Source organism: Alloacidobacterium sp., from assembly GCF_035631355.1.
Taxonomy (GTDB): domain Bacteria; phylum Acidobacteriota; class Terriglobia; order Terriglobales; family Acidobacteriaceae; genus Alloacidobacterium.
In genome coordinates this window covers 1-57,671 of sequence record NZ_DASQIX010000037.1, presented here as the reverse complement: position 1 = coordinate 57,671, position 57,671 = coordinate 1, and the positions used below count along the sequence as shown (strand labels likewise).

Annotated in this window: 51 protein-coding genes (1 of these 51 running past the window's edge); 25 read left to right on the top strand and 26 right to left on the bottom strand. The window is 56.2% G+C overall.

Going from position 1 to position 57,671, the window contains the following annotated elements; all coding sequences use genetic code 11:
- Positions 1 to 785, bottom strand: partial view of a class II fructose-bisphosphate aldolase gene (locus tag VEV40_RS06950; RefSeq protein ID WP_324831131.1) — the 5' portion only. It extends 100 nt beyond the left edge of the window; only the first 785 of its 885 coding nucleotides appear in the window; its start codon is at positions 783 to 785; the stop codon falls past the left edge of the window.
- A gap of 844 nt (positions 786 to 1,629) precedes the next feature.
- Between VEV40_RS06950 and VEV40_RS06945 the strand changes: the two genes are divergently transcribed.
- Together VEV40_RS06945 and VEV40_RS06940 are read left to right on the top strand one after the other, a co-directional pair.
- Entirely contained in the window at positions 1,630 to 2,055 is a 426-nt protein-coding gene (locus VEV40_RS06945) for a hypothetical protein (protein WP_324831129.1), read from the top strand.
- Between the two features lie 67 nt (positions 2,056 to 2,122).
- Positions 2,123 to 2,458: a cupin domain-containing protein gene (locus VEV40_RS06940; protein WP_324831127.1), complete on the top strand. Its 336-nt coding sequence runs from the start codon at positions 2,123 to 2,125 to the stop codon at positions 2,456 to 2,458.
- Positions 2,459 to 2,551: 93 nt separating this feature from the next.
- On the opposite strand, the gene VEV40_RS06935 is transcribed toward VEV40_RS06940, so the two are convergent.
- On the bottom strand, positions 2,552 to 3,085 hold the full coding sequence (locus VEV40_RS06935) for a hypothetical protein (protein ID WP_324831125.1): 534 nt from the start codon (positions 3,083 to 3,085) through the stop codon (positions 2,552 to 2,554).
- 65 nt (positions 3,086 to 3,150) lie between these two features.
- Entirely contained in the window at positions 3,151 to 4,509 is a 1,359-nt protein-coding gene (gene zwf, locus VEV40_RS06930; RefSeq protein ID WP_324831123.1) for a glucose-6-phosphate dehydrogenase, read from the bottom strand.
- 248 nt (positions 4,510 to 4,757) lie between these two features.
- On the opposite strand from zwf, the gene VEV40_RS06925 reads away from it, so the two are divergent.
- Positions 4,758 to 5,480 carry a hypothetical protein gene (locus tag VEV40_RS06925; protein WP_324831121.1) on the top strand — a complete coding sequence of 241 codons (723 nt, stop codon included), beginning with the start codon at positions 4,758 to 4,760 and terminating at the stop codon, positions 5,478 to 5,480.
- Here VEV40_RS06925 and VEV40_RS06920 read toward each other — a convergent pair.
- The 4 genes from VEV40_RS06920 to VEV40_RS06905 all read right to left on the bottom strand — a co-directional run bounded on the left by VEV40_RS06920 (position 5,470) and on the right by VEV40_RS06905 (position 8,814).
- Positions 5,470 to 6,093: a pyridoxamine 5'-phosphate oxidase family protein gene (locus VEV40_RS06920; RefSeq protein ID WP_324831119.1), complete on the bottom strand. Its 624-nt coding sequence runs from the start codon at positions 6,091 to 6,093 to the stop codon at positions 5,470 to 5,472. The genes VEV40_RS06925 and VEV40_RS06920 overlap by 11 nt on opposite strands.
- A gap of 115 nt (positions 6,094 to 6,208) precedes the next feature.
- Positions 6,209 to 7,087: an SDR family oxidoreductase gene (locus VEV40_RS06915; RefSeq protein WP_324831118.1), complete on the bottom strand. Its 879-nt coding sequence runs from the start codon at positions 7,085 to 7,087 to the stop codon at positions 6,209 to 6,211.
- 227 nt (positions 7,088 to 7,314) lie between these two features.
- Positions 7,315 to 7,776 carry a hypothetical protein gene (locus VEV40_RS06910; protein WP_324831116.1) on the bottom strand — a complete coding sequence of 154 codons (462 nt, stop codon included), beginning with the start codon at positions 7,774 to 7,776 and terminating at the stop codon, positions 7,315 to 7,317.
- 138 nt (positions 7,777 to 7,914) lie between these two features.
- A complete protein-coding gene (locus VEV40_RS06905; protein WP_324831114.1) occupies positions 7,915 to 8,814 on the bottom strand; it encodes an aldo/keto reductase in 900 nt (299 codons plus the stop codon).
- Between the two features lie 58 nt (positions 8,815 to 8,872).
- Between VEV40_RS06905 and VEV40_RS06900 the strand changes: the two genes are divergently transcribed.
- The 4 genes from VEV40_RS06900 to VEV40_RS06885 all read left to right on the top strand — a co-directional run bounded on the left by VEV40_RS06900 (position 8,873) and on the right by VEV40_RS06885 (position 12,799).
- A complete protein-coding gene (locus VEV40_RS06900; RefSeq protein WP_324831113.1) occupies positions 8,873 to 9,514 on the top strand; it encodes a DJ-1/PfpI family protein in 642 nt (213 codons plus the stop codon).
- A 402-nt stretch (positions 9,515 to 9,916) separates the two neighbouring features.
- Positions 9,917 to 10,927 carry a PhoH family protein gene (locus tag VEV40_RS06895; protein WP_414637821.1) on the top strand — a complete coding sequence of 337 codons (1,011 nt, stop codon included), beginning with the start codon at positions 9,917 to 9,919 and terminating at the stop codon, positions 10,925 to 10,927.
- 64 nt (positions 10,928 to 10,991) lie between these two features.
- Entirely contained in the window at positions 10,992 to 11,510 is a 519-nt protein-coding gene (ybeY, locus tag VEV40_RS06890; RefSeq protein WP_324831111.1) for an rRNA maturation RNase YbeY, read from the top strand.
- A complete protein-coding gene (locus tag VEV40_RS06885; RefSeq protein ID WP_324831110.1) occupies positions 11,507 to 12,799 on the top strand; it encodes a hemolysin family protein in 1,293 nt (430 codons plus the stop codon). Before ybeY ends, VEV40_RS06885 begins: the two co-directional genes overlap by 4 nt.
- Here VEV40_RS06885 and VEV40_RS06880 read toward each other — a convergent pair.
- Entirely contained in the window at positions 12,789 to 13,190 is a 402-nt protein-coding gene (locus VEV40_RS06880) for a vitamin K epoxide reductase family protein (RefSeq protein WP_324831108.1), read from the bottom strand. The two genes, VEV40_RS06885 and VEV40_RS06880, sit on opposite strands and share 11 nt — an antisense overlap.
- Positions 13,191 to 13,249: 59 nt before the next feature.
- On the opposite strand from VEV40_RS06880, the gene VEV40_RS06875 reads away from it, so the two are divergent.
- Entirely contained in the window at positions 13,250 to 13,861 is a 612-nt protein-coding gene (locus VEV40_RS06875) for a DsbA family protein (protein ID WP_324831106.1), read from the top strand.
- Positions 13,861 to 14,823, top strand: a complete 963-nt coding sequence (gene era / locus VEV40_RS06870) for a GTPase Era (protein ID WP_324831105.1) — start codon at positions 13,861 to 13,863, stop codon at positions 14,821 to 14,823. The genes VEV40_RS06875 and era overlap by 1 nt, the downstream gene beginning before the upstream one ends.
- 167 nt (positions 14,824 to 14,990) lie before the next feature.
- Here era and VEV40_RS06865 read toward each other — a convergent pair whose 3' ends face one another.
- From VEV40_RS06865 to ald, 3 genes are all read right to left on the bottom strand, one after another.
- A complete protein-coding gene (locus VEV40_RS06865) occupies positions 14,991 to 16,346 on the bottom strand; it encodes a sigma-54 dependent transcriptional regulator (protein ID WP_324831104.1) in 1,356 nt (451 codons plus the stop codon).
- A complete protein-coding gene (locus VEV40_RS06860; protein ID WP_324831103.1) occupies positions 16,343 to 18,616 on the bottom strand; it encodes a sensor histidine kinase in 2,274 nt (757 codons plus the stop codon). Before VEV40_RS06860 ends, VEV40_RS06865 begins: the two co-directional genes overlap by 4 nt.
- Positions 18,617 to 18,713: 97 nt before the next feature.
- Positions 18,714 to 19,829, bottom strand: coding sequence for an alanine dehydrogenase (ald, locus tag VEV40_RS06855; protein ID WP_324831102.1), 1,116 nt, complete (start codon positions 19,827 to 19,829; stop codon positions 18,714 to 18,716).
- 403 nt (positions 19,830 to 20,232) lie between these two features.
- Here ald and VEV40_RS06850 point away from each other — a divergent pair, with 403 nt between their 5' ends.
- Together VEV40_RS06850 and xrtE are read left to right on the top strand one after the other, a co-directional pair.
- Entirely contained in the window at positions 20,233 to 20,430 is a 198-nt protein-coding gene (locus VEV40_RS06850; protein ID WP_324831101.1) for a hypothetical protein, read from the top strand.
- 215 nt (positions 20,431 to 20,645) lie between these two features.
- Positions 20,646 to 22,139 carry an exosortase E/protease, VPEID-CTERM system gene (gene xrtE, locus VEV40_RS06845; protein WP_324831100.1) on the top strand — a complete coding sequence of 498 codons (1,494 nt, stop codon included), beginning with the start codon at positions 20,646 to 20,648 and terminating at the stop codon, positions 22,137 to 22,139.
- 20 nt (positions 22,140 to 22,159) lie between these two features.
- Here xrtE and VEV40_RS06840 read toward each other — a convergent pair whose 3' ends face one another.
- Positions 22,160 to 23,644, bottom strand: coding sequence for an aldehyde dehydrogenase family protein (locus VEV40_RS06840; RefSeq protein ID WP_324831099.1), 1,485 nt, complete (start codon positions 23,642 to 23,644; stop codon positions 22,160 to 22,162).
- A 210-nt stretch (positions 23,645 to 23,854) separates the two neighbouring features.
- On the opposite strand from VEV40_RS06840, the gene VEV40_RS06835 reads away from it, so the two are divergent.
- The 8 genes from VEV40_RS06835 to VEV40_RS06800 all read left to right on the top strand — a co-directional run bounded on the left by VEV40_RS06835 (position 23,855) and on the right by VEV40_RS06800 (position 35,952).
- Positions 23,855 to 24,919, top strand: coding sequence for a rod shape-determining protein (locus VEV40_RS06835; RefSeq protein WP_324831097.1), 1,065 nt, complete (start codon positions 23,855 to 23,857; stop codon positions 24,917 to 24,919).
- A 61-nt stretch (positions 24,920 to 24,980) separates the two neighbouring features.
- Positions 24,981 to 26,696 (top strand): rod shape-determining protein MreC, encoded by a 1,716-nt coding sequence (gene mreC, locus VEV40_RS06830; protein WP_324831095.1) that lies wholly within the window; start codon positions 24,981 to 24,983, stop codon positions 26,694 to 26,696.
- A complete protein-coding gene (gene mreD / locus VEV40_RS06825) occupies positions 26,697 to 27,221 on the top strand; it encodes a rod shape-determining protein MreD (protein WP_324831094.1) in 525 nt (174 codons plus the stop codon).
- A 54-nt stretch (positions 27,222 to 27,275) separates the two neighbouring features.
- Positions 27,276 to 28,436: a DUF2264 domain-containing protein gene (locus VEV40_RS06820; protein WP_324831093.1), complete on the top strand. Its 1,161-nt coding sequence runs from the start codon at positions 27,276 to 27,278 to the stop codon at positions 28,434 to 28,436.
- A gap of 87 nt (positions 28,437 to 28,523) precedes the next feature.
- Complete coding sequence (mrdA, locus tag VEV40_RS06815) at positions 28,524 to 30,533, top strand: penicillin-binding protein 2 (RefSeq protein ID WP_324831091.1); 2,010 nt, start codon at positions 28,524 to 28,526, stop codon at positions 30,531 to 30,533.
- A 1-nt stretch (position 30,534) separates the two neighbouring features.
- Positions 30,535 to 31,635 (top strand): rod shape-determining protein RodA, encoded by a 1,101-nt coding sequence (gene rodA / locus VEV40_RS06810; RefSeq protein ID WP_324831090.1) that lies wholly within the window; start codon positions 30,535 to 30,537, stop codon positions 31,633 to 31,635.
- 351 nt (positions 31,636 to 31,986) lie between these two features.
- On the top strand, positions 31,987 to 34,956 hold the full coding sequence (locus VEV40_RS06805; protein WP_324831088.1) for an Rne/Rng family ribonuclease: 2,970 nt from the start codon (positions 31,987 to 31,989) through the stop codon (positions 34,954 to 34,956).
- A gap of 228 nt (positions 34,957 to 35,184) precedes the next feature.
- On the top strand, positions 35,185 to 35,952 hold the full coding sequence (locus VEV40_RS06800) for a hypothetical protein (RefSeq protein WP_324831087.1): 768 nt from the start codon (positions 35,185 to 35,187) through the stop codon (positions 35,950 to 35,952).
- Positions 35,953 to 36,005: 53 nt separating this feature from the next.
- Here VEV40_RS06800 and VEV40_RS06795 read toward each other — a convergent pair whose 3' ends face one another.
- The 5 genes from VEV40_RS06795 to mqnC form a co-directional block, all read right to left on the bottom strand.
- Positions 36,006 to 36,398, bottom strand: coding sequence for a hypothetical protein (locus tag VEV40_RS06795; protein WP_324831086.1), 393 nt, complete (start codon positions 36,396 to 36,398; stop codon positions 36,006 to 36,008).
- Positions 36,399 to 36,400: 2 nt separating this feature from the next.
- The gene (locus VEV40_RS06790) at positions 36,401 to 37,756 is read right to left on the bottom strand and encodes an aminopeptidase P N-terminal domain-containing protein (protein ID WP_324831085.1); all 1,356 of its coding nucleotides are present in this window, start codon (positions 37,754 to 37,756) and stop codon (positions 36,401 to 36,403) included.
- Complete coding sequence (locus VEV40_RS06785; protein ID WP_324831084.1) at positions 37,753 to 38,220, bottom strand: DinB family protein; 468 nt, start codon at positions 38,218 to 38,220, stop codon at positions 37,753 to 37,755. The genes VEV40_RS06790 and VEV40_RS06785 overlap by 4 nt, the downstream gene beginning before the upstream one ends.
- A gap of 2 nt (positions 38,221 to 38,222) precedes the next feature.
- Positions 38,223 to 39,851, bottom strand: a complete 1,629-nt coding sequence (locus tag VEV40_RS06780) for a cellulose synthase family protein (RefSeq protein ID WP_324831154.1) — start codon at positions 39,849 to 39,851, stop codon at positions 38,223 to 38,225.
- A 173-nt stretch (positions 39,852 to 40,024) separates the two neighbouring features.
- Positions 40,025 to 41,071 (bottom strand): cyclic dehypoxanthinyl futalosine synthase, encoded by a 1,047-nt coding sequence (mqnC, locus tag VEV40_RS06775; RefSeq protein WP_324831083.1) that lies wholly within the window; start codon positions 41,069 to 41,071, stop codon positions 40,025 to 40,027.
- A gap of 217 nt (positions 41,072 to 41,288) precedes the next feature.
- Here mqnC and VEV40_RS06770 point away from each other — a divergent pair, with 217 nt between their 5' ends.
- Complete coding sequence (locus tag VEV40_RS06770) at positions 41,289 to 42,491, top strand: DUF481 domain-containing protein (RefSeq protein WP_324831082.1); 1,203 nt, start codon at positions 41,289 to 41,291, stop codon at positions 42,489 to 42,491.
- Between the two features lie 40 nt (positions 42,492 to 42,531).
- Here VEV40_RS06770 and VEV40_RS06765 read toward each other — a convergent pair whose 3' ends face one another.
- On the bottom strand, positions 42,532 to 43,101 hold the full coding sequence (locus VEV40_RS06765) for a cytochrome c (protein ID WP_324831080.1): 570 nt from the start codon (positions 43,099 to 43,101) through the stop codon (positions 42,532 to 42,534).
- 273 nt (positions 43,102 to 43,374) lie between these two features.
- Here VEV40_RS06765 and VEV40_RS06760 point away from each other — a divergent pair, with 273 nt between their 5' ends.
- Entirely contained in the window at positions 43,375 to 44,136 is a 762-nt protein-coding gene (locus VEV40_RS06760) for a hypothetical protein (RefSeq protein WP_324831079.1), read from the top strand.
- Positions 44,137 to 44,176: 40 nt separating this feature from the next.
- On the opposite strand, the gene VEV40_RS06755 is transcribed toward VEV40_RS06760, so the two are convergent.
- Positions 44,177 to 45,610: an aspartate ammonia-lyase gene (locus VEV40_RS06755; RefSeq protein WP_324831077.1), complete on the bottom strand. Its 1,434-nt coding sequence runs from the start codon at positions 45,608 to 45,610 to the stop codon at positions 44,177 to 44,179.
- Positions 45,611 to 45,639: 29 nt separating this feature from the next.
- Entirely contained in the window at positions 45,640 to 47,163 is a 1,524-nt protein-coding gene (locus tag VEV40_RS06750; protein WP_324831076.1) for a fumarate hydratase, read from the bottom strand.
- Between the two features lie 109 nt (positions 47,164 to 47,272).
- On the opposite strand from VEV40_RS06750, the gene VEV40_RS06745 reads away from it, so the two are divergent.
- Complete coding sequence (locus VEV40_RS06745; RefSeq protein ID WP_324831074.1) at positions 47,273 to 48,283, top strand: YpdA family putative bacillithiol disulfide reductase; 1,011 nt, start codon at positions 47,273 to 47,275, stop codon at positions 48,281 to 48,283.
- Between the two features lie 56 nt (positions 48,284 to 48,339).
- Complete coding sequence (locus VEV40_RS06740; protein ID WP_324831072.1) at positions 48,340 to 50,244, top strand: sensor histidine kinase; 1,905 nt, start codon at positions 48,340 to 48,342, stop codon at positions 50,242 to 50,244.
- Here the strand turns inward: VEV40_RS06740 and VEV40_RS06735 are convergent.
- The 3 genes from VEV40_RS06735 to VEV40_RS06725 form a co-directional block, all read right to left on the bottom strand.
- Positions 50,222 to 52,384 carry a hypothetical protein gene (locus VEV40_RS06735; RefSeq protein WP_324831071.1) on the bottom strand — a complete coding sequence of 721 codons (2,163 nt, stop codon included), beginning with the start codon at positions 52,382 to 52,384 and terminating at the stop codon, positions 50,222 to 50,224. The two genes, VEV40_RS06740 and VEV40_RS06735, sit on opposite strands and share 23 nt — an antisense overlap.
- Before the next feature lie 95 nt (positions 52,385 to 52,479).
- Complete coding sequence (locus VEV40_RS06730) at positions 52,480 to 52,752, bottom strand: hypothetical protein (protein ID WP_324831069.1); 273 nt, start codon at positions 52,750 to 52,752, stop codon at positions 52,480 to 52,482.
- Between the two features lie 139 nt (positions 52,753 to 52,891).
- Complete coding sequence (locus VEV40_RS06725) at positions 52,892 to 53,902, bottom strand: NAD(P)-dependent alcohol dehydrogenase (protein WP_324831067.1); 1,011 nt, start codon at positions 53,900 to 53,902, stop codon at positions 52,892 to 52,894.
- A gap of 127 nt (positions 53,903 to 54,029) precedes the next feature.
- On the opposite strand from VEV40_RS06725, the gene VEV40_RS06720 reads away from it, so the two are divergent.
- Positions 54,030 to 54,230: a hypothetical protein gene (locus VEV40_RS06720; protein WP_324831066.1), complete on the top strand. Its 201-nt coding sequence runs from the start codon at positions 54,030 to 54,032 to the stop codon at positions 54,228 to 54,230.
- 33 nt (positions 54,231 to 54,263) lie between these two features.
- On the opposite strand, the gene VEV40_RS06715 is transcribed toward VEV40_RS06720, so the two are convergent.
- The 3 genes from VEV40_RS06715 to VEV40_RS06705 form a co-directional block, all read right to left on the bottom strand.
- On the bottom strand, positions 54,264 to 55,148 hold the full coding sequence (locus VEV40_RS06715; RefSeq protein WP_324831065.1) for an NAD(P)-dependent oxidoreductase: 885 nt from the start codon (positions 55,146 to 55,148) through the stop codon (positions 54,264 to 54,266).
- A 90-nt stretch (positions 55,149 to 55,238) separates the two neighbouring features.
- Complete coding sequence (locus VEV40_RS06710) at positions 55,239 to 56,210, bottom strand: hypothetical protein (RefSeq protein ID WP_324831063.1); 972 nt, start codon at positions 56,208 to 56,210, stop codon at positions 55,239 to 55,241.
- 157 nt (positions 56,211 to 56,367) lie between these two features.
- The gene (locus VEV40_RS06705; protein ID WP_324831061.1) at positions 56,368 to 57,045 is read right to left on the bottom strand and encodes a response regulator transcription factor; all 678 of its coding nucleotides are present in this window, start codon (positions 57,043 to 57,045) and stop codon (positions 56,368 to 56,370) included.
- 195 nt (positions 57,046 to 57,240) lie between these two features.
- Here VEV40_RS06705 and VEV40_RS06700 point away from each other — a divergent pair.
- Positions 57,241 to 57,671, top strand: a 431-nt coding sequence (locus tag VEV40_RS06700) for a DUF2339 domain-containing protein (protein WP_324831059.1), incomplete at its 3' end; no start/stop codon positions are given.

Here is a 57,671-nt window from a genome sequence, read left to right as displayed (position 1 = left end):
ACGACTTCTTTTGGATGCTGGGTCAGGCTGGCTTCCAGACCTTGCCTCCACGCAACGCGCAGCTCGGTATTGATGTGGATGATGTTGATGCCGGCGGCGATGGCTTTGCGGAAGTCCTCGTCGTCGGTGCCTGAGCCGCCGTGCAGCGTCAACGGCACCCCGGTGGCCTTCTTGATGGCGGCGATCCTGTTGATGTCGAGGTGCTTCCTCGCTTCTCCCTGCACCATGCTGGCCGACATGCCGTGCATGTTGCCGACGGCCGGGGCCAGAATGTCGATGCCTGTTGCTTCGACGAATTGTTTTGCTTCTTCCGGCGTCGTCAATCCCTTGGAGACGTCCATCATCGTCTCGCGGACTTCGGAGCCGGTGCCGATGTCGCCGATCTCGCCTTCGATGAGGATGGAAGGTGAAATGGATTTGAGCGCGATGACGCCTTCCTTCGTCTGGCGCACATTCTCTTCCAGAGGCAGTGCGGAAAGATCGAAGACGATGGAGTCAAAACCGGCCTTAGCCGCTTCTTCTGCCTTGGCAAGCGAGTGCGTGTGGTCCGCATTCAGGTAGATCGGCACATCGGATTCTTCGCGGAAGCTCCTGACCAGGGCCGCGATCTGGTGCACTCCCATGAAGTCGCGCTCACCCTGGGACGCGCCCACGAGGACGGGAACCTTCAGCTCTTGGGCGGCGTTAACAACGGCTTTCAGCAAAATCAGGTCGGAGATATTGAAATGGCCGATGGCCACTCCGCTGCGTTGAGCCTGGTCGAGAACTTCATGGAGCGTTTGCATGGGGGACCTCGTTTCTGCTTTGGATGATCGCACCCTGATTTTGCGCCGATGTTAACGAACTCAACCGGGCGCGCCTACGACGACGGAGAATGTACCGTCGCGGGTGTCTGTCAGATAGATGCCACTCCAGTGGTCGTAGCTTCAACCGGGCGTCGATGGAAGAAGAGCTGCCGCAATCTATCCTCGCCCAGAACCCTGCGCACTTCGCCGTAGGCGAAGAAGGGGATAAGCACAACGAACATGATCGGTGTGACGCAAGTGATTCCCTTCAGGGTGCCACCGGCGATCTCGGTAATGCTCTGCTCGAAAGGCCTATGGTGAAAGAGGGCGGGTGGCCCAGGTCTTAAGGAGGGTGCCCCACATCTCGCTTCTGAGATGTGGGTTCGATGATCCCATGTCTCAAAAGCGAGACCCTTCGGCTCGGCTCAAGGCAGGCTATGGGGCACCCCGGCTAAGTAGAAAAATGGGTCTTGGCTTGGCCAAGACTTCGCACGAATTTCATTCGTGCGAGTCCTTCGACTTCCCCTTCGTTCCGCTCAGGGTTCGCTCAGGATGACGTCGGTTAGAAGAAAAAGCCCGGGGCTAGAGCCCCTCTTACGCTGCTTCTATTTCACTGGCCTGAAGGCCAGTGCTTTCACCAAGCCTTGCTTACGCAAGGCGGTCCCATGTCTCAGAGCGAGCCCGTTTGACTCCGCTCAGGGCAGGCTATAGGGTAACCCGGCACCGAAACACAGGGCGCTAAGATGGGGCACTCGGCCGGACTGGTGAAGAGGATGTTGAAGAGTTTTAGAGAAGATTCTGTTACCTCTGGGGCTAAAGCCCATGTATTTTGCGTGCTTGCGGCATGGCTAAAGCCATGCCCTTACGAAACACGAGTTTCTCTGCAGTCGATGAAGAAGCCTTCAATTCACCTGTCTTTTACCTGGGCTTTCGCAACGCGGTCCACGTCTCAAAAAAACGCAGCACCTCGCTTCGCGGAGTAGAATCCCTGCAATCTAATTTGGAGCTACCTTATGAATGCTCTCAAATTGCTGCGTTCAGTTGCTGTTGTTACCTTTGCGATCTTTGCCATGCGTCGACTTTGTCGCAGCAACTAGAACCTAAATGCGTAGAGAACTCTCCGGAGCGGCATGGCGGCATTGGATGCAGTTACGTAGAAAATAAAGTGCTGACCGGAACATTGAAAGAGCCGCTGTACTGGCACATTGATCGTTTCGAGGACGGCGAGAAAGCGCGCGCAGCTGTCGGTCCTGACAAGTGTTGCATTTGAAGGACATGGAGCGTGGTGGCTTCTGTCAATAGAGTCAACGGTCGATGACCACCATGGAGGCGCGCATGTGAATCAGGTCTTGCTTCCGCCTCTTCCACCAGCACCAAAATATTCCATGCTGGTCATCTCTTCCTACATCCCGGCTGGGCTGACTTCACGCGTGCATCACCACTCGGGCGTCGAGATGTTCTACGTGCTGGATGGCGAGCAGTGTCTGGAGACGCCGACGCAAGGCTATCCGATGAAAAAGGGAGATGTGCTGATTCTTCCAACCGGCCTTACCATGCAGATGGTCGTGACGGGAACGGCGCCTCGACGAGCACTTGCGGCGGTGATCTATGACGCGGCGCAGCCTTCCACAACGCCGACGGAGAATGCGCCGCCGCTGATTCCCTGTAAGTAGCTGCCATTCGGGCCTGTGCCGCAATGCGATCCCATGTCTCAAAATCGAGACCCTTCGGCAAGCTCAAGGCAGGCTGTGGGGCACCCCGGCTTTTCAGGCTTGTTCAGGCTGGCTTTCCACCGGGCGTCCATGGAAGAAGAGCTGCCGCAATCTATCCTCGCCCAGAACCCTGCGCACTTCGCCGTAGGCGAAGAAGGGTATGAGCACAACGAACATAATCAGTGTGACGCAGGTGATTCCCTTCAAGGTGCCACCGGCGATTTCGGTAATGCTCTGCGCGAAAGGCCGGTGGTGAATGAGGCCGACAATACCGACCTCCAGAATCTTGAAAAAGGCCAGCAGGATAGAAAACAAGGCGGATTTGAGAACGGTCGGGTAGATGAGCGGCACATCCTCGGCCATCTCGCCAAGGTGGAACGCCTGGGCCAGGATGATGATCTTTCCGAGGGCAAGCGCATTGATGAGCGCGAGGCCGCGCGTCTCAATACTGACACTTTCCTCGGCCAGAATTACCGATTTGTACTCGACCAGGAGGGCAAAGATCACCCAAAGATAAAAGGCGACAACGAGGAATTTCCTGGTCTCCTCTATGATGACCTGCTTTACGGTTCGACGCGGTATCGCCATGTCATCACCCTCCATAACATCTTTTCGGCAGGGGTAACCAATACCCGCTGTATGTCGCCAGCGCATTATTGCGGGTTGTGCCAGCCTCCGATATCGGCAGCCAGAGCGTCTGCTTCGACGGGACCCCAGGAGCCGGGTTCATACTCGTAAGCCGGAGTTACGTTTCCCAATATATGCTGCACGACCATCCAAGACAGCTCAACTGCATCTTCCCGCACGAAAAGCGCGGAATCGCCCCGCATGGCGTCGGTAAGCAGACGTTCGTAAGGATCTACTTCGTCTCCCTGGGCATGATCGACGGCTGTCAACTCGATGGGCATAAGTGTAGCCCGCACACCCGGTTTCTTTACCTGAAGGCCAGCCGCGAGAGAGACATCAGGGCCAAGGCGGAAGCGGAAATAGTTGTTCGTTGCGCGGACCTTCACCAATGGCGGCCTCTTGAGCGTGACCATTACTTCTGTCGCAGTCGTCTTCAAACATTTGCCCGTTCGAATGAGAAAGGGCACGCCCTCCCAGCGCCATGAGTCCACTTCGAAGCGCAATGCGGCGTAAGTCTCCACTTCAGAATTGGGGGCTACTCCCGGTTCATTGCGATAGCCCTGAAATTGACCTCGCACGAGCTGGGAGGGCTGGATGGGCGGAATCATGCGGAAGACTTTCACCTGTTCATCGCGAATGGAGTCGGAGTACATCAGGGTCGGCGGTTCCATGGCCAGCAGAGCCACTACCTGGAGCATGTGGTTCTGGACGACATCGCGGATGGCGCCCGATTCCTCGTAGAACTTGCCTCTTCCACCGACGCCGAACTTCTCCGCCATGGTGATCTGCACGCTTTGCACATAATTCCGGTTCCAGATCGGTTCAAGGAAGGTGTTGGCAAAGCGGAAGAAAAGGAGGTTCGCCACAGTCTCTTTGCCCAGGTAGTGGTCGATACGAAAAATTTGAGACTCGGGAAAGGCCGTGTGAAGTGTCGCATTCAGCTTCCTTGCGGACGCGACATCGCGTCCGAATGGCTTTTCCACGATGATGCGAGCGTTTGCAGCGCACCGTGAACGCTGTAGCGCTTCAGTCACAACACCAAACAGGCTGGGTGGAATAGCGAGATAGTGAGCCGGCCGCCGGGCGTCGCCGAGTTCTCTTCGCAGCGCTGCGAAGGTTGCGGGATCGGAGTAGTCGCCATCAATGTAGCGCAGCAATCCAATCAACTGCGCGAAGGCCGCATCTTCTTTGCCATCGCCGTGCTCCCTGATGCTGTTACGGGCGCGCTCACGAAGCTGATCAATCGTCCAGCCGGACTTTGCCACTCCAATCACGGGGCCGGTTAAAGTTCTATGCCGGACCATGTTGTGCAAAGCAGGAAAGATCTTTTTGTAGGCAAGATCGCCCGATGCTCCGAAGAATACGAAGGCATCGGACTCCGGCATTGCGGTCGGCTGATCCTCTATGTGACTGTCTTCCTGGGTCATTGTGCTTCGACTAAGTGGAACAGGTCACACCGGGTATTTGAACTGTAAGAATTATCAGTTGTTTCGTGCGATAGACATTAATGTGTAAAAACGGCCGCGCGGCAGAGTTTTCGATGCAGGTTGAATTCTTTTAACTATTCGCGGGGGACTCCTCTGGGAATGGATACTATGCTGGACTTGAGTATTCGAAAGCTAATCCGGAGAAGATGAAAACAACAGCTACGGTAAGTCAGATTCAACGCGGCCGCGGACTCTATGTGGGGCTGTCGATTTTTTTCATCGCTCTGGTCTTTACCGGCTTTTCGCGGACCTATTTTCTGAACGAATATTTTGAGAAGGTCGCGCTAACGCAGCTCCTGCATGTGCATGGGGTGGTATTCAGCATGTGGTTTGCGTTGTTCGCAGCCCAGGTCGCGCTGGTCGCAGCGGGGCGGACGGATCTGCATCGCCGACTAGGGGTGGCAGGCGCCCTGCTGGTCTGCATCATGGTTCCGCTTGGACTCACGGTTGCGATTCATGCAGAGAAATCCGGGCAATTAGGGACTCCGTCGAGCGCGATTGCCTTTGCGCGTCTAGTGATACCGTTCTTCGACATTACGGTGTTTGGGACGCTGGCAATTGCCGGATTGCTCTTTCGACGGAGGCCGCAAGTTCACAGAAGGCTGATGACGCTGGCGACCTTCAGCATTCTTACACCGGCGATTGTGCGCATTCCGCTCAACCTTATTCAGAGACACGGGGTATATCCCCCGTATCTGATCGCCATGCTTCTCATGCTGCTTTACATTGCCTGCGACACGGTTTCGCACAAGGAACTGCATCCGGCCTGCCGCTGGGGCGGACTCTTCTTTGTGCTGAGTGTGCCTTTTCGCTTTGCGATTAGCGGTACGGCGGCGTGGTTGGCGTTTGCACAATGGCTTACGCGCTGATGCAGCCGCGCAGCCGGGCGTTTTCTCTTTCGAGTTCTTCGATGCGACGTTGCACAGGCTCAATGGCGCTGTTCAGTTCTTCCTGCGTGTAGCGCGGGGTGATGTGCTGAGTGCAGTTCCAATCGAAGGCTTCGACATGAATGAGGATGGCGCGCTCGGTGGGTGATTTCTCGCCGGGCATGCGCAGCATCTCGATCAACTGGCGTGCCTGATCGTCGTCTTCGTGGACCTCCGCGTGGCCGAGAATCTTGAGACGGCTCTGCGAGGGATAATCCATAAGAAAGAGCGCGATACGGTCATTGTGTTCGAGGTTACCGGCGCTGACGTACTGCATGTTGCCGCGCAGGTCGACGAAGCCGAGGGTCTGGTCGTCGAGCACGTGGAGAAAGCCTTTAGGGCCACCGCGATGCTGGATGTAGGGCCACCCGGTTTCGCTGACCGTGGCCATGTAGAAGCTGTCGCGGGTGCAGACCATGGTCTGCTCGTCGGCACCGAGATGGCTGCCGGGGATGAAAGACTGTTCAACTCGCTCGTAAGCGTGGCGGCTGCCATGCTTTTGCTGCTGTGCTTTCACGAGTGGCGTGAAGGCGAGTTCGGCGTATCGTCGGCCCATGGTTCACCGGCTTTCTTCAGGCTTATTTGAGATTCGCGGAGTGGGTGTTCGGATGCAGCGAACGAGGCTGATTCGCTTTGAATATCAAACTTAATACCTGGGAATTTGTCAGAGTTTACCGGGCTCCGAGCACTTCGCGCGCATAGGCATCTACACTCTTGAGCTTGATTCCGAACTCCTGTTGGATCGGCTTCATTTCCATCGCGTCCCCATTCAAATATCCGAGCATCAGCGCGGCAAAGCTCTTCTGCATGGAATCTGTGGCTTCCGCAAACTGCGCGCACAGGAATTCTTCCGGAACATGCTCCACTTTGAATGGCTTGCCGCCGATCTTTTCAAAGCGCGCGATTACTTCGAGGGGGGTCAGTGCTTCCGGGCCGCCGAACGCGAGCGTCCTGCGGTCTGCCGCCGGATTCTCAAGGGCAAGCGCGCACATTTCAGCAACGTCACCGGAGGAAATCCAACTGATCGGGCTCGTGCCCGGCCCATAGACTCGCGCGGCAGCATTTGGGTAATCGAAGCCGAGCGCAGGACTTAGCCAGACTTCCATGAAGAAGCTTGCCTCAATGATGGTAAAGTTCATGCCCGCAATGGCGTTCTCGATACGCATTTTTGCCTCTGCCAGAGGGACGGATATGCCTTGTGGCTTGCGAAAAGAAACAAAGACAAATCGATGGACCTTAGCGGCTTTCGCGGCTGCAACCAGATTCAGTTGCCCCGCGTCATCGACTGATTCGATTGAATCACCTTCCGCGCGTGACAAAGTGGAGCTTGCCGTTGAGACAATCGCGTTTATGCCACGGCAGGCAGTGGCAAGCGATTCAGGTTGTTTCAGGTCTCCGAGGCACAGTTCGATACCTGCCGATCGCAATGCCTCAACTTTGTTTTTGTCGCTGGTTGTGCGCACCAGCGCTCTTACCTGTTGGCCACGCTTCGCTAATCTGCGGCAGACGTCGCTTCCTACAAGCCCAGTAGCACCCACAACGAGAATCATGTGATTTCTCCTGGTGAGCGCAATTTATATCACAGGTGAGTGATTCAGCAGATGTATTCGGGAATCGTCCGTTGCGGAATGCAGGGCGCCGCGACGGGCGCCCCATTTGCGAACTTCACGCGCGACCGGTCTTCTTGGCCATGCTGTAGAGAAAGAGCGTAAAGACGAGGAAGCCACCTATGCCGCCGATAACATCTCCGCCATCACTGGCTGCGGATGTGGCCCTCTTAGGTTTTGCGGGCGTCGCCTTGCGCATCCGTGACCAGGTGAGTCACCGAGGTCTGCGCATTCTTAAGGCGCGCGGCAAAGGCCGGCGAGCTTTTGGATTCTGACTGGATCTTTTTTGCGAGCACGGGGAAGAAGTCCGGCTCGAGCTTTGCGACTTGCGCTGAGACACGCGCATAGGGATTGATGGGTGGTACTGAGTGGCCGGGATCACTGGCGAATCCCATATAGCCGAAGGCCAGGAGCGATTTGAAGGTTAAATTTTTTAGAGCAGCGCCAAACGACTTTGCCCCGCACAGATTCTGGACGCGGTCGAGACACCAGTCTCTCAGGTTGTTCGTGGGGAGTGTTGGCGGTGGCGCTGGAAGGTTCAGGAAGGACTTGTAGCCTTCGACAAGTTGCGTGCCAGGATCGACGATCCCGATGGCATGGTTGACATGTTCGATTGCTGTTTGGAATTGCATGAGCACATCCTCGGAAAATAAAGTGCCGGGGCGATGTGGTGTCCAGGAATTGCCGAGACCACACATCGACCCGGCCATTCAGAATAGTGGGCGTGTCATGCCGGGTGTTTCATGTCCGACTGAGATTTTGCTGCTTTCTTAGCCACGCAGGCTGGCGGGCGGTGGCTCGACGGCTGACAGCTCTTTGTAAACTGCATCGGGCAATTCCAAAGCTGCTGCCGCGATGTTCTCTTCAAGGTGCGATGCGCTAGAGGTTCCCGGAATTGGGATTGTTGCCTCAGAGCGTTTAAGCAGCCAGGCGAGAGCGACCTGAAACGGCGTCGCGCCAAGCTCTTTTGCCGCTTTATCGAGGGCCGCATTCGCGAAGCGGTTCTGACCCAGCGGCGCCCATGGCAAGAAAGCGATGCCATTCTGCTCGCAATAATTGAGCACATAGTCCCATTCGCGGTCGGCGAAGCTGTAGCGGTTCTGCACAGAGACGATGGGAACGATATTGCGGGCGCGCTCGATGTGCTCTTGGGTTACGTTCGACAGCGCGACATGGCGAATTTTGCCCTGACTGCGCAGTTCGGCGAGAGTTTCCATGGACGCGTCGAAAGAGACGGCGGGATCGGGAACGTGAAGCTGGTAAACGTCGATGCGGTCAAGACGCAGGCGCTGTAGGCTGCCTTCAACCGCTTTTCCAAGATGCTGCGGGCTGGCGTTGTGTACCCACTGGCCGGGGCCGACGCGCTCCCATCCGCCCTTGGTGGCGATGACCATGCCTTTTGGATAAGGATGGAGAGCTTCGGCGATAATTTCTTCGGAGACGTTGGGGCCGTAAGAGTCAGCAGTGTCGATGAAGTTGACTCCAAGCTCGACGGCGCGGCGCAGAGTTGCAAGAGCGGCCGGTTTATCAGCGGGCTGTCCCCAGATGCCTTTGCCAGTGAGGCGCATGGCTCCATAGCCCATTCGGTTGACGGTGAGGTCGCCACCGAGGGTAAAGGTTCCGGCGGCTGCGGCGGAGATGGCTTGGGTCTGGGGCTGGCTCTGGCTCATAGGGGATGCTCCAATGGCTCCATTCTAAAATGAAGAATCTCAGATGAGAGGGTGGGCGATGGCCACTGCGAAATTGTTGATGCTGGCGGGCGACTACGTTGAGGATTACGAAATCATGGTGCCTTTCCAGGCGCTGCGGATGGTCGGGCATACGGTCGATGTCGTTTGTCCGGATAAGAAGGCCGGGCAATTTGTGAAGACGTCGATTCATGACTTTGAAGGCGACCAGACGTATACGGAAAAGGCGGGGCACAACTTTCAGTTGAATGCCACTTTTGCCGATGTTCGCGCTGAAGACTATGACGGGCTGATCATTCCGGGCGGACGCGCGCCGGAGTATCTGCGCATGAACAAGAAGGTGCTGGAGATTGTGCGGCATTTTGCTGATGAGAATAAGCCGATTGCGGCGATCTGCCATGCGGCGCAGGTGCTGATGGCGGCGGATGTGATTGCGCGCAGGAACGTGAGCGCTTATCCGGCATGTGCTCCTGAGGTCGAGATGGCGGGCGGGAAGTACATTGAAGTTGCGATGACCGATGCCGTCGTAGACGGGAATCTGGTTACCGGGCCTGCGTGGCCAGCGCTTTCGTCGTGGATGGGGAAGTTTCTTACTGTGATTGATACGTATCTGGCGGCAAAAGCACAACCTGTTGGAGCGTCGATCGGTTCGGCTACCGTTGGAATGACGAATCTTGGTTAGGTGTGCATCATAAAATCCGTTTATCTACGCCTGCTGAAAATGTTACCGGGGCTAAAGCCCTTTTATTTTCCTCCTCGTTTTCGCTGGGCTAAAGTCCAGCGCTTCTACCCAAAAACGCTTTGTTAAACGCGGTGAATGGAGCTGTTCACTTTTTGAGGGAACCACTTCGATACAGGGTTGGCTGTCTTTTCATCAATTCGCCATTGACGGAAAGCGAGAGCGGCGCTACTCTGACCCCATTAACGGCGAAGATTTGGTGCCAACTGCCAATCCGTTGTTCCGGATGCCGCATCCAATGAATGTGGCGCCAATTACGCTGTATTCCGCCCCCCGACTCCATATAAACCACTTACGCATGGCGGCTATGCCTGTAGCCGGCATGGGAGGTCATTTCTCCACTTGATGAGAAAAGAGCTGGAAATTACGCCGAACCTTGAGCCCCTGTTTGGGACCCGCGATGAAAATCTGAGACTCATGGAAGATTCTCTCCATGTGCACATCGACCTGAAATCGGATGCTGTGCAGGTGGAAGGTCCGCAGGAGGTCCTTGTCCGCGTGGAACGCATCTTCAGCGACTACGAGCAACTGCGCCGCAACGGAGTGAACCTGCAGAATGGCGAGCTCCACGGGATGTTGAAGTTGGTGGTGGCCGATCCGGCAGTGACGCTGCGAAGCCTGGTGGAAAGCGGGAAGCAGCGATCGGCGGGAATCAAGCGGATGGTGCAGCCGCGCTCGCTCAACCAGCGGCATTACGTCGAGGCGATTGAGCAGGCAGACATGGTTTTCGGCATCGGACCGGCGGGCACGGGCAAGACGTATCTGGCTGTCGCGATGGCGGCGTCGGCGCTGCTGGCGAAGAAGGTGAGCAGGATTGTGTTGGTACGTCCAGCGGTGGAAGCGGGCGAGCGGCTGGGCTTTTTACCAGGCAGCTTGCAGGAGAAGGTCGATCCGTATCTACGGCCTCTATATGACGCGCTTTATGATTTGCTGGAGCCGGAGCGCGTGGACAAGATGCTGGAGCGCAACGTGATTGAAATTGCTCCGCTGGCCTTCATGCGCGGACGCACATTGAACGACGCGTTCATCATTATGGATGAGGCGCAGAACACGACCAGCGAGCAGATGAAGATGTTTCTGACGCGCCTGGGCAACAATGCCAAGGCCGTGATTACCGGCGACATTACGCAGATCGACCTGCCGAATCCGCGCAAGTCGGGACTGATTGAGGCGATGAACATCCTCGACGGCGTGGATGGAATTCGCTTTGTCCGCTTCGAGGACGGAGACGTGGTGCGCCATCACCTGGTGCAACGTATTATTCGCGCCTATGACAGCTTTGGCCGCGCACAGCAGGAGCTTCCGCTTACGATGCAGGAACCAGGCGAGACGCGAGCGCCGTCGAAGCCTCAGTAGATTCTGACTGATTGCTGTACCATCAAACTTACAAGGGCTGGCATTTGTCAGCCCTTTTCTCCTTATGATCCTGATCGAACCAACTGCTGCATCGAACCAAAGTGAGTTAAAAGCGGGCAAGGCCGCGCTGAAGATGCAGGAACTGCGTGCATTTTTGACGAAGGCGAAATCGGCGGTTGGATTGCGCGGCGAGGTGTCGGTGCTGTTGGCTACTGATGCAACAGTCCGCGCTCTGAATCGCAACTTTCGCAAGAAGGACAAGCCGACGGATGTGCTTTCGTTCCCGGTGGATGAGTTTCCGGGTGATGCGCCGAAGCAGGCGGGTGATCTGGCGATATCCATTGAGACGGCGCAGAAGCAGGCGGACGAGCATGGTCACTTGCTGCAAATCGAAGTAAAGATATTGATGCTGCATGGCCTGCTGCATCTGGCTGGCTATGACCACGAGACGGACAAGGGGCAAATGGCGCAGAAGGAGAGCGCCCTGCGGAAGCAGCTTGATTTGCCTGTAGGGCTGATCCAGAGGAGCGCGCCCCCGGCGAGGAAAAACGCAGCAGGTAAAGCACGGAGTGGTAGGCGATGAACATAGAAGCAGCGATATTGATTTTTCTATTGCTGATTGTCCTGACGCTGTCCTCGTATGTGGACCGGCTCTATTCGGAGATGGGGAAATTTCTCTCCCGCGAATTCCAGGAAAACATTGATGCATGGGAAAAGCTTGTGGAGCCGAAGCTGGGGCTGAACCGCGACCGTGTGATGCTTTCCGCAGCGGTGCTTTCGCAGCTTTCACTGGCCTGCCTGACACTCATCTTCGGAATGCTGCTGTTCGACCGCGCGTCAATTACCGATAGGCCAACCTACGGCGAGATTGGGCAGGCAGTGCTGGGCGTGGTGATGGTGATCGCGATCTTCAACCGGCTGCTGCCATTTGTGTTCTTCACCCGCACGCGTGGGCTTTGGGTGGTGCGCGTTCGCTGGCTGCTGCAAGCGCTGTTCTACCTGGTGCTGCCGATCACGCTGTTTCTTGGCTTTCTGCTCTCAATTGCCGCACTGGCTGAGGCACCAAAGCCGACGGAGGAAAGCACGTCTTCATCAGAAGCGGTTGAGGCGCTGATCGAGGCCGGTGAGGAAGAGGGAATTATTGAGAAAGATGACCGGGAGCTTGTGCGGTCGGCCGTCGAGTTTGGTGACAAAGTAGTGCGCGAATTGATGACGCCGCGTCCGCAGATGGTTACGATTTCCGGGTCGGCGACGCTGGAAGAACTGCTGCAGTTGATTGAGAAGCACCCGGTATCGCGCGTGCCGGTATATGAAGGGACGCTTGACCAGATTACCGGCATCGCGCTTGCGCATGACCTGTTGCGCGTGAGCGATGAGTCTGCGCGCATCCGGAAGGTTGCAAGTATTCAGCGTCCGGCGGCATTTGTTCCAGAGACGAAAAAAGTGAATGAGCTGCTACGCGAAATGCAGCGCGAAAAGCACCACATGCGGATTGTGATTGACGAATACGGCGGCGTGGCCGGCCTGGTCACGATTGAAGACCTGCTGGAAGAGATTGTGGGGTCGATTGCGGACGAGCATGAAGAGGATGAATTAGAGCGTCCCAAACGCGACACGGATGGCTCGTGGCTGGTGCCTGGAGGCTTGGATATTGAGCGGCTAGAAGAGCTGTTCGGCGAGCGTTGGGAGATGCCCGAGGACTACGAGGCAACAACGGTCGCCGGGCTGGTGAGTGAAGCGGCGGGGCGGATTCCCATGCCGGGCGAAGTGGTGGAGGAAGACGGACTGCGCTTTGAGGTGCTGGCTTCGACCGACCGGCGGATTGAGCGGCTGCGCGTCTCGCGAAAGCAGGAAGAAGAGGCTACGTCGTAGATTTTCGCGGCCAGATTGCAGCGATGATGGAGAGCAGCGCGATGAGCGCAATGAGGGTCTGCGAGATCACGCAGTAGAGGCACCATATCTGAAGGATGCGCGCCTCGATGCTGGTGAGATAGAGAGCGTAAGCGAGTCCTGCAAGCGACGCTATGACCAGCAGGCGCCTGCGTCGGAGCAGCGCGAGGATTGCAATGACGACGTAGCCGGCCATGCCGATGGCGGCGACGGGAAATCCGTGAATTACGGAATAGCGGCTGTGGTTGACGATACCGCAATCCCAGTGCGCGTTGATGTCGCAGGGCGGCGCGTCCATGGAATAGTGAATGCGAAGCGCGAGCGTGGAAACAGCGAATCCGGCAATGGCGAGCAGGGCAATGAGGTAACGCATAAGCGATGATTCAAGTCTAATGTCTTGGACTACAAGATAGAATTTTGGTGAGGGATTTTATGCTGAGGAGTCTGTTTGCATTCGCCGGGGCCTGTGTGCTGGTTTTCGCGACCGCGGGGCAGAGCATCGCTGCCGTTGATCAAAGCGCGCTGAAGCCGCCGCCGGGAGCGAAGGTGGCGCTGATTGAGTTTGCCGATCTAGAGTGCCCCAGCTGCGCGCACCAGAACCCCCTGCTGAAAGACGCCGTGGCAAAGTATCGTATTCCGTGGGAGCGGCATGATTTTCCCATCCAGTACCATCGCTGGAGCATGCAGGGGGCGGTGAATGCGCGCTGGTTCGACACCAAGTCTCAGAAGCTGGGCGACGAGTATCGCGATGCGGTGTTTTCGAACCAGTTGAGCATTGAGACGCCCGACGATCTGCGGTCGTTCACCGACAAATTTGCGAAAGATCACGGAATTGCGATGCCGTTTGTGATTGATCCCCAGGGCAAGCTGGCTGCGGCGGTAAAGGCCGACTACGAACTGGGCATGCGGCTGGGCGTGCATCAGACGCCCACGGTTTGGATTGTGACCGATAAGCACGGCGTGACAAACGCGACCGAAGTGACGGATTTCAGCAAGCTCTATTCGATGCTGGATGCGGCGGTGGCCGCGACTGGCGGGAAGTAGTGTTCCGTTCTGGATTTGTTTCGATTCTTGGCCGGCCAAATGCCGGCAAATCGACATTGCTGAATGCGCTGGTGGGCGAAAAGGTCGCAATTGTCACCAGCAAACCGCAAACGACGCGCACGCGGATTCATGGCGTAGTCGAAGTTGCGGCTCGGAAAGGGAAGCATCCGGCGGCGCAGATTGTTTTTGTGGATACGCCCGGCGTGCACAAGCCGGGGTCATGGCTTGACCGGCGCATGATGCAGGAAGTCCACGATGCGCTGGAGAGCCGCGATGTGGTGCTGCTGATGGTGGATGCGACGCGGCGTCTGGAGTTGGGTGAGAGTCGTGGCGCAAGCGAAGACGCGTTCGTATTTGAGCTGATCAAGAAGCTCGATTGCCCGGTGTTTCTTCTGATTAACAAGATTGATCTGGTTCGGAGAGAAGAGCTACTACCGCTGATTGCGCAATTGAGCGCGCTGCATCCGTTTGCCGAGGTGTTTCCGATTTCGGCGCGTAAGGGCGATGGACTGGACAGCCTGGTCACAAAGTTGATTGAGTATCTGCCGGAGGGACAGCGCTATTTTCCGAAAGACCAATATACGGACCAGCCGGAACGGTTTCTGGTTGCGGAGTTAATTCGCGAGCGCATTCTGCAGGAGACAGGCGAAGAAGTCCCTTACGCGTCTGCTGTGGTTATTGAACGGTTTGAAGAGCCGGACGCGCGTGCGAAAAATCCGCTGACGCGAATTTCAGCAGCGATCTATTGCGAGCGCAAAGGACAGAAGGCAATCCTTATCGGCAAGGGCGGAAGCAAGCTGAAAAGCATTGGCACGAATGCGCGCAAGGAGATCGAATCGCTACTCGGGACGCGGGTGTTTCTTGAGCTGCATGTGATTGTGGAAGAAAACTGGCGCGAACGGCGCGGGTTTGTTGAATCGCTGGACTGGCGGAAGCAGTTGGAGGATCTGGGGGAAAAGTAGTGATGGCGACATTTTGTTGAGTGCATAACTTTCCCATCCTTTCGCAAACAACGCCAAAGTATGGGGCGCCCATTTTCGTGCTCCTGCTGAAAGAAAGAAAAACAAATTCCGCTTCCCTTCGTTCCACTCAGGGTGAGGGTCAGAAAGACATCCCTTAAGAGATAGTTTTATTCGCGGACGCTAATGCCAAGCGTTCGCATTTTTCGATACAGGTGACTGCGTTCGAGGCCGAGTGATTCGGCGGCGCGGCTTATGTTGCCGTGGCACTCGTCAATTTTTTTCAGAATGTAGTCGCGCTCATAGGCTTCGCGCGCCTGGTGCAGGGTGCTGAAGTCTTCACCGCGCCTGCTGACGCCGCGATGCACCAGCATAGGCAGGTGCTTGCGCTCGATGCGCGGGGCCTGCGGGTTGAGTATCAGGACCCGCTCGATCAGGTTTTTCAGTTCGCGCACATTGCCGGGCCAGTGGTATTGCTTGAGCAATTCGATCGCGTCTTCGGCTATATCGAGGCGGGAGCGGCCATACTCGCGGCCGAATGCGCGCAGGAAGTCACGCACAAGCAGCGGGATATCTTCTTTGCGATCGCGCAGCGGCGGAACATAGAAGGGAATTACGTTGAGGCGATAGAAGAGGTCTTCGCGGAAGTTTCCTTTGGCGATTTCTTCTTCAAGATTCTTGTTGGTGGCGGCGATGACGCGCACGTCAACGCTCATCGCGTGGGCAGCGCCTACAGGTGTAAAACGCTGCTCGTCGAGGGCACGCAAGACTTTAGCCTGTGTTTTCAGGCTCATGTCGCCTACTTCGTCGAGGAAGAGCGTGCCTCCGTCCGCACGTTCAAAAGTGCCGCGTTTTTCTGCCGGGCCTCCGGGGACGGTGCTGTTGCGGTAGCCGAAGAGCTCGCTTTCGATGTAGTCCTCGGGGATAGCGGCGCAATTCAGCTCGACGAAGACGCGCTCGCGGCGCTGGCTTTCGGCATGAATAGCGCGCGCGATGAGCTCTTTTCCGCTGCCAGATTCGCCGAAGATGAGGACACGGCCATTAGTCGGGGCCATGAGCCTGATCTGCTGGCGCAGCGCTTTTGCCGGCACGCTTTCGCCGGTGATGGGCGTCTGCAAAGCGAGCTGACGCTTGAATTCCATGTTCTCGCTGCGCAGTCGCTTGGCTTCAATCGCATTTTTGACGACGATGAGGGTCCGTTCGAGAGAGAGCGGTTTTTCGAGGAAGTCGAACGCTCCGAGTTTCGTCGCTCGTACCGCTGTTTCAATCGTGCCATGTCCGGAGATGATGATGACCTCGGGCTTATTCTCGGTTTCGAGCGAGCGAACATCACTTAAAACCTCAAGACCATCGCGGTCAGGGAGCCAGATATCGAGGAGCATTACGTCATAGCTGGCGTCGCGCAGCAACACCAGCGCTTCACTGGCAGTCCCGGTGCTGGCAACGGCATAGTCTTCTTCGCGAAGAATTTCTTCAAGGAGCTTGCGGATGTCTGCTTCGTCGTCCACAACCAGGATGTGATTCATCGAGCGGCCTTGTCGAAGGAGATCTGATTGTGTACGGGTTGTGCAACTTCGCTACCGTTGATGTTAGCCAGCGGAAGCTCGATGATGAAGCGGGCGCCTAGCGGGTAGTTCTGTTCGGCGCGGATGGCGCCTTGATGATCCTGAATGATTTTGGCTGCGATGGCGAGTCCAAGTCCGGTGCCGCGCTGCTTGGTGGAGAAGTAGGGAAGGAACAGGCTGTCGCGGGTCTCGTCAGTAAGGCCGTGGCCCGTGTCAGTGATCGTGACCTCGGCCATTTCGTGATGATCAGTAAGCCCAGTCTCGATAGTAAGCACGCGCAAGCGGCTTTCCTGCATGGCTTCGGCGGCGTTGTCGATGAGATTGGCGAGCGCACGCTTCAGCGCCTCCGCATCAGCCATTACGAATGGAAGCTGCGGCGTAAGATGCACATCGACGCGGAGATCGCCCAAACGGTCCTCAAAGAGGCGCAGAGCATTCTGCACGATTGAGTTGAGGTCAGCGGGCTTAGGATGCGCCGTGGGAAACTGCGCCAGAGCCGCGAATTGATCGACGAGGGTACGCAGCGTCTCGACTGAGCCGAGGATGATGTCGCTACAGGAGCGAATGACACCAGGTGACTCAAGTGTATTGCGGTCGATGTGGCGCTGAATGCGTTCCGCGGAAAGCGCGATGGGCGTAAGCGGGTTTTTGATTTCGTGGGCGACGCGCTGGGCGACTTCTTTCCATGCAAGCTGCCGCTGCGCCTGAAGAAATTCCGTGACATTTTCAAGCACCAGGATGGAACCGCGCCGGTTCTGTCCAAGCTGAAGCATAGCCATGGTGGCAGCAAGATTCAGCTTGCCCTTGGGGTTGCGCATCTCGAATTCAGTTGCGGCGACGCCCATGCGTTGCGCGCGGCGGGCGAGCAGCGTGAGCTCATTGGCAATGTCTTCAGGAACGATGCTTGTCAGTCGAATGCCCTGGAGAGACTGCGGCGCGCCGGGAGGCAGAAGATCGGCGAAGGCCTGGTTGGCCTGCGTGATGTGCAATGCTGCGTCGAGCGTGACAACACCGCCAGGGATGGTTTCGAGGATCGTTTCCAGTTCGCGGCGGCGTTCTTCGAGTGCTGTATTGGCCTCGAAGAGCTGCGATGTAGACTGCTCGGCGATCATTCGGCTCTGTTCAAGGTCGGCAGCCATGTGATTGAACGCCTGAAGCAATTCACCCAGCTCTTCGGTCGCGGAGATGCTAACACGCTGCTGGTAATGTCCGGCGGCAATCTCGTCCATGGCATCAGCCAGATTTTCAAGCGGGCGCGTGATTTGTTTCGAGAAAAACCAGGCGAGCCAACTGCTGGCGAAGAAGGTGAGCGCGGTGAGCAGCAAAAGCAGGAGCAGGTATGTGCTGCGGATGCTGCGGCGCTCGCGATAGACGGCCCAGTATTGCTCTGTTCCGGCGCGGATTTGATTTACGGTCGTGCTCAAGCCGGAGGGAAGCGGCAAGCCGACAACGATAATTCCGGCGCCTGAAGTCGTTGCCATGCCAAGCGCGTAATCGATGTCGCCGATGGTGAGCACAGGCTCGTCGGTGCGCTGCGCGGTCTTGCGAATGACGGATGTGAATTGCTGCGCATCATGAGATAGCGCCGCAGCATTGTCCATCCAGGCGCTGACTTTGATCGGGCCATTCGCTGGCGGTAATTGATATTGCGCGATCACTCTTTCGTCGCGATAGATGACGACGAAACCGCCCTGCAGGGTGACGCGATGCGTTCGGATCTCATCGAGCAGGGCATTTGTGTTTCCCGCTTGGTAATTGAGGGCGATGGCTTCTGAGCGGGCGAGCGATTCGGCTTCCGCGCGCGCGTTCTGCGTGACATAGTGGGACAGCTCAAGCGCGATGCGGGTCGAGTCCTCGCGCAACTGCGAGACCGGTTGCGAGAACCAGCGGTCGATGGAGCGGTTCATCAGGCCGAAACTGAAGAAGAACATGAATGCCGCCGGCGCGAAGGATAGGAGCAGTGCTCCCACTAGCAGCCGTGAGCGCAGACGTGAGCCGAGTACGCGGCTGCGGCGGTCGGCATAAATTTTAAGGATGTTGCGCGACAGGAGCACCAGCAACAGCAGGAACAGCAGGAATACAACGACAGTGAGCGTGGTAAAGAGAAAGATTGCGGCGACGCTGTGGGGATAGAGGAAATTCAATCGGAAGGCGTTGAGCGACGCCAGCACAAGAAGCAGTACGAGCGCTATCACGCCCAGCGCAGCGATGGTGGTGCGCTTGTGCTTCATGATTGGCATTCCAGCATTATAGGCGCTTGGCTGGTCAAATCTTTTTTGATAAGTTGCGCTGCTAAGGCAGCGAAAGAGATGGCCGCTCGGTCAGCTTCTATGCGAGCAATTCGCGGACAGGCTTCCAGCTTTTCTTCTGCGATTTCGCTACAGGCTCACAGGTGAGGACGCCTTCATAGGTATTGACGCCGTCGCGGATGCCATCATCTTCGAGGATCGCTGTCTTCGCGCCGCGATGCGCGAGTCGCATGACGTAGGCAAAGGTGGCGTTGGTCAATGCGAGCGTTGAAGTGTTGGGTACTGCGGCCGGCATGTTGGTCACACAGTAATGGACCACACCATTGACTTCGTAGGACGGCTTGCTGTGCGTAGTGGGCTTTGCTGTCTCAATGCAGCCGCCCTGGTCGATGGCCACATCGACGATAACTGCGCCCTTCTTCATCTTTGCGACCATCTCTTTGGTGACGATCTTGGGTGCGGCTGCTCCGGGAATGAGCACACCGCCAATGACGAGGTCGGCTTCCTGTACAGTGCGGGCGATGTTATAGGAGTTGGAGGCGAGGGTGAAGAGCTTGCCGTTGAAGATGTCGTCGAGTTCGCGGAGACGGTTGAGATTCAAATCAACGATGGTGACTTTTGCTCCCATGCCCACGGCGATCTTTGCCGCGTTGGTGCCAACGATGCCACCGCCGATGATGCATACATTGGCTGGAGGGACGCCGGGAACGCCGCCAAGCAGCAGGCCGCGTCCGCCCTTCTCCTTTTCGAGATACGATGCGCCGACCTGCACTGACATGCGTCCGGCTACCTCGGACATGGGAGTGAGCAGCGGCAGCGTTCCCGCCTTATCGCGAATAGTCTCATAGGCGATGCCGGTGACTTTCTTGCTGAGGAGCTGTTCGGTGAGATCGGGGACTGGCGCGAGGTGCAGGTAAGTGAAGAGCACGAGTCCTTCGCGGAAGAAGCCGTATTCTTTTTCGATAGGCTCTTTCACTTTCACGACCATGTCGGCTTTGCCCCAGACGTTATTGGCCGAGCCGACGATTTCCGCGCCAGCGGACTGGTACTCGTCATCGGTGAAGGCAGACAGCTCGCCGGCATGAATTTCGACGAGCACTTTGTGGCCCGCGTCTGTAAGCGCTTTTACGCCCGCGGGAGTAATGCCGACGCGGCTTTCGTGGTCTTTAACTTCCTTCGGTACTCCGATAATCATGCGTGTCGCTCCCTGGCACGAACTCTCTATCTTACAGCAGTGTGCAACCGCAACGGAGGGGCAACTGGATGCCATTATTCCTGGAGATGGCACGCAATGGCCACGCGAGAGATTACTAATGGCGGAAAAGTTGATTACCTTAGATAGCATCGAAAGAGTGAAAGCGATTATTAAAAGGTAGTTGCGAACCTGAATTTATGTGAAATAAACTAACCCGAAGGTAGAAAGAGCACTTCCTCCGCAGCATCGATTTGGGCCTGGTTTCTCCGGTTCGTATCTCCCCCTCAAAAATAGTGGTTGAACGTTGCCAAAGTTTAGGTGCAATTTACCTGATAAATTCAACCAGCGAGATTCCGTTGCACGTTAATTACGGCGTCTGCTGATTTTTCTCGAGGGCGTAGACATGAAGAACATTCTGAAGAAGTCACTCTTAGCAGCCGGACTCGCGCTTGCACTGGGCACCGTGGTCCAGGCAGCCCCTCTGCCTCCAACGCCAGCGCCGCCCAGAAAAGCTCCCGAGCTTGATCTCGGCCTGGCAATCAGCGGGATAGCTTTGGTTGCGGGCACACTTGTGGTCTTACGCTCACGCCGCAAAGCGTAAACCGGAGCACACTTCTGAACAGTTCTTTAGACAGCGCCTTGACCGGGAGCAACAAAGCCCAGTCAAGGGCGCTGACTGCCTTACCTCGCCATCTTCTGGGACGGCTGTGTTTCCTTGCTTGTGTTCTGGCGACTGACTGCATTCTGTCAGCTAGTTTCCCGCACGACATAGAGCTTTTTGGACCTGTCGCTCGTTTTGGCATTGTCGCTCTAGCGATGTTTATCGGGCTTGGGTATTCGAGCCTGAAGATACAGCGTGAGGATCTTCAGTTCGGCAGCAGATTATTCACGGTGCACATTGTTTGCGTTGTTGTTGTTGTATGCCTTGGCTACGTGACTGCGTCCCGCGGACTCAACGCTGCTTTCTCACATGCTGCACCTTTTGCCCTTCGCGCTGCACTCCTGTTGGGAATCGCATTACTCGCCCTGGCTTGTGTTCCGCTGCGAACCTGGATTCAGATAGTACGAATCACGAACCCATTGTGGCTCTATGCCTGTGGTGCTGGCTTCTTTGCAGCCATTTTGCGGAGCCCGCTCCAATCGCTCTGGGATGGGTCGCTTATCGATCGCGGGCGTATCTTGCAGGTGGCTGTATTCCACTCGGTGCATGCAATCCTTCGATTATTTCTACCTGATATTACGGTTGACCCAGCGAGTCTCGTGATCGGAACGCCACGTTTCGCAGTCATGATTGCGAAGGCGTGTTCCGGGATGGAGGGCCTCGGACTGATGATGGTCTTCACAATTGCCTGGCTTCTGTACTTCAGGAAGGAGGTCCATTTTCTACGAGCAATCTTACTTGTCCCCTTTGCTCTGGGATGCGTGTGGTCGTTTAATGTTGTGCGCATCTGCGCCATTGTTCTCATTGGCGACGCAGGTGCTCCAGACATCGCAATGGTAGGTTTCCACTCTCAGGCTGGTTGGATCGCCTTTACGCTCGTTGCGTTGGCCTTCTCGATGGCTACCCAGAGATTTTCCTGGATACGAAAAATGCCTCGCCCGGCTGCTGTTCATACTGGCGATCCCGCGAACGCGGATGTAAGGAGAGTGGTCGATGAGACTCGGGTCGCGGGAGAGTCTCCGGCAACCGCATCATATCTGGCACCGTTCCTCGCGATTTTGGCCGCTTCATTCATTTCCAGGGCGGCCTCGGGGCATTTCGAATGGCTTTACCCTTTACGCTTCTTCGCTGCTGCTGTGGCCATCTGGCGCTTCCGGCATGAATACAGAAAGCTTGATTGGCATTTTGGCTGGATGGCGCCCGTAGCTGGAGTGGCCATTTTCCTGGTGTGGGTTGCGCCGGTTTTGTTGTCGAATGGACGTTCGGCCAGCCTTCTGGAATCAGAGCTGATGGCTCTTTCCCCGGTTATGCGTTTTTCGTGGATTGGGTTCAGGGTTGCCGCTGCCGTAATCACGGTGCCTATCGCAGAGGAACTCGCCTTTCGCGGTTATCTGTCGCGCCGGATCATCAGTTCGGATTTTGCTGCAGTGCCTTTTTCCAGATTAACTGTGCTCTCGATTGGGCTTTCGTCAGCGGCCTTCGGGCTGATGTATGGTCAACACTGGATAGTCGGCATTCTCGCCGGCGTGGCTTATGCTGTCATAGTCAAGTGGAGAGGAAGAATTGGCGATGCCGTCATCGCACATGCCACCAGCAATCTGTTGCTGGCGGCATGGGTGCTTGTATGTGGTGACTGGGGCCTCTGGTAGCCGCCACAAATCGCCTTCCTTCAATCTATCTGCGCGCGCTGCAGTTTGTCGGAATAGTCGACATAGACTGATTTCCAGGTTGTATAGAAGTCGAGCGCGCCGGTGCCGCCCTCACGATGGCCATTGCCAGTCTGTTTGACGCCGCCAAAGGGTAGGTGGACTTCCGCGCCGATGGTGGGCGCGTTGACGTAGGTGATGCCCGCTTCGAGATCGCGCATGGCGCGATAGGCATGGTTCACATCGCGCGAGTAGAGCGCAGTTGAAAGACCGTACTGGATGCCATTGGCGATAGCCAACGCCTCGTCGAAACTGTCGCACTCAATCAGACTGACGACCGGACCAAAGACTTCTTCCTGCGCGATGCGCATCGTTGGCTTCACTCCAGCTAAGACGGTCGGGGCGAAGAAAGTTCCATTGGCGTAGGAGCCTTCCGTGAGGCGCGCGCCGCCGCAAAGAAGCTTTGCGCCTTCTTCCTGCGCGATTTTGCTGTATCTGGTTGAGGTCTCGATCTGCTGTTCGTTGATCTGCGGTCCCATTTCAATGGACTCGTCGAGGCCGTTGCCTACCTTGAGCGTTTTGGCGCGGGCCACGAGCTTTTCGGTGAACTCAGAGGCAATCTTCTTGTGCAGAATGATGCGGCTCGTGGCGGTGCAGCGCTGGCCAGCGGTGCCGAATGCTCCCCAGACGGCACCGTCTAACGCCAGGTCGAGGTTGGCATCGTCGAGGACGATCATGGCGTTCTTGCCCCCCATTTCGAGGGAACAGGGCTTGAAGTTGGCAGCCGCGGTCTGGCCGACAATGCGGCCTACTTCCGAAGATCCAGTAAATGACACAGCGCGTACGCCAGGATGCGAGACGATGGGTGCTCCGGCGTCGGGGCCGAATCCGGTAACGATGTTTACGACACCTTTAGGCAGGCCCGCGTCGATGAGCGTCTGGACGAGGTTGAAGGTCGAAAGCGGCGTGTCTTCTGCGGGCTTGATAACGCAGGTGTTACCGCAGACGAGCGCGGGGAAGAGCTTCCACGAGGGGATCGCCATGGGGAAGTTCCAGGGCGCGATCATGCCGCAGACACCGACCGGCATGCGCACAGACATGGCGAACTTGTCTTGCAACTCTGAGGGCGTGGTCTGGCCGAAAAGACGGCGTCCCTCACCAGCCATGTAATAGGCGGTGTCGATGGCCTCTTGCACGTCGCCGCGCGTTTCGGCAATGACCTTGCCCATCTCTCGGGTCATTTCCTGTGCGTATTGCTCCTTGCGCTGTTCAAGAAGCTGGCCAGTGCGGTAGAGGATTTCGGCGCGCTTGGGAGCGGGGACGATCCGCCATGTCTTATAGGCTTCTGAAGCAGCTTCGACGGCGGCGTCTACATCGTCTGCGCTGGAAGATTGGAACTCGCCGATGACGTCGTTTTTGTCGGCAGGATTAATGTTCAGAAAGGTCTTGCCGGATTTTGCAGCGACCCATTCGCCGCCGATGAGGTTTTTGTAGAGTTTGTGAGACATGAATTCTGCTTTCGTGAATGCGGAATAAGCCAAACCAGAAAGGATACAGGATGGTGCGAAAGGCTGCACTCGACATGGAGGATGCATCGTGAAGATTATGGAAGTGTAATAGATCCCAAGAAAAACCTAAGAATTCCACCTGCTCCTTCGGTGCAGTAATTGCCGCATGGCCTTACAATAAGTGAAGTCCCTTAAATAAAGCATTTCTTCATGTCATCGAACGGTTTTTCTTCGCGCTCTTCGCGGTCGCACGGCGTGCGCTCGCTGTTCAGTGTTTTTTCCAGTGATCTGGCCATTGATTTAGGCACTGCCAACACGCTCGTCTATGCCCGGGGCAAGGGCATTGTGGTGAATGAGCCCTCGATTGTCGCCATCAATAAAAATACGGGCGAGGTCGAGGCCGTGGGCAAAGAGGCCAAGGAGATGCTGGGCCGCACCCCCGGCAACATCGTCGCCATCAAGCCGATGAAGGATGGCGTCATTGCCGACTTCAAAGTCACGGAAAAGATGCTGAACTACTTCATTCAGAAGGCGCACAACCGCAAGATGCTGGTGCATCCGCGCATCGTGATCGGCGTACCCTCTGAAATTACGCAGGTGGAAAAGCGCGCGGTTGAGGATTCGGCGTACCGGGCCAAGGCGAGCGAGGTGTTTCTCGTCGAGCAGGCCATGGTGGCCGCGATTGGCGCAGGTCTGCCGATTACCGAGCCTTCGGGCAACATGGTCGTTGATATCGGCGGCGGAACGACCGACATTGCCGTGATTTCGCTGGCCGGCATTGTTTATTCGCGCTCGGTGCGCATGGCCGGCAACCAGATGGACGAGGCGGTGATGAACTACCTCAAGCGCAAATACAATCTGTTAATTGGCGAGCGCACTGCGGAGCAGATCAAGCAGGAAATTGGGTCGGCGTATCCACTGGACAAGCCGTTGACCATGGAGATCAAAGGCCGGAACCTGATCGAGGGCGTGCCCAAGACCATCACCATTGACGACAGCGAAATTCGCGAGGCGTTGGGCGAGTGCATTTCGACCATCATGAATGCGATCCGCGTGGCGCTCGAGCGGACGCCGCCCGAGCTTTCCGCCGACATCAGCGACCGCGGCATTGTGCTGACCGGCGGTGGAGCGCTCATCAAGAACCTTGACAAGCGCATTCGCGAGGAAACCGGCCTCCCGGTTTCGATTGCGGATGATCCGTTAGCCAGCGTGGTTCTGGGCACGGGAAAAATGCTCAGTGACTTCCGTTTGCTGCGTAAGATCAAGATTGACTAGTTGATTAGTTGTGACTTATCACGCAAACGGTTCACAATATTGAGCATCAGGCATCAGTGCCATGGAATCCTTCTTTAGCCGTTACAAGAACGCCCTGGTCCTGATTGTGGTGCTTCTGGCGCAGGTAATCGGGGTCGCCATCCAGGTGCGCCGTCCGCTGCCCAAAGAACACGCGCAGCCGGACGCGGGTGGCGTGCGCCTGATCCGGTACTGGGCGATCAATCTGGTGTCGCCGCCGGAGCGCTTCGTGCATTGGATGGGCGCAGGCATTATCGGCGTCTGGGACAACTACCTCGATCTCATCCACGTTCGGCAGCAGAATAAAGACCTTCAGGCGGAGATTGATCGCCTACGTATTGAAGAAGGCGGCATCGTAGAAGATGCGCGTCAGGGACAGCGTCTGCAGCAACTGCTAGCTTTTAAAGAGAAATACGTCTACAAGACGCTTCCCGCGCAAATTATCGGCACGTCGGGCTCGGAGCAGTCGCGCATCCTCTCCATTAACAAAGGATCGAAGGATGGCGTGGGCGTGGATATGCCGGTCATAACGCCGGACGGCATCGTCGGGCGGGTTCGCGAGGTCTTTCCTCATTCCAGCCAGGTGCTTGAAATTTCAGACCCGACCAGCGGCGCAGGCGTGATTCTCGCCACGACGCGCATTCGCGGCATTCTGCGGGGCAATGGACTGGGCCAGCCGCAGGTGGTCAACATCATGCCGGACGAGCGCATCAAGACGGGCGAGCCGGTGATTACCAGCGGCGGCGACCAAATTTTTCCGCGCGGAATGGCGGTCGGGGTGGTGGACCGCGTGGTTCCCGATCCCGATCATGATCCTCTGGTCGATGTCCTGATCCGCCCCGCCGCGAACCTTTCACAACTGGATGAGGTCCTGGTAATTACCAACATGGGTGACCAGGTCACGCCGAACCAGAAGCTGGACATGATGCAGAGCGAGGCGGCGGCGGACGCCCAGCAGCTTAAAGCGTCAGAGATTCTGGCGGAGCGGCTGCCGAGCCGTATTGATCCGGACGCGCCGCAGACCGACGATGAAAACAGCGACGACTCGGCGGATGCCGAGGGCGAGGGGATTGCCCGGCCCATGCGGCCTCCAGCAGCGCTGCATCCTGACCGCTTCACTCCGAATACGACGCCTGCGGCAGATACTCTGACACCGGGTGCGCGGCTTGCGCCACAATCGGAAGGCACAGGCACTACAACCGCAGCCGTAGCAAAACCGCATGCAGCCACGCCTTTAAGCAGCGCTGCCAACAGCGACGGCGATACAACGGAGACCGCCACTGTTATGCCGAAGAAGAAAGCGCCTGAGGTGGTTCCTGATGATGGAAGTCGTCCGCCGACCACCATGGCAATGCGGCCCGCTGCTTCAACGCCGACAACTACGCTGCCGGCAGTTTCGTCTGCCAGCGGCAGCGAAACGAATCCGGCTACGCATGTTGCGATTCCACGTCCAGCAATAGACGCAGAACAAAACACGGCTGCCCCTCCTGTGGTGAAGACGAGGGTGATCACGGACGGACCGCTGCCATCGGGCGCGAAGAAGACAACTCCACCGACGGCCTCGGCGCTTAATCCGCAGCCGCACGTTCCCACAACGCAGGCTCAGAAGGCTCCGGGGACGCCAACGGTTCAGCATAAAGGGCCTGAGCTGGTTCCCGATGACGGCAGCCGTCCACCGCCGACTATGCTGGTGAAACCAAAACCGCAGCCCCAGCAGACAGTCCCTGTGCAGCAGCCACCCCAGGGAGACATGCAATAAATGGCCAGACTCATTGCCGCCTCGCGTCATGAAGTCGAGGTCCAGCCTTATCCGCTGATCGTATTTATTCTGGCGCCGCTGCTGGCCCTGGGACTGCAGTCGTTTGTCTCGCTACATTTTCAGCGCTTCGATATTCTTGATCTGCCGCTGCTGGTAACCATCTATTTTGCTATCACGCGACGGAATCCAGTTACCGGAACGATAGCCGGCGCAATCATCGGCATCGCGCAAGACGCGCTCACACGGCAGCCTCTGGGCATCTTTGGCATCTGCAAGTCAATCATCGGATATCTTGCGGCTTCTCTGGGCGTGCGCATCGACACGGAAAGCCATCTCACGCGGGCCCTGCTCACTTTTGGCTTCGTTTTTCTGCACAGCGGAATGTACTGGCTGCTGGTGCGGCGTCTGTTGGCGCAACCCTATGTCTGGAGCTGGGTGCACGAGCTGATTCGCGCGCTGATAAATATGGTGGTGGGAGTGATCCTGTTTGCGCTGCTCGATCTTGCCAAGCAGAAGGAATACTAGCGCGTGATTCGGGTCCTTAAACGGTTTGCTGTCATCCTCTGCCTATTTCCACTGATGGCTCATTCCCAGACGAGCAGCGGCGCTGAAGATCGCGCTTATTCCATTACGGTGATGCAGCGGCTGGCCGATCCAGTGCTGACGGCGCTTGCCGCAAACCGCCTGAAGCAAACCATGCCGGTTGAGGGGCCTCCAGACCGCGCGGCGTATACGCATCTTGAGGTGCTGGCAAGATTGCTTTCAGGCATGGCTCCATGGCTAGAGCTTGGACCGGACAACAGTCATAAAGGTCGGTTGCGTGTGCGGTATATCAAGCTGGCGGTGACTGGAATCGGGAATGCTACCGATCCGAAATCGCCGGATTACATGAATTTCAGCAAAGGCCAGCAGCCACTGGTGGATACCGCATTTCTGGCGCTGGCTCTATTGCGCGCGCCAAAGCAGCTCTGGGGAAACCTCAATCCAGCACAGCGCGCCAATGTGGTCGCTGCCTTCAAGTCGAGCCGGGTCATCCGTCCTCCGCAGAACAACTGGCTGCTGTTCAGCGCGATCATTGAAGCGGCGCTGTGGGAGTTCACCGGCGAGTGCGACATGCAGCCCATTGAGACCGCCGTGGACCAGCACATGGCCTGGTACAAAGGTGACGGCGTCTACGGAGACGGAGCGCACTTCCACTGGGACTATTACAACAGCTATGTCATTCATCCCATGCTGCTTGAGGTACTACGGGTGTGCGCTGCAAAGCAGCATCCGCTGGGCAAGCTGTACGACGAGGAACTGGCACGGGCGCAAAGATATGCGGTGATTGAAGAACGCCTGATTGCGCCGGACGCGACGTTTCCTGTGCTCGGGCGATCAAGCGCCTACCGGTTTGGCGCGTTTCAGGTGCTTTCTGAGATGGCGCTGATGCATAAGCTGCCTGCGTCGCTTGATTCGGGTGCGGTGCGGTCGGCGCTGACGGCTGTTATCAGGAAGATGATCGAGGCGCCGGGGACGTTCGACGCCCACGGATGGCTGCAGATTGGCGCTGTTGGGCATCAGCCTTCCATCGGGGAAGGGTATATTTCAACCGGAAGTCTGTATCTTTGCGCGGTTGGCCTGCTTCAGCTTGGGCTGCCGCCGGACGATCCTTTCTGGACTGTGCCAACGCGCGACTGGACGCAGAAACGTATCTGGGCTAGCCAGGACGTTTCAACCGACCATGCCATCCCGAATTGATTCGATGAAGCGGATTGGTAACGCGCCGGAAACAGCGCAAGCGCGCGTTTTGCGGGTATTCTAGAAGCAGGTTTCGCAGTAGTGTCCATGCTCAATCGGGAAGAAAAGCTACCAGGTTTCAAGCTGACGGTCATCCAATATGGAATCGTCGGGATTCTTCTGGTGCTGGTTTTCGGCCTGTGGCGGCTCCAGGTCATCGGCGCAGAGAATTATCACGCGCTGGCCGAGGCCAACCGCATCCGGAAAGTACCGATTCTTGCTCCGCGCGGCAAGCTCTTTGATCGCGAAGGACGATTGCTGGTCGATAACTATCCTTCCGTCTCATGTTATCTGGTGCGTGAGCAGGGCCACGACTACATCGGCGATCTGCCGATGATCGCGCGTGGGCTGAACATGACGGTGGACCAAATCCAAGCGATTCTTAAGAAGTATCGCACCGCGCCGAAGTATCAGCCATTGCCGCTCAAGCAGGACATCACTCCGGATGAGCAGGAGTTTATCGAAGCGCACCGGGATGACTTTCCCGAACTGGAAACGGTTGAGGAACAGCGGAGGTTGTATCCGAAAGACGGATTTGCCGCGCATCTGATCGGGTATGTTGGCGAAGTCAGCGAAGACATGCTCAACAATCCGCAATATGCCTACTATGAGCCGGGTGACGTTGTGGGCAAATCGGGCGTCGAGCAGTCATACGATGCCATCCTGCGCGGGCAGGACGGTTCGCAGGACGTAATCGTTGACAGCCACGGCAGGGAAGTGGGCAAGCTGGGAACGGAACATGCCGTTCCGGGCAAGAGCCTGAAGCTGACGATTGACGTTGACATCCAGCGCGCAGCCGAAAATGCGCTGGGCGACCGCAACGGTGCGATCATCGCCATGGATCCACATACGGGTGAAGTGCTGGCGATGGTCAGCCGTCCGTACTTCGATCCAAATGATTTTGCCGTTCGCATTGGGCGCGATGAGTGGAACAAGCTTGTCACCGATCCAGAACATCCGCTGCTTAACAAGGCCATTCAGGCGCAACTCGCGCCGGGTTCAACATTCAAGATCATTATGGCTGCAGCAGGTCTGGAAGAAGGCGTGGCGCAGGATATGAAGGTGCACTGCTCGGGCGGCGTCAGCTTGTTCGGGACTTATCAGAAGTGCTGGGTGCACAGTGGGCATGGCGAGGTCAACATCAGCAAAGCTATTTATCAATCCTGTGACGTTTTCTTTTACACGCTGGCGGCCCGGTTGGGGATTGAGAAGATCGCCAAATGGGCCCATGCGTTTGGCATCGGTGAGAAGACCGGAATTGACCTGCCGAACGAAGCGTCCGGCACTATGCCTTCAGAAGAGTGGAAGATGCGCGTCTTCCATCAGCGATGGTATCCCGGCGAAGTGACTTCGGTTGGTATCGGCCAGGGCGCGGTGACGGCTACGCCGGTGCAGATGGCGAGGGCGATTTCCGGGATTGCCTCGGGCGGGGCCTTCAAGCGCCCTCATGTTGTGTTTCCCGATGAGTTGCCGGCGGACTACAGGAAAGCGATGTATGACACTTTCTCCGGTTCGGGAGACAAAATAGTGCCTCTCGATTCTGCGAGCTGGGAGACGATTACCGATGCGATGGCGCTGGTGCCGACTCCAACCGGCACTGATGCGAGCGCGCACCTTGATGGCATTGACTTCGCCGGCAAAACAGGCAGCGCCCAGACGATGAGCAACGCCTTGGCCGCGCGTCTCGGTCATGCCCATTCCATGAAAGACAATGCCTGGTTTGTTGGCTTTACGCCGCGACGTAATCCGGACATCGTGGTCTGCATTTTGTTCGAAGCTGGCGAGCACGGAAAGCTGGCTGGGCGTCTGGCTGCTCGCGTGATCGAAGCTTATGTGAATAAGCAGCGACGCCTGGAAAATAATCTCATCGCCAAAGCTCCAGCGAAGGTGGATGTCGGCGCACTTTGGGACAATCCCATCGATCCGAAGATTTTTGGCGGCAAGCAGGTTGTGAAACCTAAAGGTGATCAGGCAGAAATGTGGGGCGGGCATTTTTATCTGACCGTACCGCCGGTGAAAACCAGCACTGTAGCGGCAGCGATGTCGCCGGTGAATTAAGATGCGGCGTCTTATTACATTTCGTGATTTTGACTGGACCCTGCTCGGGTTTGTGATGGTTCTTTCCATCATCAGCATTCTCGAGATCTACAGCGCAACGCTGCATACCAAGTTTGTCGGCTTTCACAAGATGCAGATGCTCTGGCTGCTCAGCGGGCTGGCGGCGATGTTCATCTTTTCCGTCATCGACTATCACATCCTGGTGGACTTCATTCACTGGATTTACGGCTTCTGCGTAGTGTCTCTGGTTGCCGTGCTTGCGGTTGGGACAAAAGTGCTGGGCGCGCGGCGCTGGATCAAGCTGCCCGGAGGCATTCACTTTCAGCCCTCGGAATGGGTGAAATTAGTGCTGATTGTGGCCGTTGCACGCTATTTTGTCGGCCTCTCAGGACGGGAACTGTCCTGGAAGGACATCTTCAAAGCGATGGCGATGGTCGGCGTGCCCATGCTGCTGGTACTGAAGCAGCCTGATCTGGGTACTGCCCTGACTTACTCCCCGATCTTGATCGTTGGGCTGTTCCTGGGCGGAATTGACTGGAAGAAGGCGGGAATCATTCTGCTGGTTGGGCTGCTGGCGGTTGGCGTGGTCTGGAAGAGCGGCAAGGTCCTCAAACCATACCAGAAAGCCCGTCTTACCAGCTTTATGAATCCCGACAACGATCCGCAGGGTACCGGTTACCAGATTCGCCAGTCGCTGATTGCAGTGGGTGATGGCGGCGTTTTTGGACGCGGGGCGACGAAGGGAACGCAGACACAGGGCGACTTTCTGCCGATTCCGTATACAGACTTTATTTTTGCCGCGTTCTGCGAGGAACACGGCTTTATCGGCGCGATGGTTGTCTTGCTGCTATACTTTTTGATATTGATGCGTTTGATTCAAAACGCTCAAACAGCCGCGGACCTGCCAGGAACGCTCATTGTGATGGGCGTGGTGGCCGTTTTGATCTTTCAGATCGCGGTCAACATCGGCATGGTGATCGGGCTGATGCCAGTCACCGGAATTCCTTTACCGTTAATGAGTTACGGCGGATCTTCGGTGCTGTTCACGTTTCTGGCTCTGGGCATGGTGATGAATGTCCGCATGAACCGTTTCGTGAACTGAAGGCGAACAGTTTTAGTAGCCCTCCCGCCTGGGTGCGGGACTGAATTTAGGAAGTTTAAGGAATTTAACTATTTAGCCGGCCGTGGTGGATCACCGGGCCGGTCAGGATCAGGAATGAGCGCGCTGAGACGGGTAACGGCCCCGCCGATTGAATTGGTTGAAGCGGTCACAAACTCTTTGCGCCCGGACTATTTCCCGGAAAGTCTTCCGAATATATCCCATCTCTTTGACGGACCTCCGCCTGGGCGCGAGCAGTCCTTAAAAACCTTGTGGATACCGGTCATCTCTCCGTCATCTCTGGTCTCGTCCGGTTTTCCGGTTTGATCTGCCTCGTCAGCTGAGAGAGGCAGTATGTCAAAGGAAATATGCATTTCAAGCACGCCGCATGAGACGCGGCTTGCGATTTTAGAAGACGATCAGCTCGCGGAAATCTACTACGAGCGCGAAAACGAATATACCCTTGCGGGTTCCATTTACAAAGGGCGCGTCACGCGGGTTCTGCCGGGGATGCAGTCGGCGTTTGTCGATCTCGGTCTCGAGCGCGACGCGTTTCTCTACGTCACCGATTTTCTGGAGGAGCAGGAAGACTCCGCCGACTTCGAGCGCATTGGCGGTCCGCAGCAGCCGCAGCGCGAGCAGCGTCGGACGGCACAGCCTGCGCACGAAGAGGAATCTGAACGCGCGGAAGAGACGCATGCACGCGAGCAGGATCCTAATGAGCGCTCTCCGGAAGGAACTCGCCGCTGGCGTGGGCGTCGTGGCCGAAGGGGCCGTGATGGCCGTCCGCAGCATTCGCGGGAAGGCAACTCGCACATTGAATCGCCCGAGGCGATTGAGGAAAGCATTTCAGCCGAGCCAATTATTCTGCCAGAGCATGGCGCTCCGGGCGGTATTCCGGCATCGAGTTTTGCGGCGCCGCCAGTCCACGTAGCCAGTCCAACTCTGCTTCCCGGTGAATCGCTGTCGAAGTATGGCGGTCAGCCTGCGGCGAATGAATCGAAGGCATCTATAGCGGCTGCTCCCGTAAAGACAAGTGTCACGTCAAGGCCTTCCACTTTGATCGAAGGCCCGATTGACTGGGACGGCGGTCTATTGCTTCCCGGTGAGTCGCGGTCCCGGTGCGGTCGTCGTGAAGAAGCAGGTGTTCCTGCCGGGGAAGCTGCAGCCGTTGTTCCGCCAGTGCCCGCTGTCAATGAAGAGGAGGCGCGCGAGGCATTTCCCGAGGCGGCTGAACCAGAATCCGCCGTTGAAGCTGTGGTCAAGCCGGAGCACGAAGTTTTGCCGGAATCAGCTGTTGCCGAGGCAGCGCCTGTAGTTCATGAAGCAGACACTCATCCGGAAACGGTTGAAGAAGTGCACGAGTATGAGCCAGAACACGCTTCAGCTTCGCATCGCGTAGATGCGGCAGCGCCCAGTGAATATCGGCTTTCCAGCGCTGTCGAAGAGCCAGCACTCGTGGAAGAAGCGGCGCATGTTGCGGAACCAGATCACGAAACACAGCATGAATCCACATCTGTAACTGAGACAGTTGCAGAGGAAGCAGCCACTCCAACGGTTTCAGAGCCCGCATTTTCTGTTGAGTATCAGGAAGAAGAAACAGCGGAGCAACCCGCAGAGGCCGCCGGCACTGCGCCAGCCGAAGTTGAGACTGATTCCGAAAATGACCGCAAGTTTGCTCCGGGCACAGGGCTTCTGGAAGAAGAGGTCATTGACGAAGAGGAGTACGACTTTGAGCCGATCCACGCGCATGCCGACGAGCATGATCTGGAGGAACTCGAAGAGCAGACCATCGACCACGCCATCAATGGCGCTGATCTCGGCGCGATCGTGCGCGATATGCACATCAATCAGAGGTTAAATTTTGGCCCTGAAGGCGCGCTTGCCGAGCAGGCAGCGGCAGAAGAAGAGCAGGCGTACGCGGAAGAGCTCGATGAGGGAGAAGAGCTGGAAGAAGCGGGTGAGGATGAAGTTTCCGCAGATGCCCAGGCTTCGCCGGAGCAGTCTGAACAGGAAGGCCGCCGGCAGGATTATCGTGATCGCCGCCGCAGCGGTCGTGGACGGCATGGACGCCGACGTCCGGGTGGAGGGCCGCGTCGGGCTTCAGCGCAGGTCACCGACCTTCCGGTTATTACCGAGTTGCTGAAGCCGGGGCAGGAAATTCTCGTACAGATTGCCAAGGAGCCAATAGCCAAGAAGGGCGCGCGCATTACCAGCCACATTGCGCTGCCGGGGCGTTTTCTGGTCTTTATGCCGACCGTCAATCATGTCGGCGTGTCGCGCAAAATCTCTTCCGATGAAGAGCGTCAGCGCTTGAAGCGGATCCTGATCAGCGAGAAGGGAACCGCCGCCGGAGGATTCATTGTCCGTACGGCTGCCGCTTCCGCCAGTGAAGACGAGCTGCGCGCCGATCTCCGTTTCCTGATTAGCTTATGGAACGACATTAAGCAGCGCTCGGATGACGGCAAAGCGCCAGCGCTGATCTATCACGATCTCAACCTTGTTGAGCGTGTGATGCGCGACCAGGTAAGCGACAACTTCTCGACCATCTGGGTGGACAGCGAAACGGAATACGAGCGCGTGGTTCGCTTTCTGAATCGCTTCCAGCCATCGCTGGTGCGGCGAGTGAAACTCTACACGAAAGAAACGCCGCTCTTTGAGCAGTTCGGCATTCAGGACGAGATTACCAAGGCGCTACGCTCGAAAGTCTGGCTCAAGTCCGGCGGATCAATCGTTATCAACCAGACAGAAGCGCTGGTCGCTATCGACATCAATACCGGGAAATACGTCGGCAAAACGGCGCGCCTGGAAGACACCATCCTGAAGACGAACCTCGATGCCATCCCGGAAATCGTTCGCCAGATTCGTCTGCGCGATCTGGGTGGGATTATCGTCATCGACTTCATTGACATGGATGAGCGCAAGAACCGTCATAAGGTAATGCAGGCGCTGGAAGAAGCGCTGAAGGCCGACCGCGCGCCGTCAAAAGTGCTGCAGTTTAACGACTTTGGTCTGGTCGCCATTACCCGCAAACGCGTGAAGCAGTCACTCGAGCGGACGCTGAGTGTGCCTTGCGAAATCTGCCAGGGTACGGGCATGGTGAAGAGTCCAATGACAGTTTGCAACGAAATTTACATCGAAATGCGCAAGATGCAGAAGCACTTGGAGCGCAACGACGTGCTGTTGCGCGTGCATCCTGAGGTGGTGAAGACACTGAAGGCGAACAACGCGCGCTGGTTGAATGAGATGGAAGAGATGATTAGCAAGACCATCATCGTCAAGAGCGATCCGGCGCTCCATCCAGAGCAGTTCGATATTCATTAAGAAAATAAAATCAGAGTGCCTGCTTTTCTATGCGAAGGAAGGCAGGCGCCTTTTTTTGGCCAAATGCATCATCTGCCGAATCAAAAGCGTCCGAATGGTGTTCTTAGTAACAAAGGGGTAAACCCACGAAGCCCCAATTTTTTGTTCTTTGAGGGATGTATGGTGTTTAGGTGTAGCCCTTCGCGCAATTTATCGCGTTCTTTCGCCATTGTGATAGTTGCCTTTGCTTTGGCGTCGCTGCCAATCATCGCTAACGCCCAGGACGATACGCATGGGGCCGTCAGCTCATCGGATGACAACAAGTCCTACCTCGCTGGCGAAGACATTGACGGCGCATCGCTGGCAGCCGCTCCGAATCCATCGCCCACGCCGCAGTATGGGCAGACCAACCGGTATCCGGCTTATGAAAACAGGTGGAGCAAGATCGCATTTGAAGCTGGCGGTGGATTCAACGCGCCGGTAAGCGACGCCACTACCTTCTCCACTTATGGCTACAACCTGACTCTTGGCGCAGGTTGGAATTTCAACAAAATATTCGGGGCCCTGATCGAATATCAGTATCTTCGCGATAAGATCCCCGGCGCGACTCTGGCTGCGGTTGGAGCGCCCGGTGGTTATACAGGCGTGTGGTCATTCACGATTGATCCTGTGGTCAACCTGCCAACCACAGGTAGTTTCGGAGCGTATTTCACTGGCGGCGGCGGCTTCTACCGCAAAGTGGTGACATTCACCACGCCAGTGCCAGTGCTGTATTGCGACTATTTTGGCTTTTGCTTTATTGGCTCCGAGAATGCCGTGATCGGCCACTTCTCCAGCAACCAGGGAGGCATGAACATAGGCGGAGGACTGACTTGGAAAGCATTTGGCCCTGATGGCAAGGCCAAGCTCTTTGCCGAGGCGCGCTACCTGTGGGTCGATTCGCCTTCGGCATCGGCCACGCAGCAGGGTACCGGAACATTCACGACGATTCCTGTGACCATTGGCATCCGCTGGTGAGATTGGCTTTCTAATTTTTCGCGAGGGTGGAAGTGATTTCCACCCTTTTTCTTCTACCAGCCAAGGCCAATCTGGCGCAGGCGCAGCAGTCCGCCACACAAAACTGCCAGTGGTGGAATGATGGTGAGCACCATCAGATAATAGACCGGCTGCTTCCCCTTCATCTGCAATGCAGAGAGCGCACTCAGGAGCAGCACCGCCAGCGCCAGCATGAGCGCATGGACCAGCGGATTGCCTTGCGAGTAGCGGGCTGTCACATATCCACCGAGTAGCGAACAGGCGAGGCCAGTGCCGACATTCACCGCCATAATGAATGGATCTGGGGGTGCATCATCGCGCGTCAGGCTGGGAGCGAAGCGCTTGAGCAGCGCGGTGACGATTCCCATCAGCCCAACGATAGTAACGAAGCCAGCGAAAATCGCCAGGAAGGAATGGACGATCTGCATAATTATTTGCGCATGGCCTTTTCTACAGCGCCAACTTCTTTCGGCAACGCGCAAGTCAGGCATTCCAGCTTTCCGTCGGGATTTGCATAGAAGACATCTTCGATGCGCACGCCGATTTTTTCTTCGGGAATATAGATGCCCGGCTCAATCGTGAAGACAGTTCCGGGTTTGATGGGCTGCGAGTAGTCGTAAGGATCGTGCACATCAATACCGACTGAATGGCCGATGCCGTGGATGAAGTACTTGCCTATCGGGTCACCGTGAAGGTCCTTGCCATGCGCGTTCATATAGTTGAAGGCGATAGTGTCGAGCGAGTCGGCGAACTTGTGTTGCGGGTCGTTGAGATGTGATTTGCCGGCAACGAAGCCATCAATCGCGGCCTGTTGCGCTCCCAGAACAATGTCATAAATTTCACGCTGTCGCGCGCTGAAGTGTCCGCTGACCGGGACAGTGCGCGTAATATCCGATGCATACATCGAGTATTCGCCTGCCGCGTCGACGACGACTACGTCGCCAGACTGCATGGTTTGGCTGTTTTCAGAGTAGTGAAGTTCGGTTGACTTCTCTCCAGAACCGACAATTGGCGGATAAGAAGGACGCTTGCAGCCGTTTTCCATCAGCTTTTCAACGATGATGCCATTGACAGTGCGTTCTTTCTGCCCGGGATGCACCGACTTCATCATGGCGAACTGTGCCTGTACTGACGCGTCGGATGCTTTGTGAAGCAGCGTCATTTCACCTGCGTCTTTGATCTCGCGCAACTGGGAGACAGGTCCACGCACATCCGCGAATGGCGATGGATCATTTCTGCCAAGAGTCGTGGCTATCCAGAGCGTAAGCGCCTTTGCCTGCTCTGAATCAGATTGCAACCAGAGGTGATTCATGACCGCCCGACTCTCAGCGGCCAACTGATTGATGGTGAGCGGAAGATCGGTCATCGGCTTTACTTCATCGACGCCTGTGACTTGCGGCGCATCGGGTGTTGCGGCATCGAGCTTTTTGCCTGTGTAGAGTTCCATGCGCAGGTTGCGTGTTGGCAGGAAGAGGATTTCGCGGTAAGGGCGCGCAGGGTGGGAACCTTCTGCGGCTACAGGAGCCTGTACCAGCAGCGCGGCGCCGGGTTCATTCCATCCTGTGAGGTAGTAAAAGTCTTCATCCTGCCGGTATTCCAGATATTCGGCTGACGGCTCGTCAGCGGCGAAGAGGACAGCAATGCCGCCGTTCAGTTTTCCGGCGAGAGCGACGCGACGAGCATGATAATCGGCGTTTGGCTGGCGGTCGAGGGCATGTGCTGTGAATACAAGCATAAACAACATGCCTGCCGCAAGAATTGCTGTGCGAATCGGGCGTGCTTTCACGATGTTCTCCCGCGAATAAGTTTCAGGATGGCGAGCAGATGATGGCCTTCGTGGACCAGAAAGAAATCAAGCCATTCAATCAGAGTCAGTTCGCCCAGCGTTGAATGTACACCGATGCGATGAACCTGGTCAGGGCTGATCTTTTCAAGCATCTCAATCAAGGCTGATCGTTGCGCCGTCCATCGTGTCTCGATCTCGCTTAAAGGAAGACCGACCCAATTTGACCATTCCGCGTCCGTTTCTGCTGTGTATGAGACGAGGGCAGGTTTCTCTTCCTTCAGGATTCTCTCGATGCGGGAAAGGTATGTTTCCTGATGGCGAGCGAGGTGCGCAAAATGCTCGCGTGCGCTCCATTTATGCGGAATCCGATTCTCGAACTTCTCAGAGCCGAAGTCCCGCAAGGCGCGTTGCAATAATTCGCGTTGCCGGCTGAGATGATCGATTTGTGATTGCACAACTGTCATTTCTACACCCCGACAGGATACGGTTTCGGCGATGACTCCTCGAAGTTCGCGCCTGAACGCCAGCGTTCAAAGCGGCCTTGCAGCAGCGAGAGCAGTCCCGTATACCAGTAGCCGACGACAAACAGCAGCAGAAACGGCACAGTGAAGTAGTTCTCATTGCTGATGGCGTACCAGATGGTCAGCGCGAAATAGCAGCCGATGAGCAGCTCGATCCAGGGGACGATGCCGAGACGCTTGCGATACTTTGCCGCCTTTGATTTTTCGCCGCGCTTCAGGACACGGTATTTTGGCGTGCGCTTGAACGCGCTCTGGATGCCGAGCAGCGCTTCGAGGACGGCTTTTGTATTCGTAACTGTCAGTCCGATGCCGAGCGACATGAGAAATGGCAGATAAAGAAACGTCTTGAGCCATTTCTTTGGGAACAGCTCTTTCTGTGATACCAGATAAAACGACGAGATCGAGAAGGTCGACGCCATGAAAAGCGGGAAGTCGATGAGCAGCATCTGGAACCATCCCTGATAGAAGCGGATGACCATAGCAGGCATCAACAGCGTCGAGAGCACGATCATCAGCGGGTAGCTGATGTTGGCCGTGAGGTGATACCAGGCCTCGATTTTGGTATGAAACGGCGCATCGCTCTTGAAAACTCTGGGTAGGATTTTTTTCGAGGTCTGAATCAGCCCCTTCGCCCAGCGCGCTTGCTGGGTTTTGAAGGCCGTCATTTCGATCGGAACTTCCGCCGGGCACTCGATATCTTGCAGGTATTTGAAACGCCAGCCCTTGAGTTGCGCTCGGTAACTGAGGTCAGTGTCTTCAGTGAGCGTGTCATGCTGCCAGCCGCCTGCTTCGGGAATGACACAAGCGCGCCACATGCCCGCCGTCCCGTTGAAATTAAAAAAGACGCCGCAGCGCGATCGTCCGCCGTGCTCCAGTACAAAATGGCCGTCGAGCAGGAGGGCCTCAATCTGCGTAAGGAAGCTGTAGTCGCGGTTCAGGTGCGTCCAGCGTGTTTGCACCATGCCCACATCCGGCTCGGCGAAGTGGTGGATGACCTGCATCAGCCAGTCGCGCGGCGGAACGAAATCGGCGTCAAAGATGGCGACGAACTCGCCTTTAGCGGTCTTCAGGCCGTTGTCGAGCGCTCCGGCTTTGAAGCCATGTCGGTCAGTCCGATGAATGTAGACGATGGGATGCCCAACGGCCTGGTACTGCTCGACGATTTTGCGCGCCACGTCTTTGGTTTCGTCGGTTGAGTCGTCGAGCAGTTGAATTTCGAGCAGCTCGCGCGGATAGTCGAGATTGCAGCATGACTCGATGAGGCGGTCAATGACGAATTGCTCATTGAAGATGGGCAGTTGCACCGTGACGCGCGGCAATTGCTCAAAATGCTTTGGCGGCGCTTTGGCGGCGTTCTTGCGGTGCTTGTAATAAAGATAGACGAGTTGGTAGCGGTGCATTCCGTAGAACGCCAGAATGATCATCACCACGAAGTAGGGAATAAGCAGCGCTGTATCGAACAAGTTCCAGCGATAGAGATGCTCGAAGGTGCGGTCGCCGTAATGCGAGCGGAGGTAGTGCGAAAGGCTGTGCTGGTTCGCCTGCGCCAGTAGTACGGGCGCGGAGGCGAAGATGGATTTCAAAGAAAATAGCGACAGCAGGGCCTTGCCTCCACGTTCAAAGGCTCATTGTATTTGATTTGCCAGGGATTCGATGCAGACATTCTAGGCTGGGCTACCGCCATTCATGGCTCAACCAGAGAAAAACAGATCCTTCCGCTTCGCGTCAGAATGACAAGCTCTTTAGTTCAGTTCAGGAACATTGTCCGGTAGAGCGTATCTCGCTGCACAGGCTTGAATCCGGCGTCGCGGATAATGCGGCGTAGCTCTTCTTCCGTTGTGCAGTTGGAGGTTCCAGCAGCTTTCACGACATTTTCTTCGAGCATGACCGAGCCAACATCATTGCCGCCGAATCGCAAGCCAAGCTGCAGGACTTTCAATCCCTGCGTGACCCAGCTTGATTGCACGTTCTCTATATTTGAGAGGTAAAGGCGCGAAATCGCAAGGACTTTGAGATATTCGATGGCTGTTGCCTCGTCCCATCCGCGGCCGCCGAGAGCGGTGTTGTGCGGCTGGAAGCTCCAGGGGATAAAGGCGGTGAATCCGCCGGTTTCTTCCTGCAAATGGCGCACCTGCTCGAAGTGGTTCACGCGCTGCTCAAATGTCTCGCCGACGCCGAACATCATCGTGGCAGTCGTCCTCATGCCGAGTTGGTGCGCGGTGCGATGCACCAGTACCCAGTCATCGGTAGAGCACTTGAGACGCGCGATGCGATGGCGCACTTCGTCGTCGAGAATTTCCGCGCCTCCGCCGGGGATCGAATCAAGCCCGGCATCGCGTAGGCGCATGATGGTGTCGCGCACGCTCAGGTTGCTGTATTCGGCGATGGCAAGAATTTCGGAAGCCGAGAAGCAGTGCATCCACACCTGCGGGAAGCGCCGCTTGATGCCGCGCAGCAGGCGCTCGAACCATTCGATTTTGAGATCGGGGTGCAGACCGCCCTGCATGAGGACACCGGTCCCACCCATCTCAATAGTTTCGGCAATTTTCTTGTAGATCGTTTCGAAATCAAGGATGTAGCCTTCAGCCGCCATCTTGCCTTTGAGCGGGCGATAAAAGGCGCAGAAAGTGCAGTATTCAGTGCAGAAGTTGGTGTAGTTGATGTTGCGGTCGATGATGTAAGTCACTACGCCTTCAGGATGCAGCTTTCTCCGCATCGCGTCTGCTTCCATGCCCAGACCGATGAGGTCATCGGAGCGGAAGTAATCGAGGGCCTGCTGGCGCGTGATCGACATAGCTCAATTCTAAGATGTCTGAGCGCAACCTGCCAGACCTGCTTCTATAAGGGACCAATTTGGCGCGAAACGCGTCTCTTTATATCGCGGTATCATGCGCTAGAGTCATGTTTTTCATACTGCCTTGTCCTGTTGTTGCATCAGAGATTGTAAGTTAGGCCCCCGAACTGGATTTACGTTTCGCAGGTGTGAAATTTCTTCAGGAGCAAAGGTCTGTATGCTGAATCTCACTCGCCGCCCTCTGCGGCTTGCCGCCTTCCTACTGGTTGCGACCTCATTCCTCTTGTCCGCCGGACATCTGTTTGCTGCTGACGACAAGGTGCCGCCTGACGTGATCGTCTTCACAAACGGTGATCAGCTATCGGGTAAATTCGTCCGCGCCATTGGAGATACGGTGAGCTTTCACAGTGACATCGTAGGCGACATCAGCATTGAGTGGAGCAAGATCAAGGAACTCCGCACAGGGGAGAAGGTGGCTGTGATTGAGAAGGGGGTGCAGATCACTCATCACCAGCTTCCCGCGACTGTGCCGATCGGCACTGTGTCAGTTGCGGACCAGCAGGTTACTGTGCAGTCAGGAACCAACGCGGCCATTGCCCCGATTCCGCTCAAGAATGCGCAATTCGTCGTTGATGAAGCAATTCTGAATAAGCAGCTTACCGGTCACCCCTCGTTTACGGAGGCATGGAATGGAGCGGCAACCTTCGGCTTGACACTTGTGCAGGCCACCCAGAATCAATACTCTTTCACGGGCGGAGTTGCCCTCGCGCGCGTTGTGCCGACTGTCAGCTGGCTTGATCCACGGAACCGCACGACGATCAATTACTCGCAATCGTACGGAAAGATCACCGATCCCGCATACACAGATGCGAATGGCAATTTTGTTCCGTCGTCTTTCACCAAGAGCTCCATTTTCCATGCGGATGCGGAGCGCGACCAGTATGTTTCGCCGCGCTTCTACTTCCTCGGCCAGGTGTCTTTCGACCACAACTACAGCCAGAGCCTCGACCTGCAGCAGATTTATGGCGGTGGAATTGGCTACACCATTCTTAAAACGCCGGTTCAGGAGTTGGATGTAAAAGCGACGATGCAATATGAGCGCCAAAACTTTTTCAACACCGCAACGGACCAGAACCAGAACCTGATTGGCTCAACCTTCGGCGGCTATTACACACTGCACCTGCCCAGGAGCATTCTGTTCACCCAGCAACTGCTTTATATTCCGGCGTGGAACAACCTGCATGCGTACTCAGTCGCGGAGACGGATTCGGTCGTATTCCCGGCATACAAGAACCTCGGTTTCCAACTGGGCACGCTGGACACATATTTGAACAACGTGCCGCTGACTTTCCCGCCGACGAAGCGCAATTCGTTCCAGTTCACGGCGGGTGTGACGTATACCATCAAGTCCGCGTATTGACCGGCGCGGAGCCAGCCTGATTCACAGCACCCGGTCTCGTCTACTTTGCTTCTGGCACGGATGGGCCCGGTTGGGTTGGCGGTTCGAAATCAAGCGGCTGCTTCAGCAGATCGAGCACGCTCGAAGGCTGCGGCTTGTCTGCATTGGCCAGTAGTATCGAAACCTGCCACATTTGCGTCTCGTTCAGCACATGATCAAACGACGGCATTCCCGTAAGGCGGATGCCGTTCTTTACTTTCCAGAATGTTTCTCCGGGAGGATCATCGCTTACGCCAACAACGGCGCCTCCGTGTGGCTGCCAGAGCTGTGGAGCTTTCGGGTACATATGGCTTGCGAACGGAGAAGGCCGTCCATAAAGCCCGTGACAGGCCGCGCATTGTTCGCGATAAATATGCGCGCCGATCAGCAAATTGGATTCACTGGGCGAAATCGGCGCGCTCTTCGGCATTTCCCGGTCAATGCGGGCATGGAGCGGAACGCGGACAATTTGTCTTTCCAGCGTGAAGGGCTGGTCAGCCACTGCGACGGGCGGATGGCCCAAGTGGAAGTAGAGCAGCGCCGCTATCGGGAGGGCGACTAGTCCTAAGATCAGTCCGGCCAGAAATCTCATGCAGGTGGTGTCCTCCAACGGTGAAATACGATTCTGAGTGACTCACATTAGGAGAGCAGACGGGCAGTGACCGGCGCAAGTTTACTGTGCGGGGACAGGATTTTCAAAGGCTGTCACAACGAACGGCTTCCTAAAACAGATCTGAAGGAGTCAATAACTCGCTGGTGCAATAGAATAAAAAGAGCTTTGGCCTTAGAGACCCGGTCCCGTCTTTTGCAGGGAATACGGCTGTCTCAATTTTTGTTTCGCCCGGCAGTGGAGGCATTCAGGTTCATGTTTCGTTCCAACCGTTTTTACCCGGTTCTGGCAATCACTATTTTTTCTTTAGCAGCGCTGCAAACGCGGGCGCAGCAAACTCAGCCCCCCATACAGACGCCCACTGAACAGACCCAAACAGGGCAGACGCAGACGCCGCCGACACAACAGGAGCGCGCTCAGGTGCTGCGCCAGGCGCAGGAACGGGTCAAAGCGCGCAAGAAACTGCGTGACCAGCAGGTGATTCAGGACACATACACGCACAAGTACGAAGCGTATTTCGGCGGCAACTACCTGCGGTTTCATCCAGGCGAGCACCTGCAGCGCATCAACGAGGGCGGCTGGCACGCCGGTGTCACTGACTATGCCTTTGGCAAGATCGGCATTACCGCCGATGCGCGCGGGTACTACGGCACCACCTACACAGGTCCGAATCCGTATGGCGTTTATGCGCCAAGCATCAGCCAATACACGTTCATGGGCGGTCCCACAGTCCGATTCTTTGAAGGATTGCATTGGGGATGGACGGCGCATGTTCTGGCAGGCATCAATCACGCCAACTTTGGCACTGGAACGGGCGGACTTCCGCCGGAACTGATCGGCCTTTATAAGGACGGCAACACCTTCAATCTAACCGCTGGCGCATCGGTTGACTATAATCTGAGCCCGGCCTTGGCATTGCGTCTCACCCCAGGCTACCTGATGACGACCTATGGCAGCTCTGTACAGAACGATCTCGGCTTTACCGCGGGAGTTGTATGGCGGTGGGGAAGGCAGTAACAGGTTTTTTGATGTGGCCGCGCTCATCTGCGCGGCCTTTTCATTTGTCGCGCGCTTTTGCGGCCTCCAGCGGATACTGCGGTTCAGTCATGCGAACTGGATCGAGAATCTCGGCGATCTCCCGTTCGCTCAGAAGCTGTTTTGAGCGGGCGATCTCAATAATCGACTTGCCCGTAGCGATGGACTCCTTCACAATCTCTGCGGCTTTTGCATAGCCGATGTAGGGATTGAGCGCCGTGGCCAGCGAAACTGTGCTCTGCGCGTAGAAGTTGCAGCGTTCGATGTTGGCGCTGATTCCCGCAATGCAGTGCTCATTGAACTGCCGCAGCATGTTGGCGAGGATGGTCGTGCTCTGCAGGACGTTATAGGCCATCGTCGGCATCATCACATTCAGCTCAAGCTGGCCGGCCTGCACGGCATAGGCAACGGCTGTGTCATTGCCTATGACCTGAAAACTGACCATTGCCGCCAGTTCCGGCATGACGGGATTGATCTTTCCCGGCATGATCGAAGAGCCTGGCTGCAGGCTGGGCAGGTGGATTTCATTCAAGCCCGTATTGGGCCCGGAAGAGAGCAGGCGCAGGTCATTGGATATGCGAATCACTTCCAAGGCGATGCCGCGAAGGGCGGAGCTTACATCGCCCATGCAGGCGTTCGATTGCATCGCCCAGCGCATGTCTTTCGCGGGAATGAGCTTTTGCCCGGAGATGCGGGCAAGATTGGCCACTGCCCTTGCCCGATAGTCAGGGTGCGTGTTGATGCCGGTGCCGACAGCGCTGCCGCCCAGTCCTAGTTCGCGCAGCGAGTCGGCAGCATACCGCAGAAATTTCGCCCCTTTCTCGATAGCCAGTCCATAGGCCGCAAACTCCTGGCCGAGACGGATGGGCACGGCATCCTGCATGTGTGTGCGTCCCGACTTCATAACGCCGTCGAATTCTTTGGCCTTTGCTGAGAAGGATGCAGCCAGCGCATCAAGCACGGGATACAGAGTTTCGAGGTTCAGGAGCGTGGCAACACGCATCGCGGTAGGAAAGACATCGTTCGTCGACTGGCCGTAATTGACGTGGTCGTTGGGATGAACGAGGGCATACTCGCCAAGTTTGCCGCCGAGGATTTCATTTGCGCGGTTGGCGATGACCTCGTTCGTGTTCATGTGAAAACTGACGCCCGCGCCTGCCTGAAAGACATCGACGACAAACTCATCATTCCACTTGCCGTCGATTACTTCCTGCGATGTCTGGATGATTACGTCAGCGCGTCGTTCGTCGACGAGGCCTAGTTCCTTGTTAGCTTCTGCCGCGGCGCGCTTCACCATACCAAAAGCACGGACAAGCTGCGGATGCGCGCGCATTCCGGAGATGGGGTAGTTTTCAACGGCCCGGGCTGTTTGTGCGCCATAGTAGGCACGCGCAGGCACTTCCACAAATCCCAGGGAATCTTTTTCCTTGCGTATGTCTGTTTGAGACTCGGGCATCAAGCTTATTAGATGCCTGAAGGTTAAAGCTAAGCAAGAATCGGAACACCGCCGAGGCGGGACTGAATCCGCGCCTGCCATTCTTTCGGGCCAGTCTGATGTACAGACGTTCCTTTGGAATCGACGGCAACCGTCACTGGCATGTCCCTGACGTCGAATTCGTAGATGGCTTCCATGCCGAGGTCTTCAAACCCGAGCACGCGCGACGACTTGATCGCCTTGGAGACAAGATAGGCAGCGCCACCCACGGCCATCAGGTACACAGCGCCGTGGTCACGGATGGCTTCAATGGCCGCCGGACCGCGCTCGGCTTTGCCCACCATGCCAAGAAGTCCGGTGGTTTCGAGCATCTGGCGTGTGAACTTATCCATGCGCGTTGCTGTTGTCGGGCCGGCAGGTCCAACCACTTCTTCGCGCACCGGATCTACCGGGCCGACGTAATAGATGAACCGGTTGGTGAAATCGACGGGAAGCATTTCCCCGCGATTCAGCATGTCGGTCATGCGCTTGTGCGCGGCGTCGCGTCCGGTGAGCAGCTTGCCGTTGAGCAGCAGCACTTCTCCTGGTTTCCAGGTCGCCACTTCTTCACGTGTGACTGTATCGAGGTTGACTCGTCGGGCGGCTGAAGTGTCATAAGTCAGTGTTGGCCAATCATCCAGTGAAGGTGGGTCGAGCGCCACAGGTCCTGAACCATCAAGGGTAAAGTGTGCGTGACGCGTCGCCGCGCAATTGGGAATGATGGCGACAGGCAGGTTAGCAGCATGTGTCGGGTAGTCGCGGATTTTCACGTCTAGCACAGTCGTCAGGCCGCCAAGTCCCTGAGCGCCGATGCCCAGTTCGTTGACCTTCCGGTATAGCTCAATCCGCATCTCTTCAATCTTGTTTTGCGGCCCGCGCGCGATTACGTCCTGAATATCGACGGGATCCATCAACGCTTCTTTCGCGAGCAGCATCGCCTTCTCCGCCGTGCCACCGATGCCGATGCCGAGCATGCCCGGTGGACACCAACCTGCGCCCATTGTCGGGACGGTTTTCAAGACCCATTCAATGATCGAATCTGACGGATTCAGCATGGTGAATTTTGACTTGGCCTCAGATCCGCCGCCCTTGGCGGCAACAATGACCTCGACTTCGCCACCTTTGACCAACTGCACGTTCACGACAGCCGGGGTGTTGTCACGCGTGTTCTTCCGCGTTCCGGCAGGATCAGCGAGAATCGAAGCGCGCAATACGTTGTCAGGATGCAGATAGGCGCGGCGCACGCCCTCATTCACCATCTCTTCAACGGTCAGTTCGGCGTCCCAGCGCACGTCCATGCCGATCTTCAAAAATACGGTGACGATGCCGGTGTCCTGGCAAATCGGGCGATGGCCTTCGGCGCACATGCGCGAATTGATGAGAATCTGCGCCATTGCGTCTTTCGCAGCCGGTGACTCTTCAAGTTCATAGGCCTTTGCGAGATTGGTGATGAAAGCTACCGGATGGTAGTAGCTGATGTACTGGAGCGCGTCCGCCACGCTCTGAATCAGGTCTTCCTGCTTGATCGTCGCCATGGAAATTGCCGAAATCCTTTGCTATTTCAAGGATAAATGAATCAGGTCGTCAAAATTTGGATGTGCCAAAAATGCGTTTTCTGCGTCGCCTATCATCTAATCTAGGAACATGGACGGCAATACCCACTCCTCCGAAACATTCGACGTCCTCGTGATTGGGGCCGGACCGACGGGCATGGCCTGCGCCATCGAAGCGCAGCGCGCCGGACTGCGAAGTGTTCTGGTGGACAAAGGCTGCCTCTGCAATTCCCTCTTCCACTATCCGTCGCACATGACGTTCTTCACCACTCCGGAGCTGCTGGAGATCGGCGATATCCCATTCCCCAGCGTGAACCAGAAGCCATCGCGCAATGAGGCACTGGAGTACTACCGCAAGGTCGCTGAGCATTACGAGCTTTATATCCGCCCGTATCAGAACGTAGATTCTGTCTCCGGTTCGGATGGCGATTTTTGCGTGCATGCGACCGACCGGTTTGGCCGCAAAATCGTACATTACGCGCGCAAGCTGGTCGTGGCGACTGGCTATTATGATCTGCCCAACTATCTCGGCATTCCAGGTGAAGATCTGCCGAAGGTGCACCACTACTATGACGACCCTCATCCTTACTATGACCTCGACGTGCTGGTGATCGGCGGCAAGAACTCAGCCGCGATTGCCGCGCTTGATCTATGGAGGCATGGGGCACGCGTGACGCTGGTTCATCGGGGACCCGCGATGCACAGGCATGTAAAGTACTGGATTCTTCCCGACATTGAAAATCGCATCAAGAATCACGAAATCACCGCTCACTTTGAAACCAGCGTCGAAGAAATTCGCGAAGATTGCGCCATTTTAAATACGACCGATGGTTCTCTGACTATCAAGAACGACTATGTGTTTGCTATGACGGGATATCATCCCGATTTCGATTTTCTTGTATCGCTTGGAATCGATCTCGAAGGCGAGGACCGCTGCCCGGCATGTGACCCGACGAGTCTTGAAAGCAATGTGGCTGGTATTTATCTCGCGGGCGTGATTATTGCCGGAGAGCGGACCAACGAAATCTTCATTGAGAATGGCCGCTTTCATGGCCGTCAAATCGCATCAGACTTAAAAGAAAAACTCTCGGTAAAAGCGTAATCTGATTATTAGTCCTCTGCGGGCGGAATTCGCAGGCAAGGACTTTTCTGGTATCCATGGCACTATTGCGGCCTCGAACAATCCGCGGTCAATTGATTGCCAGCCTGGTGCTGTTTGAGCTGCTTGTCCTGGCAGTCTTTGCTGTATTCCTGATCCGCGAGCAGCAGAAAGAACTCCAGCAGCGCGTAGACCGCCGCCTCGAATATCAAGGATCGCTGCTTGCGGTACAGGCAGGCAGCGCGTTGGAAGAAGGCAAAACGGCTGCCTTGCAGGGTGTGATCAGCTCGATGCTGCGCTACTCGAGCATCGGGAGTGTGCAAATCACCGATCTTCAAGGTATCGCCATCGTGGGCACCGACCCATCGATGAACGGCAAGCTGAACCTTACTCCGGTAGAGCGCAACTATCTGAGCAGTCTGGACAAGCCAACGCTCTTTACCCTCAGGGACAATATCCGTGAAATCGTGGCCCCTGTTAGAGTGCATGGGCAGGTGCAGGCGCTGGTCTGGATCTATCCGAATGAAGATGCGGACAAGCTTCAGCTGCGTTCACTGATGCGCATCGCGCTTATTTCAGCCATTATCGCAATTCTGGGCTGCACGTTTCTGGCGACGTTCATGGCCCGCACCATTGCCAATCCGCTCAACGTACTGATGCAGGCCACGAGGCGGATCGTGCGCGATCCTGAAGACACATCGTCATTCCCGCTGAAGATCACCTCAGCGAATGAGGCTGCGGATCTTACGATGGCCTTCAACATGATGGTCTCTTCGATTGAAGAGCAGCGCGCAGGGTTGAATGATACCTTGGCTCTGCTTGACTCGATGCTGGCCAATGCGCCTATCGGCTTCGCTTTTTTTGACCGCAAATTCCGTTTTGTCCGCGTAAATCAATTTCTGGCGGGCATGAACCAGAGCTCTATCAGTCGTCACCTCGGACGCTCTGTCTTTGAGCTTTTCCCGGAGTCGGCTGCCGCGCCGCTGCAAAACGCCATCGACTCGGTTTTTGAACATGGAACTGCGGTCCAGGATCTCGAGCTGACCGGCGAGTTTGAAACGCATCCCGGACGCGTACGCAGCTGGCTGGTGAACATCTACCCGGTTCGAACCAGCTCCAGCATGGTGCGCTGGGTTGGTGCGGTCATTGTGGATACGACACAACGCCGCAACTCCGAGGACGCGTTGCGCAAGACAGAGAAACTGGCTGCCGCCGGTCGTCTGGCAGCCTCGATCGCGCATGAGATCAATAACCCCCTCGAAGCAGTGACCAATCTTCTCTACGTGATACGCTTGCAGGATTCACTTCCGCCTGAGACGAAGCACTACGTCGATCTTGCGCAACATGAAGTGGCTCGCGTCTCGGAAATCGCGCAGCAGACACTTCGCTTCTATCGCCAGTCCACTTTACCTATCACGGCTAAGGTAAGCGAGCTGTTGGATTCCGTACTGACGTTGCATCAAGGGCGCGTGAATTCGCTGCAAGTGGAAGTACAGCGCTGCTATGAGCCGGATGTGGAGCTCTTCTGCTTTGCGGGCGAGATGCGGCAACTCTTCGCCAACCTGATTGGCAATGCGCTTGACGCGATGGCGCCCGGACCTGGGCGGCTGATACTCAGCGTGCGGCGCTCGCGTTCCTGGCACAACGCGGATATTGAAGGGGTGCGAGTTTCTGTGGCGGATACAGGCTGCGGCATGTCCGATGAGGTGCAGAGTCGCATCTTTGAGCCGTTTTTCACCACGAAGGAGGCCACCGGAACCGGCCTGGGATTGTGGGTGAGTGCCGAGATCGTGCGCAAACATCATGGTGTCGTGCGTCTTCGCAGCCGTGCCACGGCGAATGGTCAAAATAACGGAAACGCTCGATCAGGGACCATATTCATGCTCTTCTTTCCCGAGGCCCGTGAGCCAGAAAGGCTTCGTGCCGGGGAACTGAGTGAGCTTAGTGCGGCGCCAAGGACTTGAACGACTGCAATGAGCAGCTGGATTTCGGTCGCGCGCCTGAGTATTTCGACTTCGTGACATGGAAGCGATGTAGCTGCAGATAGCGGACGCGCAGGCCGCCAAGCGTCGCGGGCATAGCCCTTGCTGTCTTGGTCATATCAACAAGCACCAGCAATGCTGCTTCCCGGGGATTATCGTGGCTCTGAGCGACCCCCACGCCAAAGATGGCTGGGTCGGCAAACAGTTGCGGGGCATATTGACGTTCGATGGCAGCAGCGTTATTCAAAGTGGTAGCTGAAAGTTGTATGCCTGGCGTGATGGCGGGCAGTTTTGGCGTTGTTCCATTCGCAATGCTTTCGGCATCTGTCAGAACAATGGCGGTGCGAAATCCCGCGATGGTTTGCGGAATGGCAGTGTTTGGCCTTGTCTTATCGACATAAACAACAATAGCCGGCTCGCCTGGGCTGTCGGCGCTCTTACCTAAAGTGGTGCCAAGCACACCTTTCTCATGGTTCACGAGTTCACCTGCGGCATTCTGTGCGATACCCTTGGCCTGTGCTTCCGCAGCGGGCAAGAGAGCAGGAAGTGCAGCAGCTGTTTCGGTGCTGTTGTCGTAATTGAGACAGGCGATGGCATGCGCTTTGCCACCCACGATGCTTAATTTCGACCCAGTCAGATTCTGCAATTCATTCAGCACATTGGCGATAGGATTTGCCACGCTCAATCCGTTGCCTTTTCCATCCGACCCTCCGGCAAAAAAAAGGCCGACAGGCTGTGCATTGGAGGCATCCATGATGAGCGATCCGGAATCGCCGCTGTCAGAGAAGCTGTCTCCACCGATGCCTATCTGTCCGGTAAAAGTTTTTGTATAGTAAGGCTGCGTCTCGGCGCAGTCTTTGTAATAGTCAACCTTCACCGCGAGATCAATGCTCTCAACCGTCGAGCAGGTCAGCCCGGTTGTCCGGCCGCTCTTGACCACTCGGAGACCATCCAGATTGGAGGCGTTCAGCGTCTCTCCGGTACCTGCAACAGGCGGAGCTGCGCCGAGGGGTGCGTTGATGCCTGCGCCTGTTTGTCCGAGCTGAAGAATGCTGCCATCCGGATTAAGAACACCGGGAGAAACGGCTGCGAGCGCCGCATCCACATTTGACTGACTCGTTGCCAGCGGCACATAGTAGCGCAGCGTGCCTGCGGGACGCACAGTAGAGCCTTGCTGGCTCAACGGACGGCAGGCATCGTCGATCAATCCCGGCTGGTCGATTGTGTCACCAATCTTGCCTTGGTCTGATTCGGCGAGCACATGATTATTGCTAAGGATGAACTGATTGTGCTCGGAGTCTTCCAACAATGCGCCGAGCGTTCCGCCGCAGCAGTCAGCGACATAGCTCTCACCAGCGGAATCTTTATAGACATCATAGTCGCCATCATTGCCGCCTGAGGCGCCGAGCGCTATTATGCCAGTCTGTGCTGCCTGATTTGTCAAGGCGCTTGAATTGATTCCATCGCCGTTAAGAAGCAGGTGCAGCGTGGCCTGCGTATTTGTATGATTCACGATTGCAATTACGCGTCCCGATTGCATTCCTGCAAGCGTGCTCGGAGCCGTGTAGCTGACTTTGCAGGTTGTATATTGGTGCTTTCCATGTTGACAACTCGGCTGGCTCAATGTTCCCGATGTGCCGCCGCCGAGGCTCCAGTGCACGTTGCCATCATCGACCTCGGCGATCTGCGCTGAAACTTCGAGAGTCGCCCCCTGGGAGACCGCCGCGTTCTCCGGTAAAAGTGATTGCAGAAATCCGGGAGTAACTGTGATCGCCTCGCTGGCCGTGCGCGATGGATCGCTTTGCAGGTGCGCCGTGATCTCTATTGCGAGGCTGTCAGTAGAGAGAGCACTAGGCGGCGTGTAAAGGCCTGTGGCGTCAATTGAGCCCGCTCCAAGTGATGCACCATTTTGTGTTGCGCTTACTGACCAGGTCACCGCGGCGACCGAACCGTCTGACTGTATTGACTTAAATTGCAGTTGGCCCGTCGTCGCAACGCTGGCTGAAGACGACGAGATTGTGAAGCCGCTGCCGATGCTTGTTGGAAAAGTCCCACATCCGGCCACCAGCATCAGTAGCGGAGCGCATGAGGCCAGGAATCGATATTTGCAGGAAGCAGACATTCGGCGAAGCGGAACGAAATCCAAAGTCTATTAGACAGTGGGGCGTCCCGCTTTGTCACGAAGCGCGATGACAGTAGGTCGCGCCAAACAGCGTTTCAGGCGGCTGCCCGGGAATCACTTTCACCTTTGAGTGTCGCTGCTGCAGCGGGCACAATTCGCAACTCGCCTGATTGCACAGCCTGCATACGCCGCAGCTCGCGCGCGCTGAGTGGACGCATCGCATCAGCGGAGTAGAAAATATGCTTGCCGCAGCTCAGGCAGACTTTGTAAGCCTGCTGTTCGATTGTGAAAGGACGCGTCAGGCGATCATGCCGGCAACCAAGCAGAATCTCGCACAAGAAATTAAAAATCGCATACAGAACGCTCATGCAAAGGCCCTCTTTCCCTGACATGGTGACGGGCGGGATGTACTCGTTTCACCTATGTCATCCGCAACCAATGAGATGCGGTTTCAGCAGGAACGATGCTATCGACAGCGTGAAAAAATTGGTAACAGTAAAGCGGTAATCAACCGGCCCTGATTACCAGCTTTCCGAAGTGCGCTCCCGATTCCAACCGGCGCAGCGCCTGCTTTGCCTGGTCAAAGGCAAATACTTGATCCACAACAGGTTTCAGCTTCGTCTGCGTGACCGCGCGGTTCATTTCCACGAAATCAGCGCGCGACCCTACATAAATTCCCTGTATGTGTAACTGCTTGTGCAGAATAGGAACAACGTTCAGCGGCTCGCTTGTTTGGCTTAAGACGCCAATTTGCGCCACCACTCCACCAATCCGCGCAGCTTTCAGCGATTGTGCGAACGTGCCTGCGCCGCCTACCTCGACAACCAGATCCGCGCCTTCGCCGCCTGTCTGTTCCAGAACCCATTTCGCCCAATCTGGCGTCTGTTTGTAATTCACTCCAGCATCGAGACCGAGCTTGCCTGCGCGAGCGAGCTTCTCGTCGTTGCTCGAAGTCCCCAGCACGCGCGCGCCCAGAGCTTTGGCAAACTGCATCGCATAGATCGAAACGCCGCCTGTGCCCTGAATGACGACCGTGTCGCCGGATTTGATTTTGCCGGCATGAACAACCGCGTTCCAGGCCGTCACGCCGGCGCATGGCAGTGTCGCCGCTTCTTCCCAACTCAGGTGGTCGGGAACAGGCACGACACCGCTCTCGCGCAGCATGACATATTCAGCCAACATGCCGTCGATGTCGCCGCCGAGCGCGCCGCGATGTTTCTGCGCTGTGCCCGCGCCGTCCAACCAGTTCTGCATAAAGATGCCGGCAACACGCTGCTTTGTCTTCACGTCGGTCACGTCCTCTCCAACCGCAACAACTACCCCGGCCCCGTCTGAAACAGGAATGCGCGGCAGCGCCATTTTCGGGTTGTAGTAACCGAGCGTGATCAACAGATCGCGATAATTCAGCGATACAGCATGTACTCTAATCAACACTTCACCCGGGCCAGGTCTTGGTTCAGGACTTTGAACAAGTTCAAGATTGTCAATGCCGAATGCTGGAATTCGCCACAGGTTCATGCGCTTTGCTTCCTCTCTCGTAATACTAGTCCGTTGTTTGCGGCCTTTTTGTGGCCTAAATAAACAGGTGTAGCGTTACCATAAGAGTATGGCCAGAGGATGGGAGAGCAAATCCGTGGAGGAGCAAGTGGCAGAGAAGCAGGCAGCGCCGGAAAATCCAGGCGGCAAACCAAATGCCGCGGCGGAGGCGGCGCGCAAGCGTCAACGCCAGGAGTTGGAATTGCAGCGGGAGCGGATTCTCGATGAGCGCACATCTAGTCCGCACCGCCGCGCCGCGCTCGAAGCCGCTTTGACGGAAATCGAAACGCGGCTCGCCTCCATTCCGTAATCACCACGATGGCAAACAGAAAACGCAGCAGCTCTAGCTGTTTCTCTGTGAGACGCTGCGGACAAACTGATAGTATCCTGACGCCCAGTCACGGTCGCGCAGGCCAGCGTCATTTGCCTTCTGCAACTGTTCCTGAAAATGATCGGCGAGCGGTGTTTTTGTATTCGTAGCTGCAGCCGCCTCGCGAAACAGCCTTGTGTCTTTCTGCCCCAACGCGACCGTTGCGCCGGGAATCTCCGGCGGATGTAGCATGACATTCCCGTAAGCCGTGTAAAACGGCGACTGAAAAAGAGCGACATTTGCGGCTTCCAGATATAGCGCGGGATCGATGCTCTGCGATTCCGCATAGACAAAGCCCTCGCTGAGTGACGCGATCATGGCTGTAATGAGAAAGTTCCCGCCGATTTTTAGCGCATGGGCCTTGTAGGGCTTATCGCCTATGACGGTGACCCCCCGGCTGAAGGACTCAAGCAGCGGCTTTACCCTGTCGAGATCATTCTGCTTGCCGGCCGCTACCGTCCACAGCTTTCCCGCGGCAGCAACATGAGGACGCCCAAAGACTGGCGCAGCAACGAAGCCTTGCTTGCGCACGGAATGTTCAACAGTCAGCTTCTGCGAAAGCTCCACGCTGATAGTGCTCAGCGAAACATGGATGGCATTCTCCGGCAATGCTTCGAGCAATCCGTCATTACCGAAAACAACCTCTTCAAGTCCAGCATCGTCCATCGGCATGGTAAAGACTACTTCGCTTGCCCTCGACGCTTCCGCCGGACTGTATGCCGGACTCGCTCCCGATTCCAGAAGGGGCTGAAGCCGAGAACGCGTCCGATTCCAAGCCGTGAGATCGTGGCCGGTCTTGATGAGAAGGGTCGCAATGGGAAATCCCATCTGACCTGTGCAAAGAAATGCTATTCGCATGTGCTTATGATGGCACACGTGCCCAGAAGGATAAATTGGTGCGGCTGCTCCTGCTGAGAAAGCAGCCGCGCATAACGGCCAAAATAAATTTTATTGTTGCGGATTAGGATTTACAGAGCTACCCGGCGTGTTCGATGTTGCGTTGGGATTATTCATAGCCTGTTCCTGTTGCCGTCTTTTCCGAATCGTTATGATGCGAGCATCCTCAGCTGTTTGCACAGCAGCACGAGCATCACTGATTTCCTGCTTGTTCTGGTTCGCATGGTTCTGAAGCTCCTCTGCATTCTGCAATTGCTGCTTGGCGGTTGCCAATGTGTCGTTGGCATATTTTCCCGCGCCTTCTGCTTCAGCAATTTGTACAGCATTAACCGCCTCATAGAGTTCCAGCGGCCACACATCATTCCGTGTGATCACTTCGCGCGACGTATGCTCGGCTGAAGTTTCTCCATAGGCTCCACGTGGAAGCAGAAGGACGTGAGCATTGATGGGCTCAATGGTGCCTTGTGTCTTATAGGGCAGAATATAGTTTTGCAGCACAACCAGGTCGCTCGGCATGGTGACTGCATAGTAGGGTTCAGCCGTAATGATCAGTCCGAAAGCCTGCAGGTCTGCAGTCACATTGATCGCGCCTTTCGAGCCATCCGGCAACACTTCGCCTAGATTGACGGGTCGTCCCTCCGGCGTGATTGCCCATAGAACATAGGTGAGATATTCCACGCCAAAACTATTCGCAGGCTTCAAACCTTGGAACTTGGCGTCAATCACCGTCCGCCCACGGCGGCTTTCAACCGTCGCCGAACCTTTTGCTTCAGGTAAAAAGCTTGTCCCCTGTAGCCCGATTTCCGTAGTACCGCTGCGATGTAAATAGTTGACTGCGGGAATGTTCCGCCCAACTACCTGGATCCTGTACACAGGGACGCCATCTTGCCATTCGGCATGTGGCAACTGTTGCTGTTGCTTCTGCGGCCATGTATCAGTCGTTGCCGGATTCGTCTCCTGTGCGCCTGCTGCGCCGCAAATCGCGATGCATGTGCAAAATACAATCAATTGAATTTGTCTCATGTCCGTTAACTCCTTTGTTGAATCATCAAAGAAGTGAAAAACGGCAAGCATGACGGCGGAATCCCGCCTCACGTTTGCCGCATTTATATAGATGCCATTGAGAAAAATGATGCCGCCAGATGTCAGCGTAAAGAGGCAGCAACTATGCGGAATGAAACTACGAACGCGAGGCAACCAATTGATGTTCGATAGCGTACAGCGCCAATTCCAGCCGTGTTGAAACGCCGGTCTTGTCGAAGATGTTCGACAGGTGCCGCTTTACAGTTTCCTCACTGAGATGAAACTGGTGCGCAATATCACGGTTGCTGGAGCCTTGCAGAACGCAGCCAACGACCTGCAGTTCACGCCGCGTTAGAGTGATCGGTTTCTTTTCGACAGGGGCCTGCTTTTTGGGTGATGCAGGCAGTGCATTGGATAGGCTGGCAGCGCGGTGATCTCCGACCCAGTATTTGCCCGCGAAAACAGCGCGAATCGCGGAGGTCAGATTATTCAGCAGCGCATCCTTCAGGACAAGTCCCCGCGCGCCCACGTCCTGAGCGCGTTGAATTTCCGGTTGTGAAATAACATTGGTCAGCAGAATGGTCTTGATCGCAGGCAGCCTGTTCACCATTATTCGCATTGCGTCTAGACCTGGCAAATTCAGTGCAAGCAATAGGATGTCAGGAGAGAGTTCAAGCGCCCGGGCAATCGCCTGGTGGCTGTCGCCGGCTTCCCCCACAACTGTGATCTCTGTTTCAGTATGCAGGAGATTTTCCACGCCAATCCGGATGACGGGATGCTGATCGGCAACGAGCACGCGGATGGGCATGGTCTTGCTTATCTCGGGGGATGCCATGTGCTTTCATTTTAACTGCTTTATCGTATAACTGCCGTAAAAGAATATAGTTACTGTGCACTGGATGTTACCAAAGGTCATGGCCTGTTAGTGGATAAAACAACTCCCTGCCAACTAAGGCGAGCCTTTCCGCATCTTTGACGAGGTTCTCCCGCCGCTCCCATTTTCCTGGCACACCCTGTACATTGAACACGGATGAGCGACAACACTGAAGAATTAAGAAAACAGATAGCCGAGCTAACCGCAAGGGTCTGGCGGCTGGAGCAGGCATTGCAGGCAAATGCCGCCCCTTCTGCGCAGAAAGTCCCATCTATGCCTCCTGATGCGCCAGCCACAGCATCGGTGCGAACTCCGGTCACGGCACAGAGCAGGGCGCTCGAAACCCGCATCGGCTCGCAGCTTTTCAACCGGATCGGCATCATCGCCTTGCTGATCGGGACGGCGTGGTTCCTGAAGTTCGCCATTGACAACCAGTGGATTGGGCCTCTCAGCCGCGTGCTCATCGGCCTTGTTGCCGGCATTGGGATCATCGCATGGTCAGAGCGCTTTCGGCGGCAGGGATACATCGCATTTTCGTACTCCATGAAAGCCTTGGGCACAGGCATTCTCTATCTCTCGCTGTGGGC

Excerpts from the sequence above, each read along its gene's own strand:
- VEV40_RS06945 (WP_324831129.1), top strand. The coding sequence starts at position 1,630 with ATGGCTAAAGCCATGCCCTTACGAAACACGAGTTTCTCTGCAGTCGAT.
- VEV40_RS06935 (WP_324831125.1), bottom strand. The coding sequence starts at position 3,085 with ATGGCGATACCGCGTCGAACCGTAAAGCAGGTCATCATAGAGGAGACC.
- zwf (WP_324831123.1), bottom strand. The coding sequence starts at position 4,509 with ATGCCGGAGTCCGATGCCTTCGTATTCTTCGGAGCATCGGGCGATCTT.
- VEV40_RS06925 (WP_324831121.1), top strand. The coding sequence starts at position 4,758 with ATGAAAACAACAGCTACGGTAAGTCAGATTCAACGCGGCCGCGGACTC.
- VEV40_RS06920 (WP_324831119.1), bottom strand. The coding sequence starts at position 6,093 with ATGGGCCGACGATACGCCGAACTCGCCTTCACGCCACTCGTGAAAGCA.
- VEV40_RS06915 (WP_324831118.1), bottom strand. The coding sequence starts at position 7,087 with ATGATTCTCGTTGTGGGTGCTACTGGGCTTGTAGGAAGCGACGTCTGC.
- VEV40_RS06910 (WP_324831116.1), bottom strand. The coding sequence starts at position 7,776 with ATGCAATTCCAAACAGCAATCGAACATGTCAACCATGCCATCGGGATC.
- VEV40_RS06905 (WP_324831114.1), bottom strand. The coding sequence starts at position 8,814 with ATGAGCCAGAGCCAGCCCCAGACCCAAGCCATCTCCGCCGCAGCCGCC.
- VEV40_RS06900 (WP_324831113.1), top strand. The coding sequence starts at position 8,873 with ATGGCCACTGCGAAATTGTTGATGCTGGCGGGCGACTACGTTGAGGAT.
- VEV40_RS06895 (WP_414637821.1), top strand. The coding sequence starts at position 9,917 with ATGAGAAAAGAGCTGGAAATTACGCCGAACCTTGAGCCCCTGTTTGGG.
- ybeY (WP_324831111.1), top strand. The coding sequence starts at position 10,992 with ATGATCCTGATCGAACCAACTGCTGCATCGAACCAAAGTGAGTTAAAA.
- VEV40_RS06885 (WP_324831110.1), top strand. The coding sequence starts at position 11,507 with ATGAACATAGAAGCAGCGATATTGATTTTTCTATTGCTGATTGTCCTG.
- VEV40_RS06880 (WP_324831108.1), bottom strand. The coding sequence starts at position 13,190 with ATGCGTTACCTCATTGCCCTGCTCGCCATTGCCGGATTCGCTGTTTCC.
- VEV40_RS06875 (WP_324831106.1), top strand. The coding sequence starts at position 13,250 with ATGCTGAGGAGTCTGTTTGCATTCGCCGGGGCCTGTGTGCTGGTTTTC.
- VEV40_RS06865 (WP_324831104.1), bottom strand. The coding sequence starts at position 16,346 with ATGAATCACATCCTGGTTGTGGACGACGAAGCAGACATCCGCAAGCTC.
- VEV40_RS06860 (WP_324831103.1), bottom strand. The coding sequence starts at position 18,616 with ATGAAGCACAAGCGCACCACCATCGCTGCGCTGGGCGTGATAGCGCTC.
- ald (WP_324831102.1), bottom strand. The coding sequence starts at position 19,829 with ATGATTATCGGAGTACCGAAGGAAGTTAAAGACCACGAAAGCCGCGTC.
- VEV40_RS06850 (WP_324831101.1), top strand. The coding sequence starts at position 20,233 with ATGAAGAACATTCTGAAGAAGTCACTCTTAGCAGCCGGACTCGCGCTT.
- xrtE (WP_324831100.1), top strand. The coding sequence starts at position 20,646 with ATGTTTATCGGGCTTGGGTATTCGAGCCTGAAGATACAGCGTGAGGAT.
- VEV40_RS06840 (WP_324831099.1), bottom strand. The coding sequence starts at position 23,644 with ATGTCTCACAAACTCTACAAAAACCTCATCGGCGGCGAATGGGTCGCT.
- VEV40_RS06835 (WP_324831097.1), top strand. The coding sequence starts at position 23,855 with ATGTCATCGAACGGTTTTTCTTCGCGCTCTTCGCGGTCGCACGGCGTG.
- mreC (WP_324831095.1), top strand. The coding sequence starts at position 24,981 with ATGGAATCCTTCTTTAGCCGTTACAAGAACGCCCTGGTCCTGATTGTG.
- mreD (WP_324831094.1), top strand. The coding sequence starts at position 26,697 with ATGGCCAGACTCATTGCCGCCTCGCGTCATGAAGTCGAGGTCCAGCCT.
- VEV40_RS06820 (WP_324831093.1), top strand. The coding sequence starts at position 27,276 with ATGGCTCATTCCCAGACGAGCAGCGGCGCTGAAGATCGCGCTTATTCC.
- mrdA (WP_324831091.1), top strand. The coding sequence starts at position 28,524 with ATGCTCAATCGGGAAGAAAAGCTACCAGGTTTCAAGCTGACGGTCATC.
- rodA (WP_324831090.1), top strand. The coding sequence starts at position 30,535 with ATGCGGCGTCTTATTACATTTCGTGATTTTGACTGGACCCTGCTCGGG.
- VEV40_RS06805 (WP_324831088.1), top strand. The coding sequence starts at position 31,987 with ATGTCAAAGGAAATATGCATTTCAAGCACGCCGCATGAGACGCGGCTT.
- VEV40_RS06795 (WP_324831086.1), bottom strand. The coding sequence starts at position 36,398 with ATGCAGATCGTCCATTCCTTCCTGGCGATTTTCGCTGGCTTCGTTACT.
- VEV40_RS06785 (WP_324831084.1), bottom strand. The coding sequence starts at position 38,220 with ATGACAGTTGTGCAATCACAAATCGATCATCTCAGCCGGCAACGCGAA.
- mqnC (WP_324831083.1), bottom strand. The coding sequence starts at position 41,071 with ATGTCGATCACGCGCCAGCAGGCCCTCGATTACTTCCGCTCCGATGAC.
- VEV40_RS06770 (WP_324831082.1), top strand. The coding sequence starts at position 41,289 with ATGCTGAATCTCACTCGCCGCCCTCTGCGGCTTGCCGCCTTCCTACTG.
- VEV40_RS06765 (WP_324831080.1), bottom strand. The coding sequence starts at position 43,101 with ATGAGATTTCTGGCCGGACTGATCTTAGGACTAGTCGCCCTCCCGATA.
- VEV40_RS06760 (WP_324831079.1), top strand. The coding sequence starts at position 43,375 with ATGTTTCGTTCCAACCGTTTTTACCCGGTTCTGGCAATCACTATTTTT.
- VEV40_RS06755 (WP_324831077.1), bottom strand. The coding sequence starts at position 45,610 with ATGCCCGAGTCTCAAACAGACATACGCAAGGAAAAAGATTCCCTGGGA.
- VEV40_RS06750 (WP_324831076.1), bottom strand. The coding sequence starts at position 47,163 with ATGGCGACGATCAAGCAGGAAGACCTGATTCAGAGCGTGGCGGACGCG.
- VEV40_RS06745 (WP_324831074.1), top strand. The coding sequence starts at position 47,273 with ATGGACGGCAATACCCACTCCTCCGAAACATTCGACGTCCTCGTGATT.
- VEV40_RS06740 (WP_324831072.1), top strand. The coding sequence starts at position 48,340 with ATGGCACTATTGCGGCCTCGAACAATCCGCGGTCAATTGATTGCCAGC.
- VEV40_RS06735 (WP_324831071.1), bottom strand. The coding sequence starts at position 52,384 with ATGTCTGCTTCCTGCAAATATCGATTCCTGGCCTCATGCGCTCCGCTA.
- VEV40_RS06730 (WP_324831069.1), bottom strand. The coding sequence starts at position 52,752 with ATGAGCGTTCTGTATGCGATTTTTAATTTCTTGTGCGAGATTCTGCTT.
- VEV40_RS06725 (WP_324831067.1), bottom strand. The coding sequence starts at position 53,902 with ATGAACCTGTGGCGAATTCCAGCATTCGGCATTGACAATCTTGAACTT.
- VEV40_RS06715 (WP_324831065.1), bottom strand. The coding sequence starts at position 55,148 with ATGCGAATAGCATTTCTTTGCACAGGTCAGATGGGATTTCCCATTGCG.
- VEV40_RS06710 (WP_324831063.1), bottom strand. The coding sequence starts at position 56,210 with ATGAGACAAATTCAATTGATTGTATTTTGCACATGCATCGCGATTTGC.
- VEV40_RS06705 (WP_324831061.1), bottom strand. The coding sequence starts at position 57,045 with ATGGCATCCCCCGAGATAAGCAAGACCATGCCCATCCGCGTGCTCGTT.